The organism is Pseudomonas sp. S3_C06 (assembly GCF_054667675.1).
On sequence record NZ_CP162747.1, the window covers coordinates 1 to 57671 of the forward strand.

Sequence of the window (57671 nt, forward strand, 5' to 3'; positions counted from 1 at the left end):
GCCGGCACTTTGTCAGGCACCGTTCGCATGGATCAGGCGCTGGGCGCTAAGGAAGCTTCATGAAGGGGTCAGGATCCAAACCGGCACGTCTGGCGTTGCCGATGCTGCTGATGGCGTTGAGCGCGTGCAGCAACACCAGCACCACGCCACAGAATCAGCCGCCATTGCTGGTCGACAGTGAACTGGGCCGCCCGCTGGCCAACACCCAGCGCAGCGGCGACGCGGTGCTCGACCGCGAACGCGCGCAGGCGCAGGCGCGACCTGTGCCGAAGCAATTGCACAACATCTCCAAAAGTTCGCGTAGCGGGGCGGCGTCTTCGGGCATTGCCTTGCCGAGTAATCCTTTGGGTGATCAACCGGTGACGCTGAATTTTGTCGACGCCGATATTCAAGCGGTGGTGCGGGCTCTGTCGCGTTCCACCGGGCAGCAGTTTCTGGTCGACCCTCGGGTCAAGGGCACGTTGACGCTGGTCTCGGAAGGTCAGGTGCCGGCGCGGCAGGCTTACGATATGTTGCTGGCGGCGTTGCGTATGCAGGGTTTCAGTGTGGTGGATGTTGGTGGCGTGGCGCAGGTGGTGCCGGAGGCGGATGCGAAGTTGCTTGGCGGGCCGATTTACAGCGCTGACAAACCGGCGGGTAACGGCATGCTCACCCGTACGTTCCGTTTGCAATACGAGAACGCGGTGAACCTGATTCCGGTGCTGCGGCCGATCGTTTCGCCGAACAATCCGATCAACGCCTATCCGGGCAATAACACCATCGTCATCACCGATTACGCGGAGAACCTGACGCGCGTTGCGCAGTTGATTGCGAGCATTGATTCGCCGAGTGCGATCGACACCGACGTGGTGCAGATTCAGAACGGCATCGCCGCTGACATCGCGCCGATGGTGGCGGATTTGCTCGATGCACCGGGCAATGATCCGACGCAGAAAATCGCGGTGATTGGGGATCCGCGTTCCAACACCATCATCATTCGCGCCGGCAGCCCGGAGCGCACGGAGCTGGCGCGTAATCTGATTTACAAACTGGATAACGCGCAGAGCAATCCGAGCAATCTGCATGTGGTTTATCTGCGTAATGCGCAAGCGGCGAAACTGGCGCAGGCACTGCGCGGTTTGCTGACGGGTGAGAGTGACAGCGGCACCAGTGACAGTGCGCGGTCGGTGCTCAGCGCGATGGGCGGCAGCACCGGTGGCAGCGCTGGGCAGAATGGCCAGAGCGGCACGCAAACCAGCGGCAGCACCTCGACCACCAACAGCAGCGGCAGCACGGGCGGCAGTTACGCCCAGGGCAGCAGTGGCAGCGCAACCGGCAGCGGCGGGTCACAGAATAGCGAGCAGAACGTCGCCTTCAGTGCCGGCGGTGTGACCATTCAGGCTGACGCCACCACCAACACTTTGCTGATTTCCGCGCCGGAGCCGTTGTATCGCAACCTGCGCGAAGTCATCGATCTGCTCGACCAACGCCGCGCGCAAGTGGTGATCGAAAGTTTGATCGTCGAAGTCGGCGAGGACGATGCCAGCGAGTTCGGTGTGCAATGGCAGACCGGTAATCTCAGTGGCAATGGCGTGATCGGTGGCGCGAATCTGGGTGGTTCGGGGATCAACACCAACGGCAAGACCAGCATCGATGTGCTGCCGCAAGGTTTGAACCTGGGCTACGTCAACGGCACCGTCGACATCCCCGGTATCGGCAAGATTCTTGACCTGAAAGTGCTGGCCCGGGCCTTGAAGAGCAAGGGCGGCACCAACGTGCTGTCGACGCCGAACCTGCTGACCCTGGACAACGAGGCGGCGAGTATTTTTGTTGGCCAGACCATCCCGTTTGTCAGCGGCAGCTACGTGACTGGCGGCGGGGGCACCAGCAACAACCCGTTTCAGACGGTGACCCGTGAAGAAGTGGGTTTGAAGCTCAATGTGCGCCCGCAGATTTCTGAGGGCGGCACGGTCAAGCTCGATATCTATCAGGAAGTCAGCAGCATCGACGAACGCGCTTCCAACAGCGCGACATCGACGGGCATCGTCACCAACAAACGTGCAATCGACACCAGTATTTTGCTCGACGACGGCCAGATCATGGTCCTTGGCGGGTTGCTGCAGGACGGCTACAGCCAGAGCAATGACGCGGTGCCGTGGCTGGGCAGTCTGCCGGGAATTGGCGCACTGTTTCGCAACGAGCGCCGGGCGATTACCAAGACCAACCTGATGGTATTCCTGCGTCCGTACATCATCCGCGACAGCGAAGCGGGGCGCAGCATCACCCTTAATCGCTACGACTTTATGCGCCGCGCTCAGGGTGGTTTGCAGCCGGAACGCAGCTGGGCGATGCCGGACATGCAGGCGCCGCAGTTGCCGACAGCGGCACAGGGTGTGCCGGCGGTTTTACCTGGGGCGGGTCCGCGCGCAACCATCAAAGCGGTGCCGATCCAATGAGTGCATTGCCTTACGCCTGGGCCAAGGCGCAGCGCATTCTGTTGTGCGATGGCGTGTTGACCGTTTGCCCGTCGACGCCGGGTTGGTCGATCAGTGAGGCGCGGCGTCAGTTTGGCGCGACCACGATTCAGCGGGTGCGCGATGATGAGCTGGATGGTTTGCTCGCCGCCGCTTATGCCGACACTGGTAGTGCAGCGGCGGTGGTTGGGGCTGCGGAAAACGAAGTTGATCTCGATCGGCTGATGCAGGACATGCCGGAAATCACCGACCTGCTCGACACTCAGGACGGCGCGCCGGTGATTCGCATGATCAACGCCTTGCTCACCCAGGCCGCGCGCGATGAGGCCAGCGACATTCACATCGAGCCCTTCGAAACCCATTCGGTGGTGCGCTATCGCGTCGACGGCACGCTGCGTGATGTGGTCTCGCCGCGCAAGGCGTTACACGGTGCGCTGGTGTCGCGGATCAAGATCATGGCGCAGCTCGACATCGCCGAAAAACGCCTGCCGCAGGATGGTCGTATCGCCTTGCGGGTGGCCGGGCGGCCGATTGATATTCGTGTTTCAACCGTGCCGACCGGGCATGGCGAAAGGGTGGTGATGCGTCTGCTCGATAAACAGGCCGGGCGTCTGCATCTGGAAACCCTCGGCATGGACGCGCAGGTGCTGGCCAAACTCGATCACCTGATCCGCCAGCCCCACGGCATTGTCCTGGTTACCGGCCCCACCGGCAGTGGCAAAACCACCAGCCTCTATGCGGCACTGGCCCGGCTCGATGCGAGTACCAGCAACATCCTCACCGTTGAAGATCCGGTGGAATACGATCTACCGGGTATCAGCCAGATTCAGGTCAACGCCAAGATCGACATGACCTTTGCCCTGGCCTTGCGTGCGATCCTGCGGCAAGACCCGGACATCATCATGATCGGCGAAATCCGCGATCTCGAAACCGCGCAAATCGCCGTGCAGGCCTCGCTGACCGGACATTTGGTGCTGGCGACCTTGCACACCAATGACGCGGTGTCGGCGGTCAACCGTTTAATCGACATGGGCGTCGAACCGTTTCTGCTGGCCTCGTCGATGCTCGGGGTTTTGGCGCAGCGACTGGTGAGGCGGCTGTGCAATCACTGCAAGGAAGAAGACCCCACCGCGCCCGGCACCTGGCGCCCGGTCGGTTGCCCGGCGTGCAATCGAACCGGCTACAGCGGCCGCACCGGCATCCATGAATTGTTCTGCATCGACGACGATATCCGCACACTGATCCACCAAGGGGCAGGGGAGCAGGCCTTGCGCGCATCCGCCGCGAAAGCCGGGATGTTCAGCCTGCGTGAGGACGGTGAGCGCTGGATCCGCAGCGGCGCCACCGCGCCTGAAGAAATCCTCCGTGTGACACGGGACGCCTGATGAATCGCTATCGTTTTGAAGCTGCCGACGCGACCGGCAAGATCGAATCCGGGCACCTTGAGGCGGACAGCCAGGCTGCCGCGTTCACAACATTACGCGGGCGCGGTTTGACTGCGTTATCGGTGCACAAGGAAAGCAACGTCGCCCAGCACGGCGGCGGCGGACTGTTCAGCGCCAAACTCTCCGACAACGATCTGGCCTGGGCCACGCGGCAACTGGCGAGTCTGTTGGGCGCGAGTCTACCGTTGGAAGCGGCGCTGAGTGCCACGGTCGAGCAGGCTGAGAAAAAACACATCGCCCACACCCTCAGCGCCGTGCGCGCCGATGTGCGCAGTGGGATGCGTCTGGCGGAATCACTGGCGGCGCGGCCAAGGGATTTTCCCGAAATCTATCGCGCGTTGATTGCGGCGGGTGAAGAATCCGGCGATCTGGCGCAAGTGATGGAACGGCTCGCCGACTACATCGAGGAGCGCAACAACCTGCGTGGCAAGATTCTCACTGCGTTTATCTATCCGGGTGTGGTTGGGCTGGTGTCGATTGGCATTGTGATTTTTCTGCTCAGTTACGTGGTGCCGCAGGTGGTCAGCGCGTTTTCCCAGGCGCGGCAGGATTTGCCGGGGTTGACCTTGGCAATGCTCAACGCCAGTGATTTCATAAGGGCGTGGGGCTGGTTGTGTGCGGCGATCATCGCAGGGGCGTTCTGGAGCTGGCGCCTGTATCTGCGTAATCCGGCGGCGCGTTTGAGTTGGCATCATCGGGTGCTGAAGTTGCCGTTATTCGGGCGTTTCATTCTGGGCTTGAACACCGCACGGTTCGCCTCGACGTTGGCGATTCTCGGCGGCGCCGGGGTGCCGTTGTTGCGTGCGCTGGAAGCGGCGCGGCAGACCTTGTCCAATGACCGCTTGAGTTTGAGCGTCACTGAGGCCACGGCGAAGGTGCGTGAAGGCGTGAACCTTGCCGCTGCATTGCGGGTGGAGAACGTATTCCCGCCGGTGCTGATTCATTTGATTGCCAGTGGCGAGAAAACCGGCTCGCTGCCACCGATGCTTGAGCGTGCGGCGCAGACCCTGTCGCGAGATATCGAACGCCGGGCGATGGGCATGACGGCATTGCTGGAGCCGCTGATGATTGTGGTGATGGGCGGGGTGGTGCTGGTGATTGTGATGGCGGTGTTGTTGCCGATCATTGAGATCAATCAACTGGTCCAGTAGCCGGTTTTGATGGTGTCTGATCGGGCCCCTTCGCGAGCAGGCTCGCTCCCACAGTGTTCTGTGGTGTTAAGTCAATTGCATTAACAACATCAATCCCTGTGGGAGCGAGCCTGCTCGCGAAGAGTTCAGTCGGGGCAACAAAAAATCCAGATTTTTTTCCAGGGCTTCAGCATCACCCGACCCTCAAAAGAACCATCCTCGGGTTCTCCTTTCTGTCATCTGCAACCACCCGCCAACGCCTCCAGCCCGATTCAGCACAACCCCCAATCCAGACGCTGCACGACACCCGACAAACACCCGAGAAAATCCCTTCGGAAACAGCTCTCAGCTCCCGAGGTTTTTTCCTTTATCTGTCACCGGAAACTGCGAATTTCTCAGTGCGACTTAACCAAGGCCAACGCTAGCGAGGGCCCCGGTGAGTCCTCCCAGTGTCATGCAAGTCACCCGAAAACCTGTGTTCCCAAACCTAGTTGAAAAGGAGATTCTTCATGTTCAAGCGCACTCTGATCGCAGCCTCACTGACCGTCGCCGCTCTGGCATCCGCCCAGGCCATGGCCGTAACCGGTGGTGGCGCTTCACTGCCTGCCGCTCTGTACAAAGGTTCTGCCAACAGCATCCTGCCTGCCAACTTCAGCTACGTCGTAACCGGTAGCGGCATCGGCAAAAGTGCTTTCCTCTCCAACACCGCTTCGCAATTCGGCACCACCGGCACTGTGCACTTCGCTGCCAGCGATTCGATTCTCAACGCTACGGAACTCAGCAACTACACCGCCAACTTCGGTACTTCCTACGGCCCGCTGATTCAGTTGCCATCGGTTGCCACCTCGGTAGCGATCCCTTACAAAAAGACTGGCAACACCACCCTCAACCTGACCAGCGCGCAACTGTGCGACGCCTTGTCCGGTGCCAAGACCACTTGGGGTGAACTGCTCAACAACGACGCCAAAACCGACCCGACCCTGATCCGCGTGGTCTATCGCACGGCTTCCAGCGGCACCACTGAAATTCTCACTCGTCACCTGAACTCGGTGTGCCCTGGCCAGTTCGCCGTCAACACTACCTTTACCAGCGCTCGTCTGGGTGGCTCTCCGCTGCCGGGCAACTGGGTAGGTGTGGTCAACACGGCTGACGTCGCTACCGCCGTGAACGCTGTAAACGGTTCGATCGGTTATGTCGGTCCGGACGGTGTGAACGCGTCGAGCAACGCCGTAGTGGCGCGCATCAACGGTGTTCAGCCTACCAGCGCCAACGTCAATGCTGCCCTGTCATCGGCTGCTCTGCCAGCCACTCCATCCAACCCGGCGCAGTGGGTACCGGTCGTAGCCAACCCAGGGACCGGCTATGCCATGGCGGCCTACACCAACTTCATCTTCGGCCAGTGCTACAAGGACGCCGCTGTTGCCGCTGACGTGAAGGCCTTCCTGACCCAGCACTACAGCACTCCAGGCAACGCTGTTGCTACCGCTGCCCACGGCTTCATTCCGGTTCCAACCAACTGGAAAAACGCTGTGACCGCCAACTTCATCACCAACTCCTCCGGCAACAACCTGGACATCAACAACGCCAGCGTCTGCAACGGCGTGGGTCGTCCTTTGTAAGTCCTGCTACACGCACAATGAAATGGCAGCAGCCTTAGGGCTGCTGCCATTTTTTTTGGCCGATTTACACCTCAATCATGAAGTTTGTGTGACATCCGTTCGGTCGTGGCCCTCGCCAACAGCCTATGTCGTAACAGCAGGTTTTTGCTGGCCTGCAGCTTCGTGTGGCAATCAAAAAGGATCTCGTAGTGATGCTCGCTCGCCCATCCCGTCGCAATATCCCCGGCCAGACTTTCAGGCGTGACGTTGCCGATCCGGCGCTGTGGTTGCTCAAGCCCCTGGCGCACGCGGTGGCATTGTGTCTGGTAGCCGGCAGTGCCGAGGCGGCGACCGCGTTCAGCTCTGGCTGGTTCGCGGCCAAGGGCGCTGCGCAACAAGCCGCGGCCGCCCGGCCCGGTGCGGCTGGTTTGCCGGGGATGACGCCACCCTTGGCGCAGCAGCAAAAAGCCAACCAGCAACTGCAACGCTCGTTGCAGACCCTCAACAACACCGTGGCGGCCATTGCCGCACAGCAGGCGGCTCAGGCTGCCGGGCGCGCGGTGGCCCTGGGCAGTCTGCAGACCGTTCCGGACGGGCTGGGCGAGGGCGGCCTCAAGGTCGACAACAGCCTGACTCAGGGTTGGCTGAACGCCAAAGGCCCGCAGCAGACGCAAGCCGATGGCAAGACCAACGTGAAGATCGAGCAGACGGCCGACAAGGCCATTCTCAACTGGGAGACCTTCAACGTCGGGCGAAATACCACAGTCGAATTTGCTCAGCAGTCGAATTGGGCCGTGCTCAACCGTGTCAACGATCCGAACGCACGCGCCAGTCAGATCCAGGGCCAGATCAAGGGCGACGGCACGGTGATGCTGATCAACCGCAACGGCATCGTGTTCAGCGGCAGCAGCCAGGTCAACGTGCGCAACCTGGTGGCCGCCGCTGCCAATATCACCGACATCCAGTTCCGGGATCGTGGTCTGTATTTCGACAGCAACGGCAGCCAGCCGACGTTCACCGATGCCGCCGGCAAGGTGCTGGTGGAGCGCGGTGCGCTGATTGAAACCCACAAGCCCGCCGTCTCGACCGACGCCGGTGGCTATACGCTGTTGCTCGGCAAAGACGTTGTCAATGACGGCACCCTCAACACCGCCAAAGGCCAGACCGTGCTGGGTGCCGGTGATCGTTTTTACATCCGCAAAGGCTCAGGCACAGAAGGCAACACGTTTTCGACAACCTTTGGCAACGAAGTCACGCCCGGCTTCAAGGCTGGCGAGAGTGGCGGCCGGGTCAGCAACAGCGGGTTGATTCAGGCTGCCACGGGTGACATCACCCTGACCGGGCATGAAGTGGAGCAGGGCGGCGTGTTGCTGAGCAGCACCTCGGTCGCCACTCGCGGGACCATTCACCTGCTCAATCCGGCGAGTGACACGAGCGGCAGCGTCACCCTGGCGCCCGGCAGTGTCACGGCGGTCATGCTCGACAGTAGCGACCTGACGGCGCTGGACAGTCAGCATCAGGCGGCCCTGAGCGGGGTCAACCTCAATAACAGGATTCGCGGCGATCAGTCGCGTATCGATCTCCAGAGCGGCGGCAGTGTCGAATTCCAGAACGGTTCGATCACCCTGGCCACCGGGGGGCAGGTCGCTGTCACCGCGCAGCGTCGCAGCCTGGTTGGCGAAGGCGCGGTGATCGACGTTGCCGGCGCTGTCGGCGTCAAGGTGGCGATGGAATCGAACAACATCAAGATCAACGTGCAGGGTAACGAGCAGCGCGATGCGTCGGTCAATCGCGAGAACGGCGCGCTCAATAGCAACGATGTCTGGGTCGATGTGCGTGAACTGGTCTACGTGCCGGCCGGCACCAATGGCTATGCGACGGACCGTTGGTACACCGCGGGTGGCCTGCTGGAAGTCGGCGGTTATCTGGGCACCCAGGGGCATGGCATCGGCGAGTGGATGGCGCAGGGCGGCACAGTGAGTTTTGCCGGCAACGACGTGGTCACGCGTAAAGGATCATTGATCAACCTGTCTGGCGGCACCCTCGATGTGCAAAGCGGCGAGATTCGACAGAGCTGGCTGCGCGGTGCAGACGGTCGTCTTTATGAAGTCTCGCGTGCGCCGGGGGATCAGCTCTACAACGGTTTGTACAAGGGCTACGAGGATCACAGTGAGCGGTGGGGCCAGACCCGCACGTTCTACAACCCGCTGATTGCACCGTCCAGTCGTACAGAGTCGGGTTACACCGTGGGTCGCGATGCCGGGCAACTGGTGGTCAGCACTGGAAACGCGGTGCTGGACGGGCAACTGCTGGGTGAGGTTTTCCAGGGTGAACGACAGACTCAGACGCCGCGTGCGGTCATCGACGGTTATGAGCAGAGCCAGACTGCGCTGGCACGGCGCGCGCAGTTGATTGTCGGCAGTTATCTGCCGAGCTATCAGGCGGCGTCCGGCGGATTGCGCTACACCCTCAATCCGCTGCTGGATCAGGTTCTGATCGGCGGCGAACGGCGGGACGAGGAATTCACCGGGGATCTGAACGGCGCCGTCGCGCAAGACCGTCAGGGCAAGTTGTTTCTCGACGCCGGCCAGCTCAATGGCTTTGATCTCGGCGCACTGAAGATTTCGGCGCTTGAGCGGATTGAAGTCAACGACGCGCTCAAGGTAGACACCGGGGGTGACATCACGCTGTACGCACCGGATGTCCGTGTTGCGGCCGATCTGACGGCGCGCGGCGGCAGTCTGAATCTGGGCAACGTGCTGAACCAGCTGCGCAGCAGCACCCTTGACGACATGCTGATTGCTGCACCGGCGGGTGAACCGGTGCAGGTGACAATCGCCAGGGATGTACGCCTCGACACCCGTGGTCTCTGGAGCAATCTGCGTACCGATCCGGACGATGTGGCAAGTCTCGGATACCTGAACGGAGGCCGGGTCTCGATCCGCAGCAGTGGCGATATCGATGTGGCGACGGGCAGCTTGATCGATGTGTCGTCCGGTGGTGCGATTCTGGCCAATGGCAAGACCCAGGGCGGCAAGGGTGGCGACGTGAGTCTTGAGTCCAGCGCGATTTCTGCGCTGGGCGATTCGCATCTGACGATGGCCGGCGACATTCTCGGTCATGGCGTGACGGGCGGCGGTACGCTCGCTATTCAGGCCAATCGGGTGCGGATCGGTGCGTCCGCAGACACGCTGCCCGAACATGCCTTGCAGCTGACGCCCGAGTTGTTCGACAACGGTTTCTCTGCCTACCGGGTTACCGGTCTGAACGGTCTGGAGGTGACGGCGGGCACACAAATCGATGTGACGATGCCGGTCTACCGTTTTGCCGACACAACGCTGAATCCGGTCAGCGGGGTCGACCCGAGCCAGGCGATGGAGCGGTGGACACCCACGCTGTATCAGGAAGACCCGCTCAAGGGCGTACTCAGTCAGCGCGCCGGTGCGAGTCTGGCGCTGCAAGCCGGCTCGAGTGAACTCGACCGGTTCGACACCGCCAGCACCCTGACGCTGGGACGCGGATCGCGCATCACGGTCGATCCCGGACAACGGATCAATCTGCGCGGGACCGGGCAGATCACCCTGGAAGGCGAACTGCAGGCCTGGGGCGGAACCCTGGATATACGTCAGCAACAGTTCGGTTCAATCGACGTTGCCACTTCACAGCAACAAGCCGACAGCAAGGCGCACAACCGCTCGATCTGGATCGGTGAGCAGGCGCTGCTGGACGTCGCGGGGCGTGCCCACACGGCGGTCGATGCGTCGGGTCGGGTCTACGGTCAGGTCGACAAGGGCGGCAGCATTATCATCGGCGGCGAAATCGATCCCAAGCGTGCGACGGCGACGGCGGCCGATGCATTTCTGATTGTGCGCGAAGGCGCACGTCTGGATGCCTCCGGGACGCAGGCCGTGCTGGACATCTCCGGGCAGGGTCCGACCCGCGTTGCCTCGGATGGCGGACGTATCAGCCTGAGTTCGTATAACGGCCTGTGGATCAATGGTCAATTGCGCGCCGCTTCAGGTGGCAGCGGTGCTGCCGGCGGACGGCTGGAGGTAGCTCTGGAGACCCCGCTGTACGCTACGCAGAAGGCGGGTGCCGAGGTTCTGCGAGCTCGGGAAATCGTCATTGGTCACGGACCGGGCGATGCAGTGTTGCCCGTGGACCTTAAGCCCGGTGACGCCGCGAACACTCTTCGTTACGGGCATGCCCGCCTGAGCACCGATACGTTGATGTCGGGCGGATTCGACAATCTGAGCGTGTTCAGCAACGGCCTCTTGTCATTTGACGGCGACGTCGACCTGCACATGAATCAGAGTCTGAATCTCTATGCTGGGGCCTTGTCCCTGGCGCAGACTTCCAGCGACTCGACGCGGGTCAATCTATCAGCGCCTTCGGTGCGGCTGTCCGGTGTGGGGACTTATTACGGTGTGGTGGGCACCATTCGTCCCCGGGTCCTGAACAGTCCGACTGCGCAAGTTTCGCCGGCGCAGTTCAACGTCAATGCCAACGTACTGGATATTGCCAACAGCCTGTCGTTCGGCGCGCAAGGGTCGATCTTGCAGAACAACGACGCCCCGGTTGAAGTCAGCCGTCGCGGCTTTGACCAGGTATCGCTGACCAGCACCGGGGACGTGCGGTTTCTTGCGCCCACCAGTGGCCAGGTGAAGTCAGAGTTGTGGACACCGGGGGACCTGAATCTGCGCGCCGCGCAGATCTACCCTGCGAGCGGGGTCTCGGCCGAAGTCCGGGTCGGCTATCAGAGTCAGAGTTCTCTCGCCGATACCCATCGGACATTGCGCATCACTGGCCAGGGTCCGGCGCCGACAGCGCTGCCGTACTCGGTGTTTGGCACGCTGGCGATGAGCGCCAGCCGGATCGATCAGGGCGGTGTTCTGCGTGCGCCTCTGGGCGTCATCAGTCTGGGTGATCTGCTGACCAAAACCCAGGAACTGCGCCTGCTGCCCGGGAGTACGACGTCGGTCAGTGCGGCCGGTCTGGTGATGCCTTATGGCGGCACCACCGACGGTATCGAATACCTTTACAACGGCGCGCCGATCATATTGAAAGGCATCAGTGGCGACAGCGCCGGGGTGAGCCTGCGCTCGCAGTACGTGGATGTGCAGTCCGGCGCGTTGATCGACCTGTCGGGCGGCGGAGATTTGCGCGGTGCCGGGTTTGTCTCCGGTCGCGGTGGCTCCACCGATGCGCGGTTCAGTCCACTGGTGCGTAATGCCAGCGATGGAACGTTCAGTCTGCCGGGGCTGGCCAGCAACCCGGTGTACGCCATTGTCCCGGGCGATCAGAGTGCCTACGCACCGATACTGGGGGAAGCGGGAGCGGTCGATCCGCGCATCGGTCAGCAGATCACCCTGGGCAGCGGCGTGCCAGGGTTGGCGGCAGGCACTTATACATTGTTGCCTTCCACCTTCACGTTGCTGCCGGGCGCGTTCCGGGTGGAAGTGAACGGCCAGGCCGCCCCGGGCGCCACCAACGGCGCGGTTGCAATGCGCAACGGCTCGTGGACAAGCAGTGCGCGGATGTCGATTGCCAATACCGGTGTGCGGGACAACCTCGCCAGCCAGGTCATCGTGACATCGGCGGATGTGTTGCGGCGTTACTCGCAATACAACGAAACCACTCTGGAGCAGTTCATCGTCAGCGATGCGGCGCGCCGGGGTGTTCCGCGTGCGCTGGCGCCCATGGACGCTAAAGCGCTTAACCTGTTTGTCATCGCGGGGGGCAAGCAGGATACCGCACTGGACTTCAACGGCCGGATCGCCTTCGCAGCCGCCAAGGGAGGCGTGGCCGGGACGGCGGTGATTCGTGGCGGCAGTGGCGACAGCTTTGAGATTCTCGCCACCGGGCAGTCAGCCACGAAAGGCTTTGCCGGCGTCTCGCTGAATGCCGATACGCTCAACCGGCTGGGCGCTTCTCGTCTGGCGATCGGTGCGACCCCGACGGTGAATTACGGCACGGCCGGTAACATCGTCAGTTTCACGGGCAGTACCTACAACATCACCTTGCGTGAAGGTGCGCTGCTTTCAGCACCCGAAGTGCTGCTCTGGACCAACAGTGGGGACGGTGCCATCACGGTCGAGGCCGGTGCCGGCGTCAACTCTCTGGGACGCGGCGAGGTGCCGTACGACTCCTCGAGCGGTTTCGTCTATCAGCCCGGCGCCGCGAGTCTGCTGGTGGTGTCCAACGGCTGGACGAATGTGCTGGCGCCAGAGGTCAACGTCAGCACTGCGTCTGGCAGCATCCGCATCGGTACCTGCGATCGCCAGGCATGCGCCAATCCGGCGATGCTTTATTCGAATGGCAGCATTACGGCGGCCACCAACAATCAGTTCGAACTGGCCGAAGCGGTGCGTTTCGGCACCCGTCACCTGGCATTGGCTGTGGGTGCGGTCAACATCGGTACCACTGAAACACTGGCGGCGGTCGGTCGCCTGCCTGCCGGCCTGACGTTGAATCAGGGCGTGCTGGACCGGTTGCTGCGCGGCGATACCCAGTTTGCTGCGCCAGCCCTGGAAACGCTCAGCCTGACCACTCGCGACGCGTTCAACTTCTACGGCAGCGTCGCGCTGGACACTCTGGATCCTCAGACCGGGCGCAGCAGGTTGCAGAATCTGATGATCACGACCCCGGCCATCTACGGCCTGGGGGATACGAGCGACGTGGCGACCATCCGCACGGCCAACCTGATCTGGAACGGCACCACTCAGGCGCCCGGGGCCGTGGCCAGCGGCGGTGCGGGCACCGGGCACGGCACGCTGAACATCGAGGCTCAGCGCATCGATTTTGGCTACGGCCCTTATTCCCAACCCAACGGCCTGGATCAGAACGCTCGTCTTGCGCTGGGCTTTGCCAACGTCAACCTCAACGCCAGTGACCGCATTACCGCCAACCACAAGGGCAGCCTCGCGGTTTATGAAACGCAGGGGGCTTACGACCCGATCAAGGGTTATCTCTACAGCGGCGGCAACCTGAACCTGCGCACACCTCTGCTGACCGGGGAGGGCGGCTCGGTGAATGCGCTCAAGGCCGGCGGCAGTCTGGTATTGAGCGGGCCGACCGGGGTGGCGCCCGCCGATGCACTGGGTGCCGAACTGACGCTGGAGGGGCGTAATGTGGTGCTCGACGGCCGGATTGCGCTGGCCAGCGGCAAATTGCAGGTCAAGGCCGAGGGCGATCTGACCCTGACGAGCGGGGCTACCCTAGACTTGGCGGGCCGCACCCTGCCATTCAACGATATCAATCAGTACAGCTGGGGCGGCGACGTGGCGTTGTACAGCCGCGACGGCAATATTCGTCAGGCGGCCGGCTCGCGCATCGATCTGTCAGCGCAGAACAATCAGGCCGGCAATCTGAGTGTCGTGGCACTGTCAGACACCGCGGGCGAGGTCGATCTGCAAGGCGAAATCCGTGGCAGCAGTACAGGGCATTACGATGCCGGCGGCACGTGGGTACCCTACAAATCCGCTGGCGTGGACATACGCGCGCAACACCTGGGTGGAGCGCTGAATGAACAGTTTGCTGCGCTCAACCAACGCTTGAACGCCGGGCAAGTCTTCGGCAGTCGCAGCTTCCAGTTCAAACAGGGCGACCTGGTGATCGGCGATGGCCTCAAGGCGGGCGAGGTCTCGGTATCGGTGGACAACGGCAGCCTGACGGTGAACGGCCTGGTCGATGCCAGCGGCGAACGTGTCGGCAATATTCGCCTGTCGGCCGCCCATGGCCTGAATGTGGCGGGCGGCGCGGTACTGGATGCTCACGGTCGGGTACTGCGGGTCGACAGTTACGGCAAGATTATCGACGCGCCCAACCGGGCCATGGTCGAGCTCAGCTCCGGCGACGGCCTGCTGACCCTCGCTCCCGGTGCACGGATAGACCTGCGCCATGGCACGGACGCGGCAGTCGGCACCCTGGCGGGTCAGAATGACGGTCGCCTGCGCGGCACACTGGAACTGAACGCACCGCGACTGGGCGCCGATGACATCGCCATCGATGCCCGTGGCGCGTTGATCATCCAGGGTGCGCGGTCCATCGGGCTCAATGCCGTGCGCCGCTATACCGATGCCGCCGACGGGGTAGATCCGGCGGCCAGCGGTCGGCCTTATCAAATCATCGACCAGGCTTACCTGAACCGCATCCACGGTGACAACGACCTGTTCATCAACGCAGCCTTGGGCAACGCTGATCTGTTGCAGCGCAAACTGGCAGGGTTGAACAATGCGGGGTATGCCGATGCCTTCCATTTGCGACCAGGTGTAGAGATTGCGAGTAAAACCGCCGACGGCGATATGGTGGTGCAGGGCGATCTGGACTTGTCCGGCTATCGCTACGCCAGTCTCAACCCGAACACCGGCAAAACTTCGCTCTACGGTTCTGGCGAGGCGGGGAGCCTGGTGATTCGAGCCGGGGGTGACCTGGACATCTACGGCAGCATCAACGATGGCTTCGCGCCGCCGCCGGAAACCGTGGACGATGCGGGATGGAAACTGCTGCCGGGCGTCCAGCCGTTTGGCGGCGATCTGATTGTGCCGGGGGCGGGCGTGACGCTGGCCGAGGGCACGTTGTTCCCAGCGGGCGTCAAGCTGAACTATGACTTGCCGATCCAGGCCGCCGTCCTCGCCAGCGGTACGCTGTTGCCCACCGAGGGCGTGCTCGCCGGCCCCTACACGTTGCCGGCCGGCACCGTGTTGAGCGCAGCCGTACACGATGCCTCCGGTAACCTGCTGTATGGCGCCGGAACGCTGCTCAATGACAGTGTGATATTGCCGGCCGGCAGCCGCCTGGGCGCCGGGACCCGACTCGCTCAGGCTACCGGGATGCAGGCCATGCTCTGGCCAAAAGGCGTGCCGCTGCCCAGTGTTCTGGATGACCAACAGCGTGCGGTGGGGGCGAAGTTGAGTGGGTCGCTGGCGCTGCTGCGCGGCTCCCTGATTCCGTCCATGACCGATGTGGTGCTGGCTGCCGACACACCCTTTATCGAACTTCGTTCATTGAACGGTACACGCCAGGGCGCGAACTGGGCGATCGCGAGCATGTTGCCGTCGGGCAGCGCATCGTGGTCGATGCGGATAGTTGCAGGTGCCGACCTGGAAGCCGCTGACAGTCGTGTGGTGAAACCCGTCACCAGTGGCGGTGACTTACGGCTGGCAGACACTCACCTCGGGATTATCGTCACCGAGAAAAAGCTCGACAGCACCTGGTCGGCGGATAACCCGTTGGGGTATCCGGCGGGCAGCGTCGTCAGCGATGAGGACAGTTTCTGGTGCGATCTGATTCCCGGGGTCTGTCTCCCACCGGCCAAGTTCCTGTGGGCGGATGGCAACATGATGGGCATACCCGCCGGAACCCCGGTCAGTGACGACGATCTGTTCTGGTGCGACATCGATCCGGGGAACTGCCTGGCCAACAAGGGCGGGATAACCGCCAATCCCCACTCGCAGATGTTCAGCGTGCTGCGCACCGGTACTGGCGATCTGGATTTGATGGCTGCGGGCAATCTGCGCATGGACTCACCGTTCGGCGTTTATACGGCGGGCACTCAGTCCAGCGATGTCGATTCACGTTTCAACCAGGCCCGCGGCCGCCTGTCTGACGATGGATCGGTACTGGGCAGCGCCGGCAGCGCTTACGAAAAATGGGTCAATGGCGGTTCAGAAAGCCTGTATCAGGCGTGGTATCCGCAGATGGGCGGCAACCTGACGATCGGTGCCGGTGGTTCGGTGTCGGGGGACACGCTCGGGCGGCGCAGCTACGCAATGAACGCGCCACTGCGTGAACAGGTCCCCAGCGTTGCTGTGGGCAACTGGCTCTGGCGTCAGGGCGACGCAAAGGCGGATCTTGCTACGGCCTGGTGGATCAACTTCGGCAGCTACGCCACGCAACCCTTGCCGGACCAGAGCACCGACACCGGGTCGTACCTGGTCGGGTTCACCGGCTTCGGCACGTTGGGCGGCGGCAATATCAGCCTGCGCGCTGGCGCGGATGCAGGCATGCTCAGGGCCATAGGCGATCAGTTGCTTAACCCCCGCAGTCAGGGACTGATCGTGGCAGTGGGCAGCACCGGCCGCGTTGGCGCTGACGGTAGCCTGCAGTTGACCGGCGGTGGCGACATGGACATTCGTCTTGGCGGCATGCTCAATCCGTCATTGCAGGCGAGGTCGGGGCAGAACGGCACGACACCGCCGCGACACGACCTTCAAGGCGCCCTGATCAATCTACGGGGTGCGGCACAGCTGACCGGCGCTGCTGCGGGTGCGATCAACCTGCAATATGGCGTCGAGCAATTCCAGCAGGACGCCCGGGAAACCAGAGCCTACGATTTGTTCAGTGCCAGCACCGGAGCGGCCGGCGGTGGCGTGGTCTTGATACCGGGTGATTCGGGGATGCGCATCAGCACACGCGGCGACCTGGTGATAGGGGGCGCGGCGGATCCGGGTCGGGTCAGGCTGCAGAACTCCACGCCGTTCACCACTGACAATGGCGAGGTCCATGCGGGTGGTGGACTGAGCGGCTTCTCGTTGTGGACCGGGCACACGGCCATCGATCTGTTTTCCGCCGGAGGCAATCTCACACCGAGCACACAGATGGCTGAAGTCATCACGACGTCGTCTCAAACCGTAAGTGGAATGAACAGCTCGCCGACTGATGGTCGCTTTGTATACCCCTCGATTCTTCGGGCCGTTGCAGGCCAGGGTTCCATCTATGCGGGACCGTCGGCCGCTTTCGGTGCATCAAGCAATCTGTTTCCGGCGGTGGGGTACTCGTTATTGCTGGCGCCTTCGACAAACGGGCAACTGTCGTTGCTGGCCGGTGACTCCATCTACGCCGGCGGTTATGCGATCAATCAGTCCGGCGCGAGCCCGGCAGCCATTGCGACCCCCTTTGCGCCTGCCTTCTCGGGATACGGAGCCAGCGCGAACGTGCCGTTGGTCAGCAACTACAGCACCGATGGTGTGATCCCGAAGGGAAACCTGCGTTATCCGCTGTTTGCCTTTGGCGCCGACACCTTCTCGGGGTTAAGCGATGTACAGGGCCCGGCGCGTTTCTATGCCTTGACTGGTGATCTGGTCGGTTTACGCAGCGGCGAAACGCTGAGTTTTTCCCCGTCCGCTCGTACCTGGTATGAAGCGGCGGGGCCGGTGTGGATGATGGCCGGTCGCGATATCGTCGCGTCCGGTACTTTCCTGGGGCAGCCGACAATCGCGCCGAATGAGGAATTGGGCGGAACCCGACAAAACGTCAGTTCGACCGGCAACCTGTTCATTCACAACGACCCGCGGGATGTCTCGCGCGTATCTGCCGGGCGCGACATTCTCTACAGCAGCTTCGATATCGCCGGCCCGGGCCTTTTGGATGTCAATGCCGGGCGCAACATCCTGATGGAGAATCAGGCCGCTATTACCAGCCTCGGACCGATCACGGCGGGAGACAGCCGATCGGGGGCAAGCATCGTGTTGCAGGCCGGCGCAGGAGTGCAGGGGCCGGACTACACGCGATTCATTGCGCGTTACCTTAACGCGCAGAACCTGGCCGATCCGAACGCTTCCCTCAACGGGCAACCGGGCAAAGTGGTCAAGACCTACCTGGACGAGTTGCAGAGCTGGCTGACCCTCGGCTACGGCTTCAGCGGCAGCGAAGAACAGGCGCAAGCCCTCTTCGCCGCACTGCCGAGTACCGAACAGGCGATCTTCGCCCGCCAGGTGTACTTCGCCGAACTGCGTGCCGGCGGCCTGGAATACAACGACGTCGATGGCCCGCGCACTGGCAGTTATCTGCGCGGTCGCAACGCGATTGCGGCGCTGTTCCCGAACACTGATGTGGCGGGCAATCCGATCCGTTACGACGGCGATATCACGCTGTACGGCGGCGCTGGGGTCAAGACTCTGTTCGGCGGCGACATCCAGATGCTCACCCCGGGTGGCGGTCAGGTGTTCGGCATCGAAGGCGCGGCGCCACCGTCCACCGCGGGGATCATCACCCAGGGTTCGGGCAATATTCAGCTCTATTCGCAGGGCAGCATTTTGCTGGGGCAGAGCCGGATCATGACCACGTTCGGCGGTTCGATTCTCGGCTGGTCGGCCGAGGGCGATATCAACGCCGGTCGTGGCTCGAAAACCACCGTGGTCTACACCCCGCCGAAACGCGTCTACGACACCTGGGGCAACGTCACGCTGTCGCCGTCGGTGCCAAGCACCGGCGCCGGTATCGCCACGCTCAACCCGATCGCCGAAGTAGCACCGGGCGACATCGACTTGATCGCGCCGCTGGGTACCATCGATGCGGGCGAGGCGGGGATTCGCGTGTCGGGCAACGTCAACATCGCCGCGCTGACGGTGGTCAACGCCGCCAACATCTCGGTGCAGGGCAAGGCGACGGGTGTGCCGGTGGTGTCGGCGGTGAATACCGGGGCGATCACCTCGGCCAGTTCGGCGGCATCGTCGGCCACCCAAGCGGCGGAAGATGTCGCGCGTCAGCAGCAGGCGGCTTCGCGGCAGAATCAGGCTTCGGTGTTCACCGTGCAGGTGTTGAGCTTCGGCAATGAACAACTTGCGCCGTCCCGCGATGGCGCCAGCCGTGCACCGGCCCCGGGTTACAACCCGAACAGCCCGGTGCAGGTGTTGGGCGCCGGGGCGCTGGATGAACAGGCGAAACAGCAGTTGACCGAGGAGGAGCGTGGGCAACTGTCGTTGTAAAAGACTCTCGTGTAGTACGTTTGGGCGACCGGTTGGTCGCCCTTTTTTATGTTGATGAAGTTAAAGGGTATTTTTGCCGGGCGTGAAGCACCCCCAGTATTCTGATGCGCCCATTCACTCGATAGACCAGCAGATAGTTCGGATGAATCACCATCTCACGAGTACCAGGCACTCGGCCAGGTCGGTAACCGTAAGGTATTGATGAAAGCCGTTGTGCTGCCGCACCAACCTTGTGTCTTAGCGAAATTGAAGCGTTGGTGTTGTGTTGCTCGATGTATTTGAAGATGTCAGCCAGTTGACGCGAGGACTTGCTGCTCCATTCAAGCAGCAGAGCGGCGCTTCCTGCGCATCTCTTCCAGCATCTGGTCGAGCATCGCCATAGCCTCATCATGGGGAATACCAGGACTAGGATCATCGAGTGCATGCTGTACCTCTGCACGAAACCAGCGATCGTAGCTCTCGGCCTCTTCTTCGGATTCGAAGTCAGAGTAAAACGGGGAAAGTAATATGCTCATAGTGATCTCCGTGATCAATCTCGGCAGTTTAAGGGGGGACATGGCCCATTGTCGTCACTGGCAGACGATGCACCCCATGAGCCCTTGAGCAACCATGGGATAACGGAGCCCAGTATCTGCAAGCGCACCCTTTAAATCTGCCAGACGTTTCCCCCTGTTGTCCGGTAATCTCGACCGTCGCTGTAGGCGTATTCCACCCATGCGTTTTTCAGGTTTTCAGGCTACAAATCCAGGTGCGCTTTCCTACAAATACACTCAGAACGCATAGGGAATACTCACCTTCGCCCACAACATTTCCCCCTCCGGCCGGTTCTCCACGTCAAATTCCTTGGCCCAGCGAATCTCCGCACTGGCGTACTTGAGAAAGGTGAAGTGCAGCGCCGGGCCTATCGCGAACACCTTGCCGCGCACACCATCATCGACGTCCTGCCCGGCAAACTGCACGGTGTGGCCGAACTGTTTGTCGTCGGTGGTCTGCTTGAGGAAGTAGCCGTTGACGCCGAGCATCAGGTCGTCGGTGATCTTGTAGCTGGCCGAATAATCGAAGTGGAAGATCTGCCCGGACTTGTAGTCAGTGTCCTTGTTCTTCTCGTTGAAGCTGTAGGTGGTCTTCATCGAGACTTCGGTGCGTTCAGTCGGCTGCCAGGTGAACGAGAACAGCGGCTTGTAGGTGTAGAAATTGTTGCTGGTGTTGGCCAGTCGATCGACGCTGTATTCGCCGGTCGGCACGGTGATTTCCACGGCGGCGCCGAGGGTCAGGTTTTTGCCCATGTCCCACAGAATGATCGGCGCGATGGTGGTATCGCCCATGCCTTCGCGGGTGTCGCTCAAGCCGAACACCGAGACTTCCTGCTTCAACCATGGCTGGGCGATGTACCCGGCCAGACGTCCGCCGAACACGCGCACGGGGCTTAAATAATCGAGACGTGGAATCACCGCGGTGGACTCGATTTCGACATTCGGCACCTTGCCGCCCAGCGAGCTGATGTTGAGCTTGGTCGATTTGTAATGGTTGTAGTAGAGGTTGAACGCGACCATGTTCTGCGGAAGGCTGTCGACTTCCAGCGGCAGCATGAAGAAACCGTCGGTGCCGGTGCCGATGTTGTCGACGCCGGCTTCGGTGGCCAGGGCGGGCAACGTCAGAGGGCAACCCGCGATGAAAAGGGCGAGCGGCAAGAAGGATGTTGCACGGTTCTGGCTCATGACTGTCCTCATTATTATTGTGATTGGGACCTGGTACCGGTCGCTCGGAGCGCCGGTACGCTAGAAATAAGCGTTTGGCGTACGTTGGGGCAGGGTATTGGCGGACACCGAGGGGGCATCTGCGGACAGTTCGCGCACCCTGTGCTAACTTCCTTCGACATAACCGGTTACAAAAATAACAATCAAGCGTGATCCGGAATGTCAGCCCCCATGAACGTAAAAGTCCAAGACCCGACCTTTGAACTGGCGCTGGTCTCGCCGTTTCTTTTGCAAACCCTCGCCGAAGTCGCGCAGAGCAAAGGCATCGATCCCCAGAGCCTGTGCCGTGGGCTGGGTTTCACCCTTGAGGATCTGCAGGATCCGGCGCAGCGGATTTCCTATCGTCAGGCCGTGGCGATGATTCAGCGCGCGCTCAAAGTGCTGCCCAACCAGGGGTTGGGATTGTGGGTCGGCGCGCAGAACGTACTCGGTACTTTGGGTCTGCTTGGGCATGTGTTGTCGCTGTGCAAGACCTTGCGTGATGCCTTTGCGCTAGGCATTCGTCATCAACACACCTCGGGCGGGATTGTGGTGTCCAGTGTTGATGTGGTCGGCGCTCAGGTGCATCTCGATGCTGAATGTCGCTTGCCATTCGCCGATGTGCAGGTGTTTGCGGTCGAGGAGTTCTTCGCCAGTTTGCTGGTGTATGGCCGCGCGCTGGTGGGGGGTGAGTTCAAGGCGATTGCCGTGGAATTTGTGCATGCCGCACCGGATTACCTCAGCGAATACCAGCGCCTGCTCGGGCCGGACGTGCGCTTCGGTTGCCTGCACAACCGCATGCTGATCGATGCGCAATGGCTGGACGTGCACCTGCCCAATCATCATTCGCTGGCGTTGCGTCAGGCGGTGGCATTGCTGGAGCTGGAAGCGGCGCAGGTGCATCAGAAACTTGATTTGATTCAGGCTGTGGAACGGGCGATTGCGCGGGATTTGAGTAGCGGCAGTCACATTGAAAAGATTGCTGGCGATTTGAATATGAGCAGCCGCACCTTGCGCCGGCGGCTGACCGAGCATGCGTTGACGTTTGAGGCTTTGTTGGAGCAGGTGAGGCAGGCGCGGACCCTGAGTTTGCTGGCCAATCCTGATATGCCGATCGAGCGGATTACCGAGGAAGTCGGCTACAGCGATGTGCGCAGTTTTCGCCGGGCGTTCAAGCGCTGGACGGGGCTGAGCCCTAGCGCCTGGCGTAATGACGCTAACCCTCACCCCAGCCCTCTCCCAGAGGGAGAGGGGGCCGACCGAGGTGTCTTGCGTCATGCATCGACCTGAAAGATTGTGCCGATTATGGACTTGAGAGAATGATGGCCGACCGCAGTTGTCTTGAGTCATGCACTGACCTGAAATTATGGATTCACTGATGCACGTTCAAGTCGGCGTAGCTCTTCAATATCCCCGAATCAGTTCCCTCTCCCCCCGGGAGAGGGCTAGGGTGAGGGGCTTTTGACTTCCATCCAAACCCACACAAACCCTCCGGCCACAGGTAAACTCCCGCGCACTTTCCCAAGGAGTTCACATGAGTTACTACCAGCCGGGCATTCTCGCCACCCCAGTTCCTGCGCAAGCACGTCACCTGTTTTTCGCTCTTGAGTCGGTTGAAGCACTGCCACAGGCGATCGACAACCTGATGAATCAGGTGGACGGCAAGTCGGCAGTGGTCGGTTTTGGTGAATCCCTGGCCAAGGCCCTCAACGTGCAGATCGACGGTCTGCGCAGCTTCCCGGCGCTGACCGGCGTCGGCGTTGAGAACCCGTCGACCCAGCACGCGCTGTGGGTGTGGCTGCACGGCGTCGACCGTGGTGAACTGCTCAACCGCTGCAACGCCCTCGAAGCCGCACTGGCCCCGGCCCTGCGTCTGGTCGAGATGCAGGAAGCCTTCCGCCACAAGGACGGCCACGACCTGACCGGCTACGAAGACGGCACCGAAAACCCGCACGACGAAGCCGCCATCGCGGCCGCCCTGCAAAGCGCAGGCGTTGACGGCATGGTCGGCGGCAGCTTCGCCGCGATCCAGCAGTGGCAGCATGACCTCAAGGGTTTCCACAAGCTTTCGGCCGACGACAAAGACAACATCATGGGCCGTCGCCTCAGCGACAACGAAGAGATCGACGACGCGCCAGTCTCCGCCCACGTCAAACGCACCGCGCAGGAAAGCTTCGCGCCGGAAGCGTTCGTTGTGCGCCGCTCGATGCCGTGGATCGAAGGTGATCGTGCCGGCCTGATGTTCCTCGCTTTCGGCTTTTCGCTGGATGCCTTCGAAGCACAACTGCGCCGTATGAGCGGCCTGGAAGACGGCATCACCGATGGCCTCTATCGCATCAGCCGGCCGATCACTGGCGGCTACTACTGGTGCCCGCCGCTGAAGGACGGTCACCTCGATCTGCGCGCCTTGCGCATCGGCTAAAGGAAGAGACATGAACGTGGTGCGCTGGGGCATGATCGGTTGTGGCAGCGTCGCCGAGCGCAAGAGTGGCCCGGCCTTCTACAAGGCGCCCGGTTCGGCGTTGGTGGCGGTGATGGGCCGACGCCTTGAGGCCGTGACTGACTATGCCGCGCGCCACGGCATCGAGCGGGTTTACACCGACGTCGATGCGCTGATCAACGATCCCGAGGTGGATGCGGTGTACATCGCCACACCGCCCGACAGCCACCACGCCTACAGCCTCAAGGTTGCCGCTGCCGGCAAACATTGCTGCGTGGAAAAACCCATGGCGCTGCATGCCGGGCAAAGTCGCGAGATGCAGCAGGCGTTTGCCGATGCCGGTTTGCATTTGTTCGTTGCCTACTATCGCCGTTCGTTGCCGCGTTTTGCGCAGGTGCGGCAATGGCTGGAGGAGGGGCGCATTGGTGAGGTTCGGCATCTGAGCTGGACATTGACCAAGGCACCGTCGCCGGCGGATCTGCAGGGGCGCGACAATTGGCGCACCGATCCGGCGGTGGCCGGTGGCGGTTACTTCGCTGATCTGGCCAGCCATGGTTTTGATCTGTTCCAGTACCTGCTCGGCGACATTGTCGAGGTCGCCGGATTCACCGCACGTCAGGCCGGGTTGTATGCGGCGGAAGATGCGGTCAGCGCCAGTTGGCGGTTCGCTTCCGGAGCGCTGGGCATGGGCTGCTGGAGCTTTGTCGCGGATCGGCGGGAGGATCGGGTCGAGATCATCGGCAGCCTTGGGCGGATCGGCTTTTCGGTGTTTGATGAGCATCCGGTGCAGTTGCATACCGATGAAACCATCAGCCTGGAAATCCCTCATCACGAACACATTCAGTGGCATCACGTGCTGGGCATGAATGCGCACATTCGTGGTGATTCACAACATCCCGCCGTCGCCGAACAAGCGCTCAAGACCGACTGGGTCATGGACCAGATCCTCAAGCGCCACTGATTTTCCCGGCGTACACAATCCCCTGTGGGAGCGAGCCTGCTCGCGAAGGCGGCGTGTCAGTCACCATCATTGTTGAAAGAACCACCGCTTTCGCGAGCAGGCTCGCTCCCACATTGGGCAGTGCGTCGTCGCATCTAAGGTTATGCCCAAACAATATTTCTCAACCTCGTCATAACAACTCTAAGATCACGTCATAACTCGTTATAACAAGTGATCCCGTGATGACCGATAACGTTCTCTCCCTTAGCAGCGTTCCTCTGCACACCCAACTGCGCGACGTCCTCCGTGCGCGGATACTCGACGGCGAATACCCGCAAGACAGCCAGATGCCCTCCGAAAGCGAACTCGGTGCGTTGTTCAAAGTCAGCCGCATCACCGTGCGCCAAGCCTTGGGCGATCTGCAAAAGGAAGGGCTGATCTTCAAGATCCACGGCAAAGGCACCTTCGTTGCCAAGCCGAAAACCTTTCAAAACGTCAGCAGCCTGCAAGGCCTCGCCGAGTCGATGACCGGGCGCGGTTACGAGGTGATCAACCGCCTGCGCAGCTTCAAATTCATCCCGGCTGACAAACGCGTCGCCGAGCGTTTGCAAGTCGTCGAAGGCGAGATCGTCGCGCAGATCAAACGCGTGCGCCTGATCAACCGTGAGCCGATCTCGCTGGAAATCACCTACCTGCCGAAAATCGTCGGCGAGCGGCTGGAGAAGGCTGATCTGGTCACTCGCGACATCTTCCTGATCCTCGAAAACGACTGCGGCATCGCCCTCGGCCACGCTGATCTGGCCATCGACGCAGTGCTCGCCGACAGCGACCTGACCCAGGCGCTGAACGTCGAGGCCGGCTCGCCGATCATGCGCATCGAGCGTCTGACCCACGACGCGCAAGGCCAGCCGCTGGACTTCGAACACCTTTACTACCGTGGCGATGCGTTCCAGTACCGCCTGCGGATCGACCGGCAAAAAGGGGAGCAGGCATGACCCGCAACGTGCTCGAACAGGAATACGACATCGTCGTCATTGGCGGCGGCACTGCCGGCCCGATGGCCGCGATCAAGGCCAAGGAAAAGAACCGCGACTTGCGCGTGTTGCTGGTCGACAAGGCCAACGTCAAACGCAGCGGCGCGATCAGCATGGGCATGGACGGTCTGAACAACGCGATCATCCCCGGCCACTCGACACCGGAGCAGTACACCAAGGAAATCACCATCGCCAACGACGGCATCGTCAATCAAGCCGCCGTTTACGCCTACGCGACCCACAGCTTCGAGACCATCGAGCAGCTCGACCGCTGGGGCGTGAAGTTCGAGAAGGACGAAACCGGCGATTACGCGGTGAAAAAGGTCCACCACATGGGCGCCTACGTGCTGCCGATGCCGGAAGGGCACGACATCAAAAAAGTGCTGTATCGCCAGTTGAAACGTGCGCGGGTGAGCATCACCAATCGTCTCGTCTGCACGCGGTTGCTGACTGACGAGGAGGGCACCGTCAACGGTGTGATGGGCTTCGATTGCCGCACCGCTGATTTCCATGTGATCAAGGCCAAAGCGGTGATTCTCGCCTGTGGCGCTGCCGGGCGCCTCGGTCTGCCGTCGTCGGGCTACCTGATGGGCACCTACGAAAACCCGACCAATGCCGGCGACGGCTACGCGATGGCCTATCACGCCGGCGCCGAACTGGCCAACCTCGAGTGCTTCCAGATCAACCCGCTGATCAAGGATTACAACGGCCCGGCCTGCGCCTACGTCACCGGCCCGTTGGGCGGCTACACCGCCAACAACAAGGGCGAACGCTTCATCGAGTGCGACTACTGGAGCGGGCAGATGATGTGGGAATTCCACCAGGAACTGGAGAGCGGCAACGGCCCGGTGTTCCTCAAACTCGATCACCTCGCGGAAGAAACCATCCAGAACATCGAGGAAATCCTGCACAGCAACGAGCGCCCGAGTCGCGGCCAGTTTCACGCCAATCGCGGCACTGATTACCGCACGCAAATGGTCGAAATGCACATCTCCGAAATCGGTTTTTGCAGCGGTCACTCGGCGTCCGGTGTGTGGGTCAACGAACGCGCCGAGACCTCGGTGAAGGGTTTGTATTCGGCGGGTGACATGGCCGCTGTGCCGCACAATTACATGCTCGGTGCCTTCACCTACGGCTGGTTCGCCGGGCATAACGCCGCAGATTTTGTCGCCGGTCGCGAGTTTTCTGCGCTGGACGCCGAGCAGATCGAAAAGGAAAAAGCCCGGGTCTACGCACCGCTGGATCGCGAACACGGTCTGCCGCCAGCTCAGGTCGAATACAAGCTGCGGCGCTTCGTCAACGATTACCTGCAACCGCCGAAAGTGACCAAGAAGATGCAGATCGGCCTGCAACGCTTCAGCGACATCGAGCGCGATCTCGAGCAGATGAAGGCCAACAACGCCCACGAACTGATGCGCGCGATGGAAACCAGCGTGATCCGCGACTGCGCCGAAATGGCCGCGCGCGCCTCGTTGTTCCGCGCCGAAAGCCGCTGGGGTCTGTACCACTATCGCGTTGATCATCCGCAGCGCAACGACAGCGAATGGTTCTGCCATTGCCACCTGAAGAAGGGCGAGGACGGCCAGATGACCAGTTTCAAGAAAGCCGTCGAGCCTTACATCATCCCGCTCGATGCTGAAGAAATGCAGGCTTATGACCGTTTGCGGGTCGGCGCTTTCGCCGCTTGATACATCAATAACCAGAGAGCCCGAACCATGGCCTATCAAGCTCAGGAAATCTTCTTCCGCTCCAACGCCCCCGTCACCGTGGACGAGGACAAATGCATCGCCGAAAAGGGCTGCACCGTGTGTGTCGACGTTTGCCCGATGGACTTGCTGGCGATCAACCCGGCGACGCAGAAGGCCTACATGGCGTTCGATGAATGCTGGTACTGCATGCCGTGCGAGAAGGACTGCCCGACCGGTGCCGTCAAGGTCGAGATCCCCTATCTCCTGCGTTGAAACGCTTTCCCCTGTAGGAGTGAGCCTGCTCGCGATAGCGGTGGGTCAGATGTAGATGTGTTAGCTGACACACCGCTATCGCGAGCAGGCTCACTACATTGGATGTGTGACAACCCAAAGCCATCCGGTGAACCCCGGACGCTGGATTCACCGAACACCCCTCGTTTCCCACCGCGCCCTGATCGCGGCGGAGACGAACTCAAATAAATGATTCGAGGGGAAACAACCATGTTGCGTGCAGCAATCGCCGGTCTGGTACTGGCTTCGTTCACCTTGTCGGCCTCAGCCGAAACCATCCGCATTGCCATCGGCACCCAGGACACCACCATCAACTGCGCCGCTGGCGGGTTGTTGATTCGTGAGCTGGGCCTGCTCGACAAATACCTGCCCCACGACGGCGCCTACAAAGACGCCAAGTACGACGTGCAGTGGAAGAACTTCACCAGCGGCGCGCCGCTGACCAACGAGATGGTCGCCGGCAAACTCGACTTCGGCGCCATGGCTGATTTCCCCGGCGCGTTCAACGGTGTCGCGTTCGAAACCGCCGGCAAGCACAGCCTGTTCATCAGCGTGCTGTCGGGGAGCATCAAGGGCAGCGGCAACGGCATCGTCGTGCCGAGCGCGTCTGGCGTGCAGTCGCTGAGCGAGCTCAAGGGCAAGACGATTTCCGTGCCGTTCGCCTCCACCGCCCACGGCATGCTGCTGCGTGCGGTGGCGGCACAGGGTTGGGATCCGCTCAAGGACGTGAACATCATCGCCCAGCCGCCGGAAGTCGCCGGCTCGGCATTGCAGGCCGGCAAGATCGACGCCCACGCCGATTTTGTGCCGTTCGCCGAGCTGTTCCCGAGCCGTGGTTTCGCCCGCAAGATTTACGACGGCGCCCAGGCCAATGCGCCGACATTCCACGGTGCGCTGGTGGATCAGGCTTATGCGAAGAAGTATCCGGAGATCGTCGTCGCGTACCTGCGGGCGAGCATCGAGGCCAATCAACTGCTCGCCGCCGAGCCTGAGAAGTACAGCGAGCTGATCGCCAAAGTCACCGGTGTCGACGCCGAGGTGAATTACCTGTTCCACGGCCCGCTCGGCGTGCAGACCCGCGACCTGAGCTGGAAGCCGGAATATCGTCAGGCGGTTGGCACGGCCATCGATACGTTGAAGCTGCTGAAGAAGGCTGATCGCGGGCTCGATCTGAATACCTTTGTCGACGATCAGTACATTCGTGCGGCGTTCAAGGCGTCGAACCTGGATTACACGGCGCAACTGGCCAACTACGCGCAGACACCGTTGCAGGCGACGGATGCGGCGACCGGTAAAGCGATTACTGACTTCAGTCATGTTGCGGAAATCTGGGTGCGTGGTGAGGACAAGGTGCGGCAGTACGCTTCTGCGGAAGAAGCGTTCACGGCGCTGGCGGCTTTGAAGCAGGAAGGCAAAAACGTCCGTGCGGTGTATGCGCAGGCCAGTGACAGCGGGATCAAGTTGCTCGCCGAGCAGGCGTGGTTTGCCAGTGATTCGAAGGGACGGTTAAGTGCGTTTTTGCTTAAGGGGCAGGCTCAGCAATATGCCTCGGCGCAGGGTGGCAAGGTTTTCGACTTCAGCGATGCCACTACCCAGGCAGTTGCTGCGCGCTGATAGAAGATCAAGAGCCCCTCACCCTAACCCTCTCCCGGGGGGAGAGGGGACTGACCGAGTTGTTTGGGCAAGGTACACCGACCTGAAATACCGAGTTGAACTCAGGTTTTGAAAAGAATCTGTCGAGCCGAACTCAGGTTTTGAAAACCATGAAGATCGGCTCCTGCTTGAGCCGAGCTCAGGTTCTGAAAACCATGAAGATCTGCTCCCTTTCCCCCTCGCCCCCCTTGGGGGAGAGGGCTGGGGTGAGGGGGGTAATTCTCAGCCACAACACAGATCCAGAACTGGAAACCCGCTCCATGAAAACACCCATCCGCTGGACATCAAGAGCCGCCTCACTGCTGCTCTGCCTGCTGTTCTGGCAACTCGCCGCCAGCCACCACTGGAACCTCGGCCTGGTCACCTTCGCCAACGTCCCAACACCGTTGGCCGTCATCGAAGCCGCATTGGGCCTCGGCGACTCAGGCAAGCTCCTGCAACACCTGACCGCCAGCCTCAGCCGCGTCTTCGCCGGCTACCTCGCTGCACTAGTCATCGGCATCGCCCTCGGATTAGCCATCGGCCGTTCAAAATGGGCCGAAGACCTGCTGCTGCCCCCACTGGAAGTCCTGCGTCCAATCCCCGCCGTCGCATGGATTCCACTGGCGATCCTGATGTTCCCATCCTCGGAACTGTCGATGATCTTCATCACCTTCACCGGCGCGCTGTTCCCGATCCTGCTCAACACCGTGCACGGCGTCGAAGGCGTCGACCCACGCCTGATCGCCTCGGCGAAAAGCCTCGGGGCCGGGCGCCGGGCGATACTGCTGGAAGTGATTTTGCCGGGCGCCGCACCCAGCATCATCACCGGCCTGGCGATCGGCATGGGCACCTCGTGGTTCTGTCTGGTCACGGCGGAAATGATCTCCGGCCAGTTCGGCATCGGTTACTACACCTGGGAGTCCTACACCATTCAGAACTACGCCGACATCGTCGTCGGCATGCTCCTGATCGGCGTGCTGGGCATGGGCAGCAGTCTGCTGATCAAACGCCTGGGCGGGTTGTTCACGCCCTGGCATCGACCGCGAGGAAAAGCCTGATGAGCGTGATGCAAACCCCGGAAGGGCGGATCGACATTCGCCAGTTGTCCATCGTCCTTGGGCAGGGAAAGGAAGCCTTCGAAGCGGTGCGCGAACTCGATTGCCAGATCGAACCGGGCCAGTTCGTCTGTATTCTCGGCCCGTCCGGTTGCGGCAAGTCGACCCTGCTCGGCGCTCTGGCCGGGCACCTGAGCGCTCATGCCGGCAGTCTCAAAGTCGATGGCGGCGAAGTGTCCGGGCCGTCGCCGCAGCGCGGCATGGTGTTCCAGCATCACACGCTGTTTCCGTGGCGCACGGTGCGTGACAACGTTGCCTTTGGCCTGAAAATGCGCGGCATCGGCAAGGCTGAACGGCATCGCGCCGCCGACGAAATCCTCAAACTGGTTGGCCTCGAAGGTTTCGCCGAACGCTGGCCAGATCAGCTGTCCGGCGGCATGCAGCAACGCGTCGAAATCGCCCGTGTGCTGGTCAATCGCCCGCGCCTGTTGCTGATGGACGAACCGTTCGGTGCACTGGATGCGCTTACTCGCTTGAACATGCAGGAACTGCTGTTGGACATCTGGACGCGGATCCGTACCACGGTGGTGTTCGTCACCCACGACATCGACGAGGCGCTGTTCCTCGCCGACCGCTTGCTGGTGATGAGCGCACGACCGGGGCGAATCATCGAAGACTTGCGCCTGGATTTCGCCCGGCCACGCACCAGCGAACTGGTCACCAGTCCTGAATTCTCGCGCCTCAAACGCCACTGCCTCGACCTGCTGCGTCACGACGATGACCGACCGCTGCCGCGCCTCAATCCGCTCGGCCTGCCTCCCGAAAACCCTTTGCCGCGATTTGCCCTATGACCTCTATCTTTGCTGTGACCGATAACCAAGACATTCTCGATCTGCAACCGCGCCTGACTGCTGAAGATGCTGGCGTGCGACGCATTGCGCTGATTGATCTGGCAGATCTGGAGGAGCCCGATGGCTTGCTCTGGCTGGTCGATCGCCTCGGCCAGGATCCCGCTGAAGACGTCCGCGCTGAAGCCGCGCGTTTGCTGGAAGCCTGGGAGGATGAAGACGTTGTGCAGGCCTTGTGCGAGGCGCTGACCGACTCGTCGCCCACCGTGCAATCCGCTGCTGCGCAGAGCTTGAGTCTGCTCAAGACGCAAGCAGCGGGGCGGGTGATTCTGCCGTGGACCGATCATGCCGACGTCAGCGTGCGCATCGCCGCGTTCCGCGCCTTGCGCGAATTGCGTTTCGCCGACGCCGCACCGGCTGCCGTCGCCGCACTCAACGATGCTGACGCCAACGTTCGCCGTGAAGCGGTCGGCGTGCTCGGCTGGCTCAAGCAGCTCGACGCGCTACCTGCTTTGGCACGATTGGCCAGCGATGACCCGGACACCGAAGTACGCCGCGCCGCCACCGGTGCCCTCGGTTTGGCCTCCAGCGCCGAAGTCTTGCCAGCCCTGCGCCAGGCCCTGCAGGACACTGCCTGGCAAGTACGTGAAGAAGCCGCGACAACCCTGGGCAAGGTTGGCCACCGCGACGCCGGCTCGGCGCTGGTCGAAGCGCTGAGCGATGACTACTGGCAAGTGCGCCTGCGCGCCACCCGCAGTCTCGGCCGTTTGCAATTTGCCCCGGCGCTGGACGCCTTGATCGACACCCTCGGCCATCGCATCAGCAACCTGCGAAAAGAGGCCGCGCTGGCCTTGGGCGAGTTGAATGATCGCGGTGCCGTGGCCGCGTTGCAGGCCGCGCAAGACGACGGCGACCCGGAAGTGCGCAAAGCCGTGCGCATTGCCCTGAGTCAGTTGCAATGAACCCGCTGTCAGTCGGTAACTCGCAAAGCGAAGGCACCTTGCGCTTGAGCTGGCCGGACGGTCGCGAGCAGCAGCTCAACCATGCCGAACTGCGCCGCCAGTGCCCGTGCTCGCAATGCCGCGCGTTGCGCCTCAAAGGCATGACGCCCATGGTCGATGACCGCGTACGCCTGATCGAACTCAACCCGCAGGGCTACGGCGTTCAACTGGTGTTCAGCGACGGCCACCAGCGCGGCATCTACCCGTGGGCCTATCTGGCAAACCTCAATTCCTGATACACCACAATCCCCTGTAGGAGTGAGCCTGCTCGCGATAGCGGTGTGTCATTCAACAATGATGTTGGCTGATCCACCGCTATCGCGAGCAGGCTCACTCCCACAGGTGAACAGTGTATTTTCAGAAGGATTTGCTGAGGCTGGCGACGACGGTGGCAGTGCAGACGTCTTTGAAACCCCAGTTGCTCAGGCACTGGCTCTGCGACAGGTTAGTGTCGATGTAGCTAAGGCCCAGCACCACGCCGGCCAGATTGTGGGTGACTTTGACTTCCCATTCACGATAACTGTCCTCAGCCTGCCCCGACGCCGAGTACAAATGCGGATCCTTGAAATCCATATTGCCGTAACGCAGCTTCAGACCTGAATCAAACGGCAACTCGGTTTCATAACCGATGTAGCTGTACAGCGAACTCTGTTTGCTATCGATCCCCGGTGCATCGCTGGAGTAATACGCCGCCAGTTTCACCCCGTAAACCCCGAGAATCCCGTAAACCTCGCTCTGGTTGAACTGGCTTTCCTTGGGGTAGGCGTACTTGATGTAACCCAGATCGAGACTGACATCCTCGGTCGCCTGCCACAGCCAGCCGCCGTAGTAATCGACTTCCTGACGGGTTTTCAGGCCGCCGCCAAAATCGACGTTGGAGCTCCATGCGCCGAGGTACAGACCGCTGCTGTGAGCGAGGGTCAGACCGGCCTGCACCGCCGGGTCGTTCTGGGTTTGCGAGATGCCGCGAGTGCGGTAATCGCTGGCCAGGGTCAGGTCTACCTCGAGCGCAAAGTGATCGTTCAAGGGGATCGCAAAACTGCTCAACGGCAGCAGACTGAAAAAACTCAGGGCGAACAGGGGCAAGGCTTTCATGTGAAGTCCCGATGTTGTGATTATTTTTGGGCAGAAAGAGAACTGCGGGGGGATTCGATTTCGACCACCCTCACAGACCCTGTGGGAGCGAGCCTGCTCGCGAAAGCGGTGGTTCATTCAGCATTGATGGCGACTGATACGCCGCCTTCGCGAGCAGGCTCGCTCCCACAGGGGAACAGTGTTGTTATTTTGCGGCGGTGTAGACCTGGCGGCCGCTGAACCAGGTTTGCAGCACTTTGGTGTCATGCAGGGCTTTGTTGTCGACGCTGAACACGTCGCGGTCGAGGACGATAAAATCAGCCTGCTTGCCCGGCGTCAGCGAGCCGATCTGTTTCTCCAGGCCAATCGTGCGCGCCGCGTTGACGGTGTAGGCATAGAACATGGTGTCGCGGTCCAGACGCTCGTCGGCATTGAGCACACCCAACGGGCCGACACGAGTAATCGCCTGAGCCATGGCATTGAACGGGTTCGGCGTCGACACCGGCCAGTCACTGGCGCCGGCAATCGTCGCGCCCTGTTTCAGCAACGAGTGCGCTGGATATTGATAGCGAAAGGCGAGGGCGCTGACGTAGGGCTTGATCATGTCGGTGGTGTAGTCGTCGGCGCTGGCCCACAGCAGTTGCATCGAGGCGATCACGTTGAGCGGTTTGAAACGGGCGAACTCTTTTGGGTTGACCATTTGCAGGTGAGTGATCGAGTGGGTCACGCCGCTCTGGCGATCCTTGCGTGCCTGAGCGATGCCGTTCAGCGCTTCACGCACCGCGCGGTCGCCGATCGCATGGATGTGCACCAGCCAGCCGCGCTGATCGATGGCGCTGACCAGTTCGCCAAAATGCTGCGGATCGATCAGCAGTTCGCCCTGTTTGTGCGAGTTGCTGTAGGGGTCGATCATCGCCGCGCTCTGCGCCGGGAACTCGATCACGCCGTCGGCGAAGATCTTGATCCCGGGCAGCGTCAGGTTGGGGATGCCCTGAAATTGCTGGCGCACCTTGTCCAGCGTGTCGAGGTCGGCCGGCACGCTTTTCGGGTTGGCCACCAGCAGCGCCGCGACGTGCACGCTCATGTCGCCGCTTTCCGACAGCGCTTTATAGGCCGGCAGCACGCCGACGGTTTTTTCGGTTGGTTTGAGCGCGAACACTGCTTCGCCCGGTGCGGCGTTGGCGGCCGGGTCCATCCACGCGGTGATGCCGAGGCTGTTGTTGTAGCGCACCGCTGACTTGGCGGCGTTCAACATGTCGGCGGGGCTTGGTACCGGCATTTTCGAGGCGACCCGATCCCAACCGGCGTCGACCACAAAACCGTTCGGCTCGCCGTTGGCCAGTTTGCCGATGGTGTCTTTTTCCGCGTCGGGCAGGGTTTTCAGCAGGGCCGCATCAATCCCGGCGCGCTTGAGCATGACGTTATTGGCCCACGCGGTGTGGTGGTCGCTGCCAATGAACACCACCGGCACATCGGCCCATTCGCCGCTGTTGAAGGTGTTGCCCAAGGCTTCGGCCTGCGCCCAGTAAACCGAACTCATGCCGGCAATGCTCAGCACATCGCCGTGTCTGGCCTTGCCGTCTGCACGCCAGTTGCGCAGACGCTTTTGCAATTCGTCGAGGCCGACGACTTCGTCTTCCATGTTCGCCGAGACCATTTCCAGTCCGCCGAAAATCGCGTGGGAATGGCTGTCGATCAGGCCGGGCATCAGCGCTTTGCCCTTGAGGTCGATGACTTTTGTGCCAGGTTCGATCAAGGCTTTGATCTGCGCGTCGCTGCCGACTTTCAGCACTTTGCCGTTCTCCACGGCCAGCGCTTGTACTTTGGGTTGCGCGCGGTCGGCGGTGAAAATCTTGCCGTTGAGCAGGATCAGATCGGCGGCGGCCATGGCTTCCATCGAGGCAAAACTTACAGCGGCTACCAACAGACTCGGGATGAATCTTTTCATTGAAGATTTCCTTGTTATTGCGTCTGATGGCGAGATTAGTGGCTGACACCAGCCGACAGAACGCCTCCCTCACGAAAAACGTTTTTGCCTGAATGGAAAAAGCATGGATAAGTTGGGTGCATTGAAAATGTTCGTGGTCACCGCGCAGCTCGGCAGTTTCAGTCGCGCCGCCGAGCAGTTGGGCAAGACCCCGTCGGCGCTGACCAAAGCGGTCAATCACCTGGAATCGGAGCTGGGCGCACGGCTGTTCGAGCGCAGCACGCGGCGGATTTTGCTCACCGAAATTGGCCGCGTGTACCTGGAAACCGCGCGGTTGGTGCTGCAGCGGCTGGACGAAGCCAGCGAGGAAATCGAGCAGTTGCAGCACGGCTTGCGCGGCAGCCTGAAAATCACCGCACCGCTGGCGTATGGCCGGGCGTTTCTCGATCAGGTGTGTGACGGATTTTTGCAGCAATATCCGCAGATCAGCCTGCAAGTGGATCTGTGCGATGCGTTCGTCAATCTGCTGGAAAGCGGTTACGACCTGGCGTTGCGTGAGGGCCACGATGACTTGCCGGGGCTGATTGCGCGGGTGGTCGGCAGCAATCGTCTGGCGTTGTGCGGCAGCCCCGAATACCTGACGCGCAAGGGCTTGCCGGTGAATCCGCAAACCCTTGAGCAGCATGAATGGCTGCTCTATCAGCACCCGTTGCTTAGCCGCGAATTCTGGTGGGCCGAACGCGACGGGCAGCGCTTGAGCCTGGCGCAACCGACGGCGCCGCTGTTACGCAGTGACAATTACGATCTGTTGCTGGCCAGTGCCCTGGCCGGGCGTGGTTTGCTGCACACGCCGTTGTGGAGCGCCGCGCCGTACATTGCCGACGGGCGACTGGTGCGGGTCATGGCTGATTACGAGATCGATCCGGATACTTTCGGCCCGCACATCCTGGCGGTGTACCCGAGCCATCGGCGGGCCACGGCGAAGGTCGTTGCCTTCATCGATTACATCGCCGCATTTCTCGCCGAACGCGGCCTTGGCTAACACCCACGCACTGATCGTTCCCACGCTCCGGCATGGGAATGCAGCCCGTGACGCTCCGCGTCACTGGACGCAGAGCGTCCCTAGAGGCATTCCCACGCAGAGCGTGGGAACGATCAAGAACGTAGGAACGATCAACGTGGGGTGGGCCGACCTGCGGCGCTTGTCAGGAAAATCCTACAGGAGTACAAATGTACTCCATGACGAACCTGACTCCCCGCCGTACCGCCATCCTGACCTTTATCCGCGATCGAATCGCCGAACACGGTCAGCCCCCAAGCCTCGCTGAAATCAGCGAGGCTTTTGGTTTTGCCTCGCGCAGCGTGGCGCGCAAGCACGTGCTCGCGCTCACCGAAGCCGGGTTTATCGAGGTCAATCCGCATCAGGCCCGCGGCATTCGCTTGCTCGGGCAAGCACCGCGCCCGGAACTGCTCGACATCCCCGTGCTCGGCCGCGTCGCTGCCGGTGCACCGATTGGCGCCGATGCCGACATCCATAGCCGCTTGCTGCTCGACCCGGCGCTGTTCTCGCGCACACCCGACTACATGCTGCGGGTGCAGGGCGATTCGATGATCGAGGACGGCATCCTCGACGGCGATCTGGTCGGCGTGCGGCGCAATCCCGAAGCGCTCAACGGCCAGATTGTCGTGGCGCGGCTCGACGGCGAAGTCACCATCAAACGCTTCGAACGGCTCGGCGCAGAAGTGCGCCTGTTGCCGCGCAACCCGGCGTATCAGCCGATTGTCGTGCGCGACGATCAGGATCTGGCCATCGAAGGGGTGTTCTGCGGTCTGGTGAGGCAAGGCTGATGGGCGCCGTCGTTGCGTTGGACACGCTGTTCAATGGCGGCCAGGTCTGGAAGGGCCGGCCTGCGCCACCCACCGCCAGTCCGCAACCCACCGGGCATGCCGCGCTGGACGCGGCCCTGCCCAGCGGTGGCTGGCCAGAGGCGGCATTGAGCGAAATCCTCCTGGCCGGCCCCGGTGTCGGCGAACTGCAACTGGTCTGGCCGACGCTGGCGCGGTTATCGGCGGCGGGCGAGCGCATTGTGCTGGTGGCGCCGCCGTTTGTGCCGTACCCGCAGGCGTGGGCAAACGCCGGGGTCGATCTGCGCCAGTTGTCAGTGATTCAGGCCACTGAGCGCGATGCCTTGTGGGCGGCGGAACAGTGCCTGCGTTCGGGCAGTTGCGGCGCCGTACTGTGCTGGCCGCACAAGGCCGATGACCGTGCGTTGCGGCGTTTGCAGGTGGCGGCGGAAACCGGCCAGACCCTGGCATTTGCCTGGCGTCCGTTGAGTGAAGCGGTCAATCCGTCACCGGCGGCGTTGCGCATCGCCATCGACGCCAAACCCGCGCAGTTGCGCGTGCTCAAGTGCCGTGGCGGACTCGCGCGTACAGCGCCAATTGCTTTTGCTGTGGGTCACTGAGGTCGCCATGCGCTGGGTGTGTATTCTGTTTCCGCAATTGGCCCTCGACGCGGTGCTGCGTCAGCGTCCCGATCCCGATGAACCGTTGGTGCTGCTCAGCGGCCCGGCCCAGCGCCGGGTGCTGCAAGCGGTTAATCCTGCCGCGCGCAAACTCGGTCTGCGCGCCGGCCAGTCGATGACTGCCGCCCAGGCCATGAGCAAGGGGTTTGTCACTGCCGATTACGAGGCTGCCGAGGTCGAGCACTGGCAGCAGTTTCTCGCCGCGTGGGCCTACGGTTTCAGTGCGCAGGTCAGCGTGCATTACCCGCGTTCCGTGGTGTTCGAGATCGAATCCAGCCTGGGCCTGTTTGGTTCCTGGGCACAGTTCGAAGCACGGTTGCGCAAGGAACTGAGCGATCTGGGTTTCCGTCATCGCATCGTCGCCGCGCCGAATCCAGTGGCGGCGCGGGTGCTGGCCAATGCTTACGACGGCTTGGTGGTGCCCGACGGCGAGGCTTTGCAGCATCACCTCGGCCAGTTGCCCGTCGACCGCGTCGGCCTGGAACCGGCGGTGGCCACGGCGTTGTCGCGCATGGGCCTGCGCAACCTCAGTCAGGTGCAGAGCCTGCCGCGTCAGGCGCTGGCGCGGCGTTTCGAAGCGCAGATGTTCAAACACCTCGACACCTTGTTCGGTGCGCGTCCGTTGGCGCTGGCGTTTTACCTGCCGCCGGATCGCTTCGATGTGCGCATCGAACTGAATTTCGACGTGCAGTCGCATCAGGCCTTGTTGTTCCCGTTACGCCGTTTGACCGGTGACCTGTCGGCGTTCCTCTGCGGGCGTGACAGCGGCGTGCAGCGTTTCGACCTGCATCTGGAACACGCCGGGCTGCCGGACAGCGTGATCAAGGTCGGTTTGCTCAGCGCCGAACGTGATCCGGCGATGCTTTTCGAACTGGCGCGCGGGCGGCTGGAACAGGTGCAAGTCGAGGCGCCCGTGCGCGGCTTTCGTCTGCGCGCCGAGGACCTGCCGAGTTTCGTCCCGCAGTTTCAGGAACTGTTCGACGACCGTCCGCAACAGACCTTGCCCTGGGAGCAGTTGCGTGAACGCCTGCGCGCACGGCTTGGTGATGACGCCGTGCAGGGGCTGCGTTTTCAGGCTGATCATCGCCCGGAGTGCGCGTGGCAGCACGGCGTCGACAAACAGCGCTGCGCAGGCTTGCCGAGCGTGCACCGTCCGGGCTGGCTGCTCGGTGAACCGCAGAGCGTGGCGCAAGGTTCGGCGCGGATTCTCATGGGCCCGGAGCGCATCGAGTCCGGCTGGTGGGACGGCGATGATGTGCGCCGCGATTATTACCTGATCCAGAACCGCGCCGGCCAACAGGGCTGGGCTTATCGCGCGGTGGGCGAGGGCGGTCCGTTGTGGCTGCAGGGCTGGTTTGCATGAGCGACGGTTATGCCGAACTGCACTGCCTGTCGAACTTCAGTTTTCAGCGCGGTGCTTCCAGTACCCTTGAGCTGTTTCAACGGGCGAAGAAACACGGCTATCAGGCGCTGGCGATCACCGATGAATGCACACTGGCCGGGATTGTGCGGGCGTGGCAAGCGGCGAAGTCAGTTGAGCTGCCGCTGATCATTGGTAGTGAAGTGCGCATCGAAAACGGCCCGAAACTGGTGCTGCTGGTGGAGAACCTTGCGGGCTATCAAGCGCTGTGCGGCTTGATCACCCGCGCCCGGCGGCGCACGCAAAAAGGCCAGTATCAGGTGCTGCGCGAGGACTTCGACGAGCCGCTGCCGGGATTGCTGGTGTTATGGGTGCCAGACTCGCTTGATCAGGTGGAGGAGGGCCGTTGGTTGAAACAGATCTTCGCTGAACGCCTGTGGCTGGCGGTGCAATTGCATCGCGGCCAGGACGATCGGCAGCGGCTGACGGCGTTGTTAAGTCTGGCCGCCGAGTTGCAGGTTCCGGCCGTGGCCAGCGGCGATGTGCACATGCACGCCCGTGGCCGACGCGCCTTGCAGGACACCATGACCGCGATACGTCATCACGTGCCGGTGGCCGAGGCCGGGCTGCGATTACACCCCAATGGCGAGCGGCATTTGCGCAGTGTCGAAGTATTGCGTGAGTTGTATCCGCAGGCCTTGCTCGACGAATCGGTGAATCTGGCCCGGCGCTGCACCTTCGATCTGGGTGAATTGCGTTATCAGTATCCGAAAGAACTGGTGCCCGAAGGGCACAGCGCCAGTTCCTGGCTAAGGCAACTGACCAAGGAAGGCATCGCCTGGCGCTGGAAAAAAGGCGCGCCCTTCAAGGTGCTGCGGCAGATCAACAAAGAGCTGAAACTGATCGCCGAACTCGGCTATGAAAGCTACTTCCTCACCGTACATGACGTGGTGCGCTTTGCCCGCGAGCAGAGCATTCTCTGTCAGGGCCGTGGCTCGGCGGCCAACTCGGCGGTGTGCTTTGCCTTGGGCATCACCGAGATCGACCCGGACCGCACCACGTTGCTGTTTGAACGCTTTATGTCGAAGGAGCGCAACGAACCGCCGGACATCGACGTCGACTTCGAGCACGAACGCCGCGAAGAAGTCCTGCAATACGTGTTCCGTCGCTATGGCCGCCGTCGCGCAGCACTGACCGCAGTGGTCAGCACCTACCACGCCGCTGGCGCCGTACGCGATGTGGCCAAGGCCTTGGGCCTGCCGCCGGATCAGATCAACGCACTGGCCGATTGCTGCGGCCACTGGAGCGATGAAACGCCGCCAGTCGAGCGTTTGCTCGAGGGTGGTTTCGACCCGGAGAGCCCGGTGTTGCACCGGGTGCTGAGCCTGACCGGACAACTGATCGGCTTCCCCCGACATTTGTCGCAACACCCCGGTGGTTTCGTGATCTCCGAGCAGCCGCTGGACACGCTGGTGCCGGTGGAGAACGCCGCGATGGCCGAGCGCACGATCATCCAGTGGGACAAGGACGACCTCGATGCGGTCGGCCTGCTCAAGGTGGATATCCTCGCCCTCGGCATGCTCAGCGCGATTCGTCGTTGCTTCGACCTGCTGCGTCGCCATCGCAATCTGGACTTGAGTCTGGCGACGATTCCGGCCGAAGACAAACCGACCTACGAGATGATCAGCCGCGCTGACACCATTGGCGTGTTCCAGATCGAGTCGCGGGCGCAGATGTCGATGCTGCCGCGCCTGAAACCGGCGAAGTTCTACGATCTGGTGATTGAGGTAGCCATCGTTCGCCCCGGGCCGATTCAGGGCGGGATGGTCCATCCGTACCTGCGCCGCCGGAACAAGGAAGAAGAGGAAACCTACCCGTCGCCAGAACTCAAGGTCGTACTGGAAAGAACCCTCGGCGTGCCGCTGTTTCAGGAGCAGGTGATGCAGATCGCCATTGTCGCCGCCGATTACAGCCCCGGCGAGGCCGATCAATTACGTCGCTCGATGGCCGCGTGGAAACGCCACGGTGGATTGGAGCCGCACAAGGAACGCCTCGCCGCCGGCATGAAGAAGAATGGCTACACACCGGAGTTCGCCGCGCAGATCTTCGAGCAGATCAAAGGCTTCGGCAGCTACGGTTTTCCCGAATCCCACGCCGCCAGTTTTGCCTTGCTGACCTACGCCAGTTGCTGGCTCAAGTGCCACGAACCGGCGGCGTTTGCCTGTGCGCTGATCAATAGCTGGCCGATGGGTTTCTACAGCCCCGATCAGATTTTGCAGGACGCGCGCCGGCATCAGTTGCAGATCCGCCCGGTCGACGTGCGCGCCAGTGACTGGGATTGCAGCCTGGAAACCACCACCGCGGCGCAACCGGCGATTCGCATGGGCCTGCGGATGATCAAGGGTTTTCGTGAAGACGATGCCCGGCGCATCGAGGCGGCGCGGGCGCACGGGGCGTTTGCCGATGTCGCCGACCTGGGCGAGCGGGCGGCGCTCGACAGTCGGGCGCAGGCGTTGCTGGCCGATTCCGGGGCGTTGCGCGGCTTGGCCGGGCATCGGCATCGGGCGCGCTGGGAAGTCGCCGGGGTGCAGAAACAGTTGGGTCTGTTTGCCGGGTTGCCGAGTCAGGAGGAGGCCGAGGTGGTGCTTCCCAAACCCAGCGTTGGCGAGGATCTGCATGCCGATTACAGCACCGTCGGCACCACGTTGGGGCCGCATCCGCTGGCGCTGTTGCGCGGCGAGTTGAAGGCCTTGCGCTGCCGCAGTTCGCAGGAGTTGCTCGACGTAGAGCACGGTCGGCCGGTGAGCGTCGCCGGGCTGGTCACCGGACGACAACGACCGGGCACCGCCAGTGGCGTGACCTTCGTGACCCTGGAAGACGAATTCGGCAACGTCAACGTGGTGGTCTGGCGTGATCTGGCCGAGCGTCAGCGGCAAGTACTGGTCGGTTCGCAATTGCTCAAGGTCGATGGCCGCTGGGAGCGCGAGGGCGAAGTGCGCCACCTGATCGCCGGCCGCCTGAGCGACCTCAGCCCACTGCTCAACGGCATCCGCGTGCAGAGCCGCGATTTCCATTAGCGCGCCCTGATCTGATCGTTCCCACGCTCTGCGTGGTAACGCCTCCCGTGACGCTCCGCGTCACAGCGGACGCGGAGCGTCCGTGGCTGCATTCCCACGCAGAGCGTGGGAACGATCAAGTCCGGAACAGCCAATTCACTGGCGTCAAAAAAACCTGTCACGAATGATGGCACTTTGTCATAATGCCGGCCCTTTTCAGCTCCCGCTGCGCATTGCCGTGCCGGGACATCCCCGTTTTTCAAAGGAATACTCAGTGAGAATGATCTCCCGGATGCTGGTCTCAGGCGTCGCGATTGCTGTGCTTGGCACGATGGCTGGCACACTCTCAGGTTGCGCGACCGAAAGCTCGCGCGCCTTGCCGGTGGCCAAGGTTGAAAGCGCCTCCCAGGTCTGGACCGGCGTTCGCGTGCCAATGGCCGTGGGCAAGTTCGACAACCGCTCCAGCTACATGCGCGGGATCTTCTCCGACGGTGTCGACCGTCTCGGCGGTCAGGCCAAGACCATCCTCATCACTCACCTGCAGCAGACCAACCGCTTCAGCGTGCTGGACCGCGACAACATGGGTGAGATCCAGCAGGAAGCGGCAATCAAGGGCCAGGCCCAGCGTCTCAAAGGTGCCGATTACGTGGTTACCGGTGACGTCACCGAGTTCGGCCGCAAAGAGACCGGCGATCACCAGTTGTTCGGCATTCTTGGCCGTGGCAAGACCCAGGTCGCCTACGCCAAGGTCAACCTGAACATCGTCAACATCAGCACCTCGGAAGTGGTGTATTCCACTCAGGGCGCTGGCGAATACGCGCTGTCCAACCGCGAAATCATCGGCTTCGGCGGCACCGCTGCCTACGACTCGACCCTCAACGGCAAAGTACTGGATCTGGCCATGCGCGAGGCGATCAATCGTCTGGTGGATGGCATGAACGCCGGCGCCTGGAAACCGGGCAACTGATCGACGCCCATTGCAAGGAGCAACACCCCATGACTCTGAATCTGTCGCGCTCGTTGATGGCGCTGACGCTGGCCGCCAGCGCCTTGCTGGCCGGTTGTGCCTCCGGCCCGCAAACGCTGTACCAGTGGGAAGGCTACGAACCGCAGGTCTACGAATACTTCAAAGGCGAAGAGCCGAAAGAAGCCCAGGCTGAAGCACTGGAACGTGACCTGCAGAAAATCCGCTCCACCGGCAAAGCCGTACCGCCGGGATACCACGCGCACCTTGGCCTGCTCTATCTGAGCATGGGCAAGGACGACCAGATGGTGCAGCAGTTCAAAACCGAGAAAACCCTGTTCCCCGAGTCCGGGACGTACATGGATTTCCTGCTCAAGAACGCCAAGAGCGGAGACGCGAAATGATCGCGCGTACCTTGAAGTTGCTGGCCGCCGGTCTGGCCCTGACCGTGCTGGGTGGCTGCGTTGCGCCCAAGACCGTGGATTACTCGGCCTACAAGCAGGCGCGGCCGAAGACCATTCTGGTGCTGCCACCGCTGAACACCTCGCCGGATGTGAAGGCGTCGTACAGCCTGCTGTCGCAAGTGACGTTTCCGCTGGCCGAGGCCGGTTACTACGTGCTGCCGATCGCACTGGTTGACGAGACGTTCCGCCAAAACGGCCTGACCACCCCGGACGATATCCATCAGGCGCCGCCGAGCAAGCTGAAGGAGATCTTCGGTGCGGACGCGGCGCTGTACATCACCGTGACCGAATACGGTACGCGTTACATGGTGATCAGCAGTGAAACCGCAGTGACCGCAACGGCGAAACTGGTCGACCTGAAATCCGGCACCACGCTGTGGACCGGTTCGGCACGGGCGTCCAGCGAAGAGGGCGGCAATAGCAATGCCGGCGGTATCGTCGGCATGCTGATCTCGGCGGCGGTGAAGCAGATCATCAACAGCGCCACCGATGCCGGCTACCCGATTGCCGGTGTGGCGAGCAATCGTCTGCTCTCGGCCGGACATCGGGCAGGCCTGCTGTACGGTCCGCGCTCGCCGAAATACGGCACCGACTGAGCCCGGTAATGATCGTTCCCACGCTCTGCGTGGGAACGCATCCCGTGACGCTCCGCGTCACAGTGGACGCAGAGCGTCCATGGCGGCATTCCCACGCAGAGCGTGGGAACGATCAGTAGTCAACGCTCTGGCCAAAACCGCTCACCACCGCCTGATCGCATCCAGGCCCAATTGATCGATGTACAGCGTCTTCGGATCGATCAACTCATCGCGCACATGCGCCATCACCACCTCGCCAAAAATGATCTCCCGCGACTGACCGATGTTCAGCGCCATCCTCCGTCGGTATGCAATATATGAATGCAATTTGCCAAGGCCCGGATTAACCTGCGTCTGCCGCCCTTTTTCCATGGCCAGGCATCGCCGGGGAGGGTTGCCCGACGCTAAAGGAGTGTTCGAATGACCGACAAGAAACCGGAAACCACGGTCGACCGCGTCTACCAAGGGGTTTACGAGGCGATCAGCAAGCGTTCGTTGCGCCCGGGGATGAAGCTGGGCGAGGCCTCGCTGGCCGAGTTATTCAATGTCAGCCGCACATCGGTGCGCGCGGCATTGAAGCAACTGGAGGCCGATGGGCTGGTCACCACCGAGCCCAATAAAGGGGCATCGGTGTCGCTGCCGAGCAACGAAGAGCTCCGTTCACTGTTCGAAACCCGGCGGCTGATCGAGATCGGCATCGTCACTGAACTGTGCCGGCGCAAGGACAGCACCGCGATGCAGGACCTGCGCGAACACCTGCTGCTGGAAGATGAAGCCCATGCGGCGGGCGATCACGAACGGCTGATCCATCTGCTCGGCGAGTTCCACATCAAACTGGCGCGCAGCCTCAATAATCCGGTGTTGCTCGACTGGTTCCAGAAGCTGATTTCCCGCGCTTCGCTGTACGCCGCTGCGCTGGACGACGACAGTCATGAAGTGTGCCGCGACGACGAGCATTTGCGCCTGATCGAGTACATCGAGGCCGGCAATCAGGGTGCCGCCATCGAGCTGACCTGCATGCATTTGAACGGTATCGAGAAGGCCATCCTCGACGTCGCCGCGAAGATGAAAACTGGCTACCATCCGCTCAAGCACCTGATCGGGGTCTAGACTCCGAGCCGGGATGAAATCGGCTATACCTCTAATGAAACCAATGCGACTGAAGACGCTCGAAACAGACGGGCGTCGCGTCGTTATGGCGTCGCGATTTATCGGGCAACCACCTAAGGACACTGAGTCAGTCGATGCAGTTTTTATCCGATAGCCATGGTTGTGAGGGCTGGAAAGGCGAAATGGCCGGACGCATCAGTGCGTTCGACTGGAGCCACACCGAACTCGGCCCGCTGAACAGGTGGCCGGCCAGCCTGTGCAGCGCGGTGCAACTGATGCTGGCGTCGCCGCTGCCGATGGTCATGCTCTGGGGCCGCGCCGGCTACATGATCTACAACGATGCCTATTCGATATTTGCCGGTGGTCGGCACCCGTATCTACTCGGTGCGCCGGTGGAGCTGGGTTGGCCGGAAGTCGCTGATTTCAACCGGCACGTGGTCGATACCTGCCTGGCCGGCGGCACTTTGTCTTTCCGCAATAAAGAACTGGTGCTGTTGCGCGATGGCGTCCCCGAAGACGTCTGGATGGATTTGTATTACAGCCCGATCGCCAACGATGACGGGGTGCCCGCCGGGGTGATGGCGATGGTGGTGGAAACCACCGAATTCATGCACTCCGAGCGCCGCCGTCAGGCCGCCGAAAAGGCTTACCGCGCTGACAATGAGCGGGTACGTCTGGCGCTGAATGCCGGTGCCTTGCTCGGCTCGTTTGTCTGGGACGTGAAAAACAACACATTGTCAGCAGATGAGCGTTTTGCCCGTACGTTCTCTTATCCGCCGGATCATGACCTGAGCAATCTGGCCCATGACATTGCCGAGTCGCGCATCCATCCCGATGACCACGCCTGGGTACAGGAGCGCGTCGCCCATTCCGTGCAGACCGGTGAGCCGTATAACGCCGAATATCGCGTCCGGCGCAGTGACGGCAGTTATCTATGGGTGCTGGCCAGCGGCGCTTGCGAGTTTGACGAACACGGCAAACCGCTGCGCTTTCCCGGTGTGCTGATCGACATTCATGAACGCAAGATTGCCGAAGAATCACTGCTCAAATTTACCCGCAACCTCGAACAGCGCGTCGGCGAAGAAGTTGAGGCGCGGCTGGCGGCTGAAGAGCAGTTGCGCCAATCACAGAAGCTCGAAGCCATTGGCGGGCTGACCGGCGGCGTCGCTCACGACTTCAACAATTTGCTGCAAGTGATCGCCGGCAATCTGCATTTGCTTGCACGTCACGAACTGAACAACGCCAACGTGCAGCGCCGGGTCAGTGCCTCGCTGGCGGCGGTCGAACGCGGTGCCAAGCTGTCTTCGCAATTGCTCGCGTTTGCCCGGCGCCAGCCGTTGTCGCCGGCGGTGTGCAACCCGCAGCAGATTTTCGAAGGCGTTGGCGAATTGCTGCAGCGGGCGCTGGGCGAAACCATTCAGATCGACGTGCAGTTGCCGACCGCGCCGTGGCACATCAACGTCGACCGCAATCAACTGGAAAATGCGATTCTCAATCTGGCGATCAACGCCCGGGATGCGATGAAGGGCGAGGGCACCATCGGCCTCAGCGCTGCCAACGTGCGACTCGAGCGCGAGTTTTGTGCCGGTAAAGGCATCGTTCCCGGCGAGTTTGTCCGAGTCGCCGTCAGTGACAGCGGCGCCGGCATTGAGCCAGAAATTCTCGAGCAAGTGTTCGAACCGTTTTTCACCACCAAGGCCGATGGCCAGGGCACCGGGTTGGGCCTGAGCATGGTGTTCGGCTTCGTCAAACAGAGCGGCGGGCATGTCGACATTGCCAGTGCCGTCGGCGAGGGCACGCAGGTGCAGTTGTACTTCCCGCGCAGCCTGCGCCCGATCCTTGATGAGTCACCCAATCTGCAACGGCAGCAAAGTGGCGGCCACGAGACGCTGCTGGTGGTCGAAGACAACGACGCGGTGCGCGCCTCGGCGGTCGAGTTGCTGCGCGAGGAAGGTTATCGCGTGCTGACCGCCGGCAATGGCGATGCGGCGATGCAGATGCTGCTCGAAGGTGTCGAGGTCGACCTGATTTTCACTGACGTGGTCATGCCGGGGCTGATCAAGAGCTCCGACCTGTTCGCCTGGGCCAAGGTGCAGACGCCGCCGGTGGCGGTGCTGTTCACCTCTGGGCACACCCGCGACATCATTTCGCGCAATCACCAGCTCAGTCCCGACACCCATTTGCTGAGCAAACCGTATAGCCCGGAAGCCATGTTGCAGATGATTCGCGTGGTGCTCGGTAGCTGAGCGTTGAACATTCCTTCACCAAGGCAGGTCGATGACTTCCAAACGCACCTCGAAAGCGCCCGCCGGCATGGTCCGGGTACGCGGCGCCCGTGAACATAATCTGAAAAACGTCGATGTCGACATTCCCCGTGATGCGCTGGTGGTGTTTACCGGTGTCTCTGGGTCGGGCAAATCGTCGCTGGCGTTTTCCACGTTGTACGCCGAAGCCCAGCGCCGCTATTTCGAATCGGTGGCGCCGTATGCGCGGCGCCTGATCGATCAGGTCGGCGTACCGGATGTCGACTCCATTGAAGGCCTGCCACCGGCCGTGGCCCTGCAGCAGCAGCGCGGCACGCCAAGTACGCGTTCGTCGGTGGGCAGTGTCACCACGTTGTCGAGCCTGATCCGCATGCTGTATTCGCGCGCCGGCAGCTATCCGCCGGGGCAGCCGATGTTGTACGCCGAGGACTTTTCGCCGAACACCCCGCAAGGCGCCTGCCCGGAGTGCCATGGCCTCGGCCGCGTCTATGAGGTCACCGAAGCGCTGATGGTGCCGGATCCGAACCTGACCATCCGCCAGCGCGCGGTGGCGTCCTGGCCGTTGGCGTGGCAGGGCCAGAACCTGCGCGACATCCTCGTGACAATGGGCATCGATGTCGACATCCCGTGGAAAAAGCTGCCGAAAAAGCAGCGCGACTGGATTCTCTTCACCGAAGAAACCCCGACCGTGCGGGTGTATGCCGGGCTGACCCCGGAAGAAACCCGCGTCGCCCTCAAACGCAAGATGGAGCCGAGTTATCAGGGCACCTTCACCGGCGCCCGACGCTACATCCTGCACACGTTTACTCACTCGCAAAGTGCGCTGATGAAGAAGCGCGTTGCGCAGTTCATGCTCGGCAGCCCTTGCCCGCTATGTGACGGCAAGCGCCTCAAGCGTGAAGCGTTGTCGGTGACGTTTGCCGGTTATGACATCGGTGAACTGGCGCAGATGCCGCTGCTGCAAGTGGCCGAGGTTTTGAAACCCGTGGCGGCGCAAAGTTATCTGGAGCACGCCGAGGAAACCGGCGAGACCTTGAGCCATGCGCAAACCCGCGAGGCCCGCCAGCAACGGGTGGCCCACGGCGCCAGCGGCCATGCCAGCGCGCCGGATGTGCGGCACACGCCGAACCTGTCGCTGGAAAAACGTCTGGCGGCGCAGCGCATTGCCGAGGATCTGCTGGAGCGGGTCAGCACCCTGACCGATCTGGGCCTCGGTTATCTGGCGCTGGAGCGCAGCACGCCGACGCTATCGTCGGGTGAGTTGCAGCGCTTGCGTTTGGCGACGCAGTTGGGCTCGCAATTGTTCGGGGTGATTTATGTACTCGACGAGCCATCCGCCGGTTTGCACCCGGCCGATGGCGAGGCGCTGTTCGAGGCCTTGCAACGCTTGAAGGCGGACGGCAACACGTTGTTTGTGGTCGAGCATGATCTGGAAACCATGCGTCGCGCCGACTGGCTGATCGACGTGGGTCCGGCGGCGGGCGAGCAGGGTGGGCAGGTGCTTTACAGCGGCCCGCCGGCAGGTCTGGCCGAGATCGCACAGTCGCAGACTCGCGCCTATCTGTTTGCCGAGTCGCAACGCCAGACCAGAACGGCGCGTAAACCGACGGCGTGGCTGAAACTCGAGGGCATTACCCGCAATAATCTGAACAACCTAAGTGCGGAATTTCCCTTGGGCTGCTTTACCTCGGTGACGGGTGTGTCCGGCTCCGGCAAGTCGAGTCTGGTCAGTCAGGCGTTGCTGGAATTGGTCGGCGCGCAGTTGGGGCGACCGACGGTGGACAGCGAGCCGGAAGAACTCAGCCTCGAAGACGATGCGCCGCAGGTCAGCAGTGGTCAGGTTACGTCCGGGCTGGAGTCGATCAAGCGACTGGTGCAGGTCGATCAGAAACCGATCGGCCGCACGCCACGCTCCAATCTGGCGACCTATACCGGTTTGTTCGACAACGTGCGCAAGCTGTATGCCGCGACTGACGATGCACGGGCGGCAGGCTATGACGCCGGGCAGTTTTCCTTCAACGTCGCCAAGGGTCGTTGCGCCACCTGCGAAGGTGAGGGCTTTGTCAGTGTTGAATTGTTGTTCATGCCCAGTGTTTATGCGCCGTGCCCGACCTGCCATGGCGCACGCTATAACCCGCAAACGCTGGCGATTCTCTGGGAGGGTTTGAGCATCGCCCAAGTGCTGCAATTGACCGTCGCTGAAGCGGTGACGGTGTTTGCCGGGCAACCGGGGATTCGTCGGTCACTGGAGGTGTTGCGCGATATTGGCCTGGGTTATCTGCGCCTGGGTCAGCCGGCCACGGAGCTGTCCGGCGGTGAAGCGCAGCGGATCAAACTGGCCACCGAGTTGCAGCGCAACCAGCGCGGCGCGACGTTGTACGTGCTGGACGAACCGACCACCGGGTTGCATCCGCGGGATGTCGATCGGCTGCTGGAGCAGTTGGATACGCTGGTCACGGCGGGGCACACGGTGATCGTGGTCGAGCACGAAATGCGCGTGGTGGCGCAGAGTGACTGGGTGATCGACATCGGACCGGGGGCAGGGGATCAGGGCGGCCGAATCGTGGTCGCGGGTACGCCGCAGAAGGTTGCGGCGAGCAAGAAGAGCAAGACTGCGCCGTTTCTGGCTCGGGCTTTGAGCCGATAGGTGTGTTGGCTGGGCTGACGTCTTCGTCGGAACGCCGCCCGGAGCAAGCTCGCCCACCCATATCCCGCGTGCACGCCGACCCCTGTAGGAGTGAGCCTGCTCGCGATAGCGGGGTGTCAGCCACAGATGAATTGGCTGACCTGACGCCATCGCGAGCAGGCTCACTCCTACATTAGATCTGTGTTCGACATTAATCCCTGTGAAGCTGCAGTCAGGCACCATCGAGCGTGCGGCGGACCTTGTCGAGCAGTTCGCTGATCTGAAACGGCTTGACCAGCATGTCCATGCCGCTGCCCAGAAACACCTGGCGGTTGATCGCCGTTTCCGCGTACCCGGTCATGAACAGAATCGGCAGCCCCTCACGCCAGCCCCGCGCAACATCCGCCAATTCACGACCGCTCATGCGCGGCAGGCCAACGTCGGTCAGCAGCAGGTTGATCGACGGATCATTCTGCAAGAGCTCCAACGCCGTTTCGATATCTGCCGCCTGGGTGCAGCGATAACCCGCGTCTTCCAGCACTTCAGTGACAAACATGCGCACCGACGGCATGTCCTCGACAATCAGCACATGCTCTCCAGTGCCTTGCGGGTCAACCACTGGCGCGGGGATGTCGGCCCCGGTGGGGTCGGTGGTGGCCGGCAACATGATCGTCACTTCGGTGCCGCGCCGCGCGACGCTGCGGATGTGCGCATCGCCGCCCGACTGGCGGGCAAAACCATAGATCGTCGACAACCCCAGCCCCGTGCCCTGGCCCAACGGTTTGGTGGTGAAAAACGGATCGAAGACTTTATCGATGACGTTGTGCTCGATCCCGGTCCCGTCGTCACGCACCGACAGTGCCACGTACGCGCCATCGGCCAGATTCGGGTCGCCATGGGAGTAAGCGGCGTACGTGCTGACCCAGATATTGCCACCCACCGGCAGCGCATCGCGGGCGTTGATCACCAGGTTCAACACCGCACTTTCCAGTTGCACCGGGTCGACCAGAGCGATCGCCGGTTTGTTGGTCAGCTCAAGCTTGAGGCTGATGCGTTCACCGATGGTGCGCATCAGCAGTTCTTCCAGCGAACGTACGTGCTCGTTGATGTCCACCGGCCGCGTGTCCAAAGGCTGCTGGCGGGCAAAGGCCAGCAGGCGGTGGGTGAGCGACGCCGCGCTCATCGCCGAATTCAGCGCCGCTTCGGAATAAAACTGCACTTTGTCCAGACGCTCGTCGGCGACACGTTTCTGGATCAGTTCCAGGCTGGTGATGATCCCGGTCAGCAGGTTGTTGAAGTCGTGAGCAATACCGCCCGTGAGCTTGCCCAGCGCATCCATTTTCTGCACTTGCAGCAATTGCGCCTCGGCCCGCACGCGTTCGGCGGTTTCCTTGACCAGTTGCGTGGTGGTGTCGTCCAGGCGCGCCAGATGCGAGCGCTCGCGATGGCGGTGTTCGGTGACGTCTTCGACAAACACCAGGCTCAGCTCTGGCGTGCGGTACGGCGAAATTTGCCACTCGGTCTCGCGAATCTGGCCCTGCACGCACATGTTCAGCGTGCCTTTCCAGCGCTCGCCATCGACCAGGCGCAGGCGCAGTTCATTGAGGATGGCGCTCTGCTCCTCTGCGAAGCATTCACGCAGGATTTGCGGGTCCTGATTGTCGAGAATCAGTTGCGCGAAGGCATGGTTGCACTCATGCACCTTGAGGCTGGCATCGAGTACCGCGATCGGCGCGGACACATTGACGAAAATCTCGCGGAAGCGCGCCTCGCTTTCGCGCAGGGCATGTTCCGTGTCGCGTACTCGCAGCAGTGTGCGCAGGGTGGCCAGCAGCACGTCGGGGTCGACCGGGTGAATCAGGTAGGCATCGGCGCCGGCGTCGAGGCCGGTGATGATGTCGCCGGTCTGGATCGACGCCGCAGACACATGGATCACTGGCAACAGCGCCGTGCGGCTGTCCGCGCGCAGAATCCGCACGATGTCGAAGCCGCTCATGTCCGGCAGATTGACGTCGAGGATCAGTGCGTCGAGCACTTCACTTTCGATCAACGCCAGCCCCTCGCCGCCGGTGCCGGCCTCCAGCACCTCATAGCCGTGACGCTCCAGTCGCCGGCGCAAGGCGTAGCGGGTGGCGACGTTGTCGTCGACGATCAACAGGCGGATGTCACGTTTCATCGACGTTCTCCAGAGCGATCGCCAACGGGATGATCACGAAAAAGGTCGAGCCGACCCCCGGCGCACTGTCCATCCCGACTTCACCGCCGAGCAGGGCGGCGAAGCGTTTACACAGCGACAGGCCCAGCCCGGTGCCGCGCAGACGTTTCTGCAACGGCGAGTCGACCTGGGAAAAGTCTTCGAACAATGCGCCATGCAGCTCGGCAGCGATACCTATTCCGGTGTCACTGACGGCAAAGCGCACCTTGTCCGCCCCTTCGAGCCGCGCGGAAACCCGCACTTCGCCACGGGTGGTGAACTTCAGCGAGTTGGAAATGAAGTTGCGCAGGATCTGCGCGAGTTTCTTGTCATCGGTGTACAGGCGCGGCAAACCGACCGGCTCTTCGAAGATCAGGTCCACGGCGCTGGCGTCGACGATCGGTCGGAACATCCCGCGCAGGGCCGAGAACAGGTCGAACATGTCGAACCATGCCGGGGAAATGCTGATGCGTCCGGCCTCGATCTTCGCCAGATCGAGCAGGTCATCGACCATGTCGCTGAGTTCGCGCGCAGCCGTGCTGACGAACGCCACCTGCTTGTGTTGCTCGGGACTGAGCGGGCCGTCGAGCTCATCGGCGAGCAGGCTGTTGATGCTCAGGATCGAACCCAGCGGCGTGCGGAACTCGTGGCTCATGTACGACAAAAAGCGGCTTTTCAGATCCGAGGCCTGGCGCAGTTCCTCTGCCTGTACATCGAGTTCGGCGTACAGCGCCAGCACACCCTGATTGGTTTCATCGAGTTCTTCGCGCAGGGCTGCGGTTTCGCTCTGCAACTGCGCAATCAGTGCGGCCTGTTCCGCGCTGCTCAGAATCGGTGACTCAGCCATGGGCGGCCTCCAGGGCAACGACCAGCACCGTTACATCGTCGCGCCCGCGACAGAAGTCGCGGTGCAGGACGCTGGCTATCACGGCGGGGTGGCGGTGTACCAGGCCGGGGTAGTCTTGAAGGTTCCAACGGGACTGCAAACCGTCGCTGTACATGATCAATAGATGTCCGTTCACGTGAGCATAGTCAAAGGGCCGGGCTTTCCGGTATTGCACGCCGACAATGCCCGGGTGCGAGGCCAGTCCACGGGACTTGTCGGCGTTGATCAGGCTGGCGCCGATGTTGCCGACGCCGGCAAAGGTCAGGCTGTCGCGCCGCGCATCGAACCGGGCAAACGCGACAGCGCCGCCGCGAGTGCCGATCATGTCGCGGTGCAGGTCTTCCATCAGCATCACCGGCTCGGCGAAAGGCGCCAGAGCGAAGGTTTGCGCTCCGGCGCGGCCGGCGCGTTCGGCCTCTTCACCGTGACCGAGGCCGTCGATGATCAGCGCGCTGATGCTGCCGTTGTCATACGCCAGGTGCCAGACATCGCCGCACGCCGGATCGTTGTGCAGCGAGTGCTGGCTGACGCCAAAACGCATGTCAGGGGCGCGATCCGAGCGCGCGTACAGGCGGGCCAATAACACCGCGCCACGGGCATCGGCGTACACATCGAACTCTTCGGCCTGACGTGATATCGAGCCGAGGCCGATGCCTTGGGTGCCGCCGGTCGAGAATCCGTCGGCCATACAGGCTTCCAGATCAAACCCCTGAGCACGGTCGATGGCGAGCAATTCAATGCCAAAACCATTGGCGCGCGGCAGCACCCGCAGATGCATCTCACCGTGGCTGGCGTGCTTGAGCACGTTACTCGCCAGCTCCGTCGCCACCAGTGCCACGCGCCCGGCATCGCGCTCGTCGAAGCCATGCTGTTCGGCCAGTTGTTGCGCCGTGCGCCGTGCATGGCCGATCTGACTGCTGTCCTCGATCAGTAAAACCTGGGTCATCGACCCGCTGATATTCATGTCCATCGGGTAATCGTTATGCGCGTGCCTTTGCCGGGCTCGGTGTCCAGTTCGAACTCTTCAACCAAGCGTTTCGCCCCGGTCAGACCCAGGCCCATGCCGCTGCCTGAGGTCCAGCCGTCGGTCATCGCCAGTTTGATGTCGGCAATGCCCGGGCCTTCGTCGCGGAAGGTCAAGCGCAGACCGACCTTGTGATCTTCATCGAGAATCTGCCAGTCCATGTCGCCGCCGCCACCGTAAACCATGGTGTTACGCGCCAGTTCGCTGACCGCTGTGACCATTTTGGTCAGGTCGATCAGGCGCATCCCGCATTCGGTGGCCAGTTTGCGTGCGGTCTGGCGCGCGAGCACGACATCCTGCTCGATGTGGATGGGTTGAGTACCGCTGCTGCGTACGGTCATTGCCGGTCTACTCGTTCCTGCAGCAGTTTCATCCCGCGCTCGACGTTCAATGCCGTGCTGACACCGGGCAGGGTCAGGCCGAGTTCGACGAGTGTGATCGCCACCGCTGGTTGCATGCCGACCAGCATGGTTTCGGCGTCCATGATTTTCGACAGGCCGGAGATCGTGCTGATCATCCGGCCAATGAACGAGTCGACCATGTCCAGTGCCGAGATGTCGATCAGCACGCCACGCGCCGAGGTCTTGCTGATGCGCTCGGACAAGTCGTCCTGCAAAGTGAGGGCGAGTTGGTCATGCATGTCGACCTGAATGGTCACCAGCAGGAACTTGCCCATTTGAAGAATCGGAATTCTTTCCATGGGCTCAGACCGCTTTGCCGATGCTGATGCCCAGGCGGGTCAGGGCCAGTTTCAATGCATCCGCCAGATTGGCCTTGGTCACCACGCCTTGCAGGTCGAGGCCGAGGTGGACGATGGTCTGGGCAATTTGCGGACGCACGCCGCTGATGATGCAGTCGGCGCCCATCAGGCGGATCGCGGTCACGGTTTTCAGCAGGTGCTGGGCGACCAGCGTATCGACAGTCGGCACGCCGGTGATGTCGATGATGGCGATTTCCGAACCGGTGTCGACGATGCGTTGCAGCAGCGATTCCATGACCACTTGCGTGCGCTGCGAATCGAGGGTGCCTATCATCGGCAGCGCCAGCACGCCGTCCCACAGCTTGACCACCGGGGTCGACAATTCCAGCAGTTCTTCCTGCTGACGCTTGATCACCGCTTCGCGGGATTTCTGGAAGGTGCGGATGGTGTGCATGCCGAACGCGTCGAGCAGTTCCGAGACTTCCCAGAGCTGTTCGGCGAGCAGCGCAGGCTGGTCTTTGTAATGGCTCTGCAGCAGGTTAAACAGCGGGCCCTTGAGGGCGAAGATGAAACTGGCGGTCTGCTGCGAATCCTGGCCGAGCAGGGCGCGGCTGTGGGAGAGCTTTTCGAGGAACTGGCGGGTGGCTTCCCAACCCGGTGCGGCGATGTTGGTGCCGTTGTCGTTCTCGATGCCACTGACCACCAGTTGCAGGAATTCCGTGGTCTGTTGCTGCAGATCGTGATCTTTCAGATTACGCGTGGCGCCGCTGGCTTGCAGGCCGTTGATCCATTCGCCCAGCAGTTGTGCTTGTTTGTTTTTCATCGCATCGAGTGTGCTGTTCTGCAGTGCTGCCATGTGCCTGTTGCTCCGTCGCGAATTGGGGGGCGGTCGTGAAAATGATCGCCGCGAAGTGATCGACATTTGCCGTTCGAAATAGTTGTTCGTTCATGCACGTATATTTTTGATCTGGCGCAAGGAACGTCCCGGTAACTCTAGTCGGGGTGACGGCGAGCGGCGATGTTTTGAACGTTGGCGCGCGGCAGGCTTCGAATCTTTGACACCCGGCGGATGTGCGTCGGGGGGTGTTTGACCAACGAGGTGGCCATGAACGAGCAAACGAAGCAGAGCCAATCTGGCGAACCGATCAATCGCAATGATCCGGCCATTGACCCGCAGGTGCCGGGGCAGCCGGCGCCCGCGCAGCAGCAGGGCGATGACGGGCAGGCGCAGAGTGGCGATCCGGCGGTGGATCAGAAGAACAAGCACACGGACAACGACAATGAGTTCAGTCCGGGCTTCAAACCGCAGCCGGATCGGGCGAAACCGGGGGAGGAGACGGATGCGGATATTGATACGGATGGCGGTTGATTTCGACGGATATGACAAGGCCGCATCTATCTATTGGATGCGGCCTTTTTTTGCTTTGGATTTGTGGTGTTGCGTACATCGATCCCCCTCACCCCAGCCCTCTCCCCCAAGGGGGCGAGGGGGAAAGGGAGCCGATTGGGGAATGTTCAAAACCTGCGTTCAACTCGAGACTGTCAGGTCGATGCAACTCAAACATTCACCTCGGTCGGCTCCCTCTCCCTCCGGGAGAGGGCTGGGGTGAGGGTAAAGCTTTTACTTGCTCGGATGCTTGGCCTGCAATTCTTTGGCAGCCGCGAGGTGTTTCTCCAGCGCCGGCAGCATTTTCTGCGCAAAGGCCTTCAGTTCAGGAGCGCCTTTGACCTTGTCATCGGTCACAGTATTGGCTTGTTTCTTGAACAGCTCGATGGTCTCTTCGTGCGCCTTCACCTGATTGTTGGCGTACGCCGCGTCGAAAGACTCATCACGCACTTCAAGGATTTTTTCCTTGGCCTGTTTGACCAGCGTTGTGGTGTCCGGGACCTCGATGTCATTGGCCTTGGCAATGGTTGCCAGCTCATCGTTGGCATTGCCGTGATCGGTGATCATCATGTTGGCAAACGCCTTGATGTCTGCCGATTGGCTTTTTTCCAGGGCCAGACGACTGGTTTCGATTTCCGCGATGCCACCGGCCGCGGCGTTATCGACAAAGTCGTTGTCAGTCGCAGCGAAGGCGCTGCCCATGCCGCTGCTCAAAGCGACAGCCAAAACCAGATGACGCAGGTTGAATCCGTCCATTGGTGTATCTCCACGCAGTTTTTGTTGGTGTCAAGCAATGGAGGCAATGCGGCGAACAAAGGTTTGATCGCATTTGCGACAGGGCGACGAACGGGCACCGCTGGTCTGACAGGTGGTCGACAGAACCGTGCAACCGAGGCCATTCTGATAACTGGCCAGCGCAATCGGTCGCGGTGGCCAGCCGATCAACTGACGGAGGTGTTCCATGCCGGTGACCCATGATCTGTTACAGGATTTGAAGCTTACGAAGGAAGAGATCCAGCAAAAACGCACCGCGGATCCCCATCTGGACGCACTGATCCACAAGTATTCCCAGGCGGACGCCGACGTGGTCAAGGCCGAGACAGCCACCTCGGATGCACCCAGCGATGACACGCTGAAAAAACTCAAAGAGAAACGCTTGCAGGTCAAGGACAAGATCGTCGAGCAAATACAGGCGCGATCCTGATGACCCATTGATCCGCCGACCTACGGTTGCGGATTAACTGGAACGACAGCCACGACCGGCACCTCGAATGTACAGAGTCTTCCATCCGACTCATTGCGAGGTGCCTTATGAACGATCCCAAATTCCCCAGTGAAGAGCAGGGCGCATTCGACCCGGTTCCCACGCATCCCGAACCCAACAGCCCGGCGCATACCACGGCCAATCCCGAAGAGCCGGATGAGGATCTGCCTGAAGACGAAGATCCGGACAAGTTCGATAAATCAAGTAACTGACAGACCGCATTCGCGAGCAGGCTCGCTCCCACAAGGTTCTCGGCTGACCACAGCATTT

The 57671-nt window shown here is 61.7% G+C and carries 43 protein-coding genes and 2 pseudogenes; 31 read left to right on the plus strand and 14 right to left on the minus strand.

Annotated features, from left to right (window positions below):
• The 6 genes and pseudogenes from AB4N44_RS00005 to AB4N44_RS00030 all read left to right on the plus strand — a co-directional run.
• Window positions 1-63: pseudogene (locus AB4N44_RS00005) on the plus strand (type II secretion system protein M); the annotation flags it as partial.
• Window positions 60-2435, plus strand: a complete 2376-nt coding sequence (gene gspD / locus AB4N44_RS00010; protein ID WP_460110804.1) for a type II secretion system secretin GspD — start codon at window positions 60-62, stop codon at window positions 2433-2435. The pseudogene AB4N44_RS00005 and the gene gspD, both read left to right, overlap by 4 nt.
• Window positions 2432-3838 (plus strand): type II secretion system ATPase GspE, encoded by a 1407-nt coding sequence (gene gspE / locus AB4N44_RS00015; protein WP_460110802.1) that lies wholly within the window; start codon window positions 2432-2434, stop codon window positions 3836-3838. Before gspD ends, gspE begins: the two co-directional genes overlap by 4 nt.
• Complete coding sequence (gspF, locus tag AB4N44_RS00020) at window positions 3838-5049, plus strand: type II secretion system inner membrane protein GspF (RefSeq protein WP_212622268.1); 1212 nt, start codon at window positions 3838-3840, stop codon at window positions 5047-5049. The genes gspE and gspF overlap by 1 nt, the downstream gene beginning before the upstream one ends.
• A 488-nt stretch (window positions 5050-5537) precedes the next feature.
• On the plus strand, window positions 5538-6647 hold the full coding sequence (locus tag AB4N44_RS00025) for a substrate-binding domain-containing protein (protein ID WP_460110800.1): 1110 nt from the start codon (window positions 5538-5540) through the stop codon (window positions 6645-6647).
• 191 nt (window positions 6648-6838) lie between these two features.
• Window positions 6839-19333 carry a filamentous haemagglutinin family protein gene (locus AB4N44_RS00030; protein ID WP_460110798.1) on the plus strand — a complete coding sequence of 4165 codons (12495 nt, stop codon included), beginning with the start codon at window positions 6839-6841 and terminating at the stop codon, window positions 19331-19333.
• A gap of 46 nt (window positions 19334-19379) precedes the next feature.
• Here the strand turns inward: AB4N44_RS00030 and AB4N44_RS00035 are convergent, their stop codons facing one another.
• The 3 genes from AB4N44_RS00035 to AB4N44_RS00045 form a co-directional block, all read right to left on the minus strand.
• Window positions 19380-19721, minus strand: coding sequence for a type II toxin-antitoxin system RelE/ParE family toxin (locus tag AB4N44_RS00035; protein WP_460111661.1), 342 nt, complete (start codon window positions 19719-19721; stop codon window positions 19380-19382).
• A complete protein-coding gene (relB, locus tag AB4N44_RS00040) occupies window positions 19654-19848 on the minus strand; it encodes a type II toxin-antitoxin system RelB family antitoxin (protein ID WP_007918192.1) in 195 nt (64 codons plus the stop codon). The genes AB4N44_RS00035 and relB overlap by 68 nt, the downstream gene beginning before the upstream one ends.
• 255 nt (window positions 19849-20103) lie before the next feature.
• On the minus strand, window positions 20104-21051 hold the full coding sequence (locus tag AB4N44_RS00045) for a SphA family protein (protein ID WP_460110796.1): 948 nt from the start codon (window positions 21049-21051) through the stop codon (window positions 20104-20106).
• 210 nt (window positions 21052-21261) lie between these two features.
• Between AB4N44_RS00045 and AB4N44_RS00050 the strand changes: the two genes are divergently transcribed.
• The 11 genes from AB4N44_RS00050 to AB4N44_RS00100 all read left to right on the plus strand — a co-directional run bounded on the left by AB4N44_RS00050 (window position 21262) and on the right by AB4N44_RS00100 (window position 32237).
• Entirely contained in the window at window positions 21262-22359 is a 1098-nt protein-coding gene (locus AB4N44_RS00050; protein WP_316918188.1) for an AraC family transcriptional regulator, read from the plus strand.
• A 244-nt stretch (window positions 22360-22603) separates the two neighbouring features.
• Window positions 22604-23491, plus strand: a complete 888-nt coding sequence (locus AB4N44_RS00055) for a Dyp-type peroxidase (protein ID WP_127926996.1) — start codon at window positions 22604-22606, stop codon at window positions 23489-23491.
• Window positions 23492-23501: 10 nt separating this feature from the next.
• Entirely contained in the window at window positions 23502-24470 is a 969-nt protein-coding gene (locus tag AB4N44_RS00060) for a Gfo/Idh/MocA family protein (RefSeq protein ID WP_150776055.1), read from the plus strand.
• Window positions 24471-24691: 221 nt separating this feature from the next.
• Entirely contained in the window at window positions 24692-25444 is a 753-nt protein-coding gene (locus AB4N44_RS00065) for a GntR family transcriptional regulator (protein WP_460110792.1), read from the plus strand.
• Window positions 25441-27171 carry a fumarate reductase/succinate dehydrogenase flavoprotein subunit gene (locus tag AB4N44_RS00070; RefSeq protein WP_460110790.1) on the plus strand — a complete coding sequence of 577 codons (1731 nt, stop codon included), beginning with the start codon at window positions 25441-25443 and terminating at the stop codon, window positions 27169-27171. Before AB4N44_RS00065 ends, AB4N44_RS00070 begins: the two co-directional genes overlap by 4 nt.
• Window positions 27172-27198: 27 nt before the next feature.
• A complete protein-coding gene (locus tag AB4N44_RS00075; RefSeq protein WP_007959413.1) occupies window positions 27199-27444 on the plus strand; it encodes a 4Fe-4S dicluster domain-containing protein in 246 nt (81 codons plus the stop codon).
• A 228-nt stretch (window positions 27445-27672) separates the two neighbouring features.
• Window positions 27673-29076, plus strand: coding sequence for an ABC transporter substrate-binding protein (locus tag AB4N44_RS00080; protein ID WP_460110788.1), 1404 nt, complete (start codon window positions 27673-27675; stop codon window positions 29074-29076).
• Between the two features lie 299 nt (window positions 29077-29375).
• Complete coding sequence (locus AB4N44_RS00085; protein ID WP_460110783.1) at window positions 29376-30155, plus strand: ABC transporter permease; 780 nt, start codon at window positions 29376-29378, stop codon at window positions 30153-30155.
• Complete coding sequence (locus AB4N44_RS00090; RefSeq protein ID WP_150752005.1) at window positions 30155-31003, plus strand: ABC transporter ATP-binding protein; 849 nt, start codon at window positions 30155-30157, stop codon at window positions 31001-31003. Before AB4N44_RS00085 ends, AB4N44_RS00090 begins: the two co-directional genes overlap by 1 nt.
• A complete protein-coding gene (locus AB4N44_RS00095; RefSeq protein ID WP_460110781.1) occupies window positions 31000-31962 on the plus strand; it encodes a HEAT repeat domain-containing protein in 963 nt (320 codons plus the stop codon). Before AB4N44_RS00090 ends, AB4N44_RS00095 begins: the two co-directional genes overlap by 4 nt.
• The gene (locus AB4N44_RS00100) at window positions 31959-32237 is read left to right on the plus strand and encodes a DUF971 domain-containing protein (RefSeq protein WP_160039649.1); all 279 of its coding nucleotides are present in this window, start codon (window positions 31959-31961) and stop codon (window positions 32235-32237) included. Before AB4N44_RS00095 ends, AB4N44_RS00100 begins: the two co-directional genes overlap by 4 nt.
• Window positions 32238-32358: 121 nt before the next feature.
• On the opposite strand, the gene AB4N44_RS00105 is transcribed toward AB4N44_RS00100, so the two are convergent.
• A complete protein-coding gene (locus AB4N44_RS00105; RefSeq protein WP_460110779.1) occupies window positions 32359-33096 on the minus strand; it encodes a TorF family putative porin in 738 nt (245 codons plus the stop codon).
• Between the two features lie 184 nt (window positions 33097-33280).
• On the minus strand, window positions 33281-35023 hold the full coding sequence (locus AB4N44_RS00110; RefSeq protein ID WP_127927013.1) for an amidohydrolase: 1743 nt from the start codon (window positions 35021-35023) through the stop codon (window positions 33281-33283).
• A 103-nt stretch (window positions 35024-35126) separates the two neighbouring features.
• Between AB4N44_RS00110 and AB4N44_RS00115 the strand changes: the two genes are divergently transcribed.
• From AB4N44_RS00115 to AB4N44_RS00150, 8 genes are all read left to right on the plus strand, one after another.
• A complete protein-coding gene (locus AB4N44_RS00115; protein WP_127927015.1) occupies window positions 35127-36044 on the plus strand; it encodes a LysR family transcriptional regulator in 918 nt (305 codons plus the stop codon).
• A gap of 188 nt (window positions 36045-36232) precedes the next feature.
• On the plus strand, window positions 36233-36850 hold the full coding sequence (gene lexA, locus AB4N44_RS00120) for a transcriptional repressor LexA (RefSeq protein WP_127927017.1): 618 nt from the start codon (window positions 36233-36235) through the stop codon (window positions 36848-36850).
• Window positions 36850-37467, plus strand: coding sequence for a translesion DNA synthesis-associated protein ImuA (gene imuA, locus AB4N44_RS00125; RefSeq protein ID WP_150752010.1), 618 nt, complete (start codon window positions 36850-36852; stop codon window positions 37465-37467). Before lexA ends, imuA begins: the two co-directional genes overlap by 1 nt.
• 7 nt (window positions 37468-37474) lie before the next feature.
• Window positions 37475-38890, plus strand: a complete 1416-nt coding sequence (locus AB4N44_RS00130; protein WP_127927023.1) for a Y-family DNA polymerase — start codon at window positions 37475-37477, stop codon at window positions 38888-38890.
• The gene (locus AB4N44_RS00135; protein ID WP_460110776.1) at window positions 38866-41964 is read left to right on the plus strand and encodes an error-prone DNA polymerase; all 3099 of its coding nucleotides are present in this window, start codon (window positions 38866-38868) and stop codon (window positions 41962-41964) included. The genes AB4N44_RS00130 and AB4N44_RS00135 overlap by 25 nt, the downstream gene beginning before the upstream one ends.
• 259 nt (window positions 41965-42223) lie before the next feature.
• Complete coding sequence (locus tag AB4N44_RS00140) at window positions 42224-42910, plus strand: CsgG/HfaB family protein (protein ID WP_162483052.1); 687 nt, start codon at window positions 42224-42226, stop codon at window positions 42908-42910.
• Window positions 42911-42939: 29 nt separating this feature from the next.
• Window positions 42940-43311 (plus strand): DUF4810 domain-containing protein, encoded by a 372-nt coding sequence (locus AB4N44_RS00145; RefSeq protein WP_007912524.1) that lies wholly within the window; start codon window positions 42940-42942, stop codon window positions 43309-43311.
• Window positions 43308-43967 carry a DUF799 domain-containing protein gene (locus tag AB4N44_RS00150; protein ID WP_150752013.1) on the plus strand — a complete coding sequence of 220 codons (660 nt, stop codon included), beginning with the start codon at window positions 43308-43310 and terminating at the stop codon, window positions 43965-43967. Before AB4N44_RS00145 ends, AB4N44_RS00150 begins: the two co-directional genes overlap by 4 nt.
• Before the next feature lie 147 nt (window positions 43968-44114).
• On the opposite strand, the pseudogene AB4N44_RS00155 reads toward AB4N44_RS00150, so the two are convergent.
• Window positions 44115-44252, minus strand: a pseudogene (locus tag AB4N44_RS00155) (flavin reductase family protein); the annotation flags it as partial.
• Between the two features lie 114 nt (window positions 44253-44366).
• Between AB4N44_RS00155 and AB4N44_RS00160 the strand changes: the two are divergent.
• The 3 genes from AB4N44_RS00160 (at window position 44367) to AB4N44_RS00170 (ending at window position 49967) form a co-directional block, all read left to right on the plus strand.
• Window positions 44367-45056, plus strand: coding sequence for a GntR family transcriptional regulator (locus AB4N44_RS00160; protein ID WP_127927029.1), 690 nt, complete (start codon window positions 44367-44369; stop codon window positions 45054-45056).
• Window positions 45057-45190: 134 nt separating this feature from the next.
• Window positions 45191-47302: a hybrid sensor histidine kinase/response regulator gene (locus tag AB4N44_RS00165; RefSeq protein WP_460110774.1), complete on the plus strand. Its 2112-nt coding sequence runs from the start codon at window positions 45191-45193 to the stop codon at window positions 47300-47302.
• Window positions 47303-47333: 31 nt separating this feature from the next.
• Window positions 47334-49967 carry an excinuclease ABC subunit UvrA gene (locus tag AB4N44_RS00170; protein WP_460110773.1) on the plus strand — a complete coding sequence of 878 codons (2634 nt, stop codon included), beginning with the start codon at window positions 47334-47336 and terminating at the stop codon, window positions 49965-49967.
• A 211-nt stretch (window positions 49968-50178) separates the two neighbouring features.
• On the opposite strand, the gene AB4N44_RS00175 is transcribed toward AB4N44_RS00170, so the two are convergent.
• Genes AB4N44_RS00175 through AB4N44_RS00200 form a run of 6 tightly spaced genes read right to left on the minus strand, consistent with a single transcriptional unit; the run spans window position 50179 to window position 55606 of the window.
• Window positions 50179-52122, minus strand: a complete 1944-nt coding sequence (locus AB4N44_RS00175) for a response regulator (RefSeq protein WP_460110771.1) — start codon at window positions 52120-52122, stop codon at window positions 50179-50181.
• Window positions 52112-52987 (minus strand): sensor histidine kinase, encoded by an 876-nt coding sequence (locus AB4N44_RS00180; protein WP_311881326.1) that lies wholly within the window; start codon window positions 52985-52987, stop codon window positions 52112-52114. The genes AB4N44_RS00175 and AB4N44_RS00180 overlap by 11 nt, the downstream gene beginning before the upstream one ends.
• On the minus strand, window positions 52980-53990 hold the full coding sequence (locus tag AB4N44_RS00185) for an ATP-binding protein (RefSeq protein ID WP_127930383.1): 1011 nt from the start codon (window positions 53988-53990) through the stop codon (window positions 52980-52982). The genes AB4N44_RS00180 and AB4N44_RS00185 overlap by 8 nt, the downstream gene beginning before the upstream one ends.
• A complete protein-coding gene (locus tag AB4N44_RS00190; protein WP_003225570.1) occupies window positions 53987-54391 on the minus strand; it encodes an anti-sigma regulatory factor in 405 nt (134 codons plus the stop codon). The genes AB4N44_RS00185 and AB4N44_RS00190 overlap by 4 nt, the downstream gene beginning before the upstream one ends.
• On the minus strand, window positions 54388-54750 hold the full coding sequence (locus AB4N44_RS00195) for an STAS domain-containing protein (RefSeq protein WP_007912539.1): 363 nt from the start codon (window positions 54748-54750) through the stop codon (window positions 54388-54390). Before AB4N44_RS00195 ends, AB4N44_RS00190 begins: the two co-directional genes overlap by 4 nt.
• A gap of 4 nt (window positions 54751-54754) precedes the next feature.
• The gene (locus tag AB4N44_RS00200) at window positions 54755-55606 is read right to left on the minus strand and encodes an STAS domain-containing protein (protein WP_095120999.1); all 852 of its coding nucleotides are present in this window, start codon (window positions 55604-55606) and stop codon (window positions 54755-54757) included.
• Window positions 55607-55855: 249 nt separating this feature from the next.
• Between AB4N44_RS00200 and AB4N44_RS00205 the strand changes: the two genes are divergently transcribed.
• Window positions 55856-56119 carry a hypothetical protein gene (locus AB4N44_RS00205; RefSeq protein ID WP_150752017.1) on the plus strand — a complete coding sequence of 88 codons (264 nt, stop codon included), beginning with the start codon at window positions 55856-55858 and terminating at the stop codon, window positions 56117-56119.
• A gap of 252 nt (window positions 56120-56371) precedes the next feature.
• Here the strand turns inward: AB4N44_RS00205 and AB4N44_RS00210 are convergent, their stop codons facing one another.
• Window positions 56372-56893, minus strand: coding sequence for a DUF4142 domain-containing protein (locus AB4N44_RS00210; RefSeq protein WP_127927042.1), 522 nt, complete (start codon window positions 56891-56893; stop codon window positions 56372-56374).
• 30 nt (window positions 56894-56923) lie between these two features.
• Entirely contained in the window at window positions 56924-57100 is a 177-nt protein-coding gene (locus tag AB4N44_RS00215) for a hypothetical protein (protein WP_455805610.1), read from the minus strand.
• On the opposite strand from AB4N44_RS00215, the gene AB4N44_RS00220 reads away from it, so the two are divergent.
• Together AB4N44_RS00220 and AB4N44_RS00225 are read left to right on the plus strand one after the other, a co-directional pair.
• A complete protein-coding gene (locus AB4N44_RS00220) occupies window positions 57099-57341 on the plus strand; it encodes a DUF465 domain-containing protein (protein ID WP_127927044.1) in 243 nt (80 codons plus the stop codon). The two genes, AB4N44_RS00215 and AB4N44_RS00220, sit on opposite strands and share 2 nt — an antisense overlap.
• A gap of 107 nt (window positions 57342-57448) precedes the next feature.
• Complete coding sequence (locus tag AB4N44_RS00225) at window positions 57449-57613, plus strand: hypothetical protein (protein WP_007912545.1); 165 nt, start codon at window positions 57449-57451, stop codon at window positions 57611-57613.
• Window positions 57614-57671: the final 58 nt, after the last annotated feature.

Bases quoted from the DNA above. Each gene is read 5' to 3' on its own strand.
- gspD (WP_460110804.1), top strand. From the start codon at position 60: ATGAAGGGGTCAGGATCCAAACCGGCACGTCTGGCGTTGCCGATGCTG.
- gspE (WP_460110802.1), top strand. From the start codon at position 2,432: ATGAGTGCATTGCCTTACGCCTGGGCCAAGGCGCAGCGCATTCTGTTG.
- gspF (WP_212622268.1), top strand. From the start codon at position 3,838: ATGAATCGCTATCGTTTTGAAGCTGCCGACGCGACCGGCAAGATCGAA.
- AB4N44_RS00025 (WP_460110800.1), top strand. From the start codon at position 5,538: ATGTTCAAGCGCACTCTGATCGCAGCCTCACTGACCGTCGCCGCTCTG.
- AB4N44_RS00030 (WP_460110798.1), top strand. From the start codon at position 6,839: ATGCTCGCTCGCCCATCCCGTCGCAATATCCCCGGCCAGACTTTCAGG.
- AB4N44_RS00035 (WP_460111661.1), bottom strand. From the start codon at position 19,721: ATGAGGCTATGGCGATGCTCGACCAGATGCTGGAAGAGATGCGCAGGA.
- relB (WP_007918192.1), bottom strand. From the start codon at position 19,848: ATGAGCATATTACTTTCCCCGTTTTACTCTGACTTCGAATCCGAAGAA.
- AB4N44_RS00045 (WP_460110796.1), bottom strand. From the start codon at position 21,051: ATGAGCCAGAACCGTGCAACATCCTTCTTGCCGCTCGCCCTTTTCATC.
- AB4N44_RS00050 (WP_316918188.1), top strand. From the start codon at position 21,262: ATGAACGTAAAAGTCCAAGACCCGACCTTTGAACTGGCGCTGGTCTCG.
- AB4N44_RS00055 (WP_127926996.1), top strand. From the start codon at position 22,604: ATGAGTTACTACCAGCCGGGCATTCTCGCCACCCCAGTTCCTGCGCAA.
- AB4N44_RS00060 (WP_150776055.1), top strand. From the start codon at position 23,502: ATGAACGTGGTGCGCTGGGGCATGATCGGTTGTGGCAGCGTCGCCGAG.
- AB4N44_RS00065 (WP_460110792.1), top strand. From the start codon at position 24,692: ATGACCGATAACGTTCTCTCCCTTAGCAGCGTTCCTCTGCACACCCAA.
- AB4N44_RS00070 (WP_460110790.1), top strand. From the start codon at position 25,441: ATGACCCGCAACGTGCTCGAACAGGAATACGACATCGTCGTCATTGGC.
- AB4N44_RS00075 (WP_007959413.1), top strand. From the start codon at position 27,199: ATGGCCTATCAAGCTCAGGAAATCTTCTTCCGCTCCAACGCCCCCGTC.
- AB4N44_RS00080 (WP_460110788.1), top strand. From the start codon at position 27,673: ATGTTGCGTGCAGCAATCGCCGGTCTGGTACTGGCTTCGTTCACCTTG.
- AB4N44_RS00085 (WP_460110783.1), top strand. From the start codon at position 29,376: ATGAAAACACCCATCCGCTGGACATCAAGAGCCGCCTCACTGCTGCTC.
- AB4N44_RS00090 (WP_150752005.1), top strand. From the start codon at position 30,155: ATGAGCGTGATGCAAACCCCGGAAGGGCGGATCGACATTCGCCAGTTG.
- AB4N44_RS00095 (WP_460110781.1), top strand. From the start codon at position 31,000: ATGACCTCTATCTTTGCTGTGACCGATAACCAAGACATTCTCGATCTG.
- AB4N44_RS00100 (WP_160039649.1), top strand. From the start codon at position 31,959: ATGAACCCGCTGTCAGTCGGTAACTCGCAAAGCGAAGGCACCTTGCGC.
- AB4N44_RS00105 (WP_460110779.1), bottom strand. From the start codon at position 33,096: ATGAAAGCCTTGCCCCTGTTCGCCCTGAGTTTTTTCAGTCTGCTGCCG.
- AB4N44_RS00110 (WP_127927013.1), bottom strand. From the start codon at position 35,023: ATGAAAAGATTCATCCCGAGTCTGTTGGTAGCCGCTGTAAGTTTTGCC.
- AB4N44_RS00115 (WP_127927015.1), top strand. From the start codon at position 35,127: ATGGATAAGTTGGGTGCATTGAAAATGTTCGTGGTCACCGCGCAGCTC.
- lexA (WP_127927017.1), top strand. From the start codon at position 36,233: ATGTACTCCATGACGAACCTGACTCCCCGCCGTACCGCCATCCTGACC.
- imuA (WP_150752010.1), top strand. From the start codon at position 36,850: ATGGGCGCCGTCGTTGCGTTGGACACGCTGTTCAATGGCGGCCAGGTC.
- AB4N44_RS00130 (WP_127927023.1), top strand. From the start codon at position 37,475: ATGCGCTGGGTGTGTATTCTGTTTCCGCAATTGGCCCTCGACGCGGTG.
- AB4N44_RS00140 (WP_162483052.1), top strand. From the start codon at position 42,224: ATGATCTCCCGGATGCTGGTCTCAGGCGTCGCGATTGCTGTGCTTGGC.
- AB4N44_RS00145 (WP_007912524.1), top strand. From the start codon at position 42,940: ATGACTCTGAATCTGTCGCGCTCGTTGATGGCGCTGACGCTGGCCGCC.
- AB4N44_RS00150 (WP_150752013.1), top strand. From the start codon at position 43,308: ATGATCGCGCGTACCTTGAAGTTGCTGGCCGCCGGTCTGGCCCTGACC.
- AB4N44_RS00160 (WP_127927029.1), top strand. From the start codon at position 44,367: ATGACCGACAAGAAACCGGAAACCACGGTCGACCGCGTCTACCAAGGG.
- AB4N44_RS00165 (WP_460110774.1), top strand. From the start codon at position 45,191: ATGCAGTTTTTATCCGATAGCCATGGTTGTGAGGGCTGGAAAGGCGAA.
- AB4N44_RS00170 (WP_460110773.1), top strand. From the start codon at position 47,334: ATGACTTCCAAACGCACCTCGAAAGCGCCCGCCGGCATGGTCCGGGTA.
- AB4N44_RS00175 (WP_460110771.1), bottom strand. From the start codon at position 52,122: ATGAAACGTGACATCCGCCTGTTGATCGTCGACGACAACGTCGCCACC.
- AB4N44_RS00180 (WP_311881326.1), bottom strand. From the start codon at position 52,987: ATGGCTGAGTCACCGATTCTGAGCAGCGCGGAACAGGCCGCACTGATT.
- AB4N44_RS00185 (WP_127930383.1), bottom strand. From the start codon at position 53,990: ATGAATATCAGCGGGTCGATGACCCAGGTTTTACTGATCGAGGACAGC.
- AB4N44_RS00190 (WP_003225570.1), bottom strand. From the start codon at position 54,391: ATGACCGTACGCAGCAGCGGTACTCAACCCATCCACATCGAGCAGGAT.
- AB4N44_RS00195 (WP_007912539.1), bottom strand. From the start codon at position 54,750: ATGGAAAGAATTCCGATTCTTCAAATGGGCAAGTTCCTGCTGGTGACC.
- AB4N44_RS00200 (WP_095120999.1), bottom strand. From the start codon at position 55,606: ATGGCAGCACTGCAGAACAGCACACTCGATGCGATGAAAAACAAACAA.
- AB4N44_RS00205 (WP_150752017.1), top strand. From the start codon at position 55,856: ATGAACGAGCAAACGAAGCAGAGCCAATCTGGCGAACCGATCAATCGC.
- AB4N44_RS00210 (WP_127927042.1), bottom strand. From the start codon at position 56,893: ATGGACGGATTCAACCTGCGTCATCTGGTTTTGGCTGTCGCTTTGAGC.
- AB4N44_RS00220 (WP_127927044.1), top strand. From the start codon at position 57,099: ATGCCGGTGACCCATGATCTGTTACAGGATTTGAAGCTTACGAAGGAA.
- AB4N44_RS00215 (WP_455805610.1), bottom strand. From the start codon at position 57,100: ATGGAACACCTCCGTCAGTTGATCGGCTGGCCACCGCGACCGATTGCG.
- AB4N44_RS00225 (WP_007912545.1), top strand. From the start codon at position 57,449: ATGAACGATCCCAAATTCCCCAGTGAAGAGCAGGGCGCATTCGACCCG.